The sequence below is a fragment of the Pseudomonas sp. Irchel 3F6 genome (assembly GCF_900187595.1).
Classification (GTDB): Bacteria; Pseudomonadota; Gammaproteobacteria; order Pseudomonadales; family Pseudomonadaceae; genus Aquipseudomonas; species Aquipseudomonas siliginis.
The window spans coordinates 416,123-473,793 of record NZ_FYDP01000001.1; the positions used below are offsets into that span (position 1 = coordinate 416,123).

Genomic DNA, 57,671 nt, shown 5'->3' on the forward strand with positions numbered 1-57,671 from the left:
GGTCGCGTACACCGTGGCGCCTGTGGCGTAGGCCAGTTGCACGGCAGCGGAACCGACGCCACCGGCGGCGGCATGGATCAGCACTGAGTCGCCTGACTTGAGTCGGGCCAGGTGCAGCATCGCTTCGTGGGCGGTGACAAACACTTCGGGAATCGCCGCGGCGTGCACATAGTCGAGCTGCGCCGGAATCGGCATGGCCATGCGGTAGTCGATGCGCGCCAGTTCGGCGTAGGCGCCGCCACCGACCACGCCCATTACCCGGTCGCCGACGGCGAATCCGCTGACCTCGCTGCCGGTCTCGAGCACTTCCCCGGCAATCTCCAGACCGATGATCAACGAGTCGCCGAAGTTCGCATGGCCGTAGCCGCCGGTTCGGTGAGTCAGGTCGGCACGGTTCACGCCGGCCGCATAGACACGCACCAGCAGGTCGGTCGCGCGCACTTCAGGGTTGGGCGCTTCACCGAGTTGCAGCACTTCTGCCGAACCGAATGCTTTCAGGTTGATGGCTTTCATCTCAGCGTTGCTCCGTGTCGGCAAGCGTGGCATTGGCGATGGCCGAGGCGGTGATGGCGCCCGGAAAACCGACGTAAAACGCCAGGTGCGTGATCGCCGCCGCCAACTCTTCATGGCTCACGCCATTGCCGACGGCACGGCGCAGATGCGCGGGTAATTCTTCGCAGTGGCCGCCGGCAATCAGCGCAGCGACAGTGATCAGGCTGCGCTCGCGGGGTGCCAATGCGGGGTCACTCCAGATTTGCGGGTACAGCGTTGAGTCCACGAATTGCGCCAGTTTCGGGGTGAAGGCGCGGGCGGCTTCGCGTGGGCTGCTGAAATCGATAGTCGACATGGAAATCCCCTTAAACCTGGCTGATGAATTTGTTAGTGAGGTAGTGCTCGATGCCTTCGATGCCGCCTTCGGAACCGTGGCCGCTTTCCTTCATGCCGCCGAAGGGCAGTTCGGTGGCGACGATGCGGTACTGGTTGATGCCGATCATTCCGGCTTCCAGGCCATCGGCGACGTCGATCGCGGTGCGCGCATTGGAAGTGAACGCGTAGGCCGAGAGGCCGTAGGGCAGGCGGTTGGCTTCTTGCAGGCCATCGCTCAACTCATCGAAAGGCATCAGTATCGCGATGGGGCCAAAGGGTTCTTCGTGCATGATTCGCGCACTCATCGGCACATCGGCCAATACGGTGGGCTGAAAGAAGAAGCCTGCGCCCGGCAACGCTTCACCGCCGGCCAGCACCCGTGCACCTTTCTCCACGGCGTCGGCGATCAGGTGCTCCATCTTCGCCAGTTGCCGTGGGTTGGCCAGAGGGCCGACCTGGGTTTGCGGATCCATGCCATCGCCGATTTTCAACGCCTGGGTGGCCGCGACGAAGTGCTCGACAAACTCGGCGTAGGCCTCACGCTGGATGAGAAAACGAGTCGAGGAAATGCACACTTGGCCGGTGCCGCGAAAGCGATTGGCGACGCCTTCCACAGCTGCCTTTTCGATGTCGGCGTCGGCAAACACCAGCACCGGGCCGTGGCCGCCCAGTTCCAGAGTGATCGGCTTCACTCCTTCGGCAGCGCGGGCCGACAACAGCCGACCGATTGGCACCGAACCGGTGAACGTCACTTTGCGAATGACCGGTGAGGCAATCAGATGGCTGGATACTTGATCCGGCACACCGAACACCACTTGCAGCACGCCTTTGGGCAAACCGGCATCGTCCAGCGCCCGGGCCAGGGCCAGCGCGGTGGAAGGGCTTTCCTCGCCGGGCTTGAGCACCACACTGCAACCGGCAGCCAGCGCTGCCGAGAGCTTGCGCGCCGGGGTGATGGCCGGGAAATTCCACGGTGTGAACGCTGCGACGGGGCCGATGGCTTGGCGTTTGACCAGTTGCAGTACACCCGGACGATTGGCCGGGACGACACGGCCGTCGATGCGTCGTGCGCTTTCGGCGAACCACTCGAAATATTCCGCCGCACGGGTCACTTCATCGAGGCTTTCGCGCAGTGGCTTGCCTTCTTCCAGTGTCATCTGCGCAGCGATGTGCGGGGCGCGTTCGAGGATCAGGTCGGCGGCGCGCTTGAGGATTTTTGCGCGCTGGTCCGGCACGGTCTGGCGCCATTGGTCGAAGCTCAGTCGAGCGACTTCGAGGGCGTGATCCAGATCGTCTGCGGTGGCGAGTGGCACCTGACCGATTTCTTCGCCGGTTGCCGGGTTGACCACGGCAGCGGTAGCGCGGTCTTGGGCGGTGAGCCATTGACCACCGATGAAGAGATAGAGCGGATCGTAAAGAGTGTTCATGGATGTCGCCTTCATGGTTAAGGATTCATTCGGCGCCTTGTACGCAGTGGTTCAGGCGTCCCGTGGAATCCAGTCTATGGAAGGCGTGCCGTTTGATTTAGCCGGCCACGAGGGAATCATTGTTGTCCCAGAAGGTAATATCGAGCGCAGGGGCGAGCGTGTAGCATCCGTCCTTATCCGCAGTGAGTGGCAGTTCTACAGGACGATCAGGATGGACAAACTTTCAAACATGTCGGTGTACATCAAGGTAGTCGAGATGGGCAGTTTCACTGCCGTGGCCAACCATCTCGACTCCACCGTCGGTAACGTATCGCGTGCGGTCTCGGCGTTGGAAAACGTGCTCGACACCCGCCTGTTGCAACGCTCGACCCGGCGTCTCTCGGTGACCGACGCGGGCCGGCGGTTTTATGAACGCTGCGTGAAGATTCTCGCTGACCTGGAAAGCGCCGAAGCCGAGGCGAGCAATGCCGCCTTGCAACCACGAGGGACGTTACGCGTGCACTGCGTGCCCGGACTGGCGCGGCAACTGGTGACCGGCGCGGTGCTGGAATATCGCCAGGCGTTTCCCGAAGTGACCGTCGATTTGATGCTCTCCCAACGCATGCCCAATCTGCTTGAGGATCAGTTGGACGTGTCCATTCTGATCGCGCGAACGCTGCCGGATTCGGCGTGTGTCAGCCAGAAGATCGGCGTCAGTCACTGTGTACTGGTGGCCTCCCCGGAATACCTGGCGCGGCATGGCGCACCCGAAACGCCGGAGCAGCTTTGCGATCATCAATGCCTGCTGCTCGGTACCGTGGATTACGTGCGCGATGAATGGCAGCTCAAAAGCAAGGCGGGCGATGCGACGTTCATTCCGAGCGGGCCGAGTTTCAGCGTGAACGATATGGACGCAATGGCCGTTGCCATTCGCGAAGGGGCGGGAATTGGTCTGTTGGCAGGCTTCACGGCGATCGACGATTTGCGTGCCGGCAGGCTGGTGCGGGTGCTGCCCGATTACCACACCTACGAGCGCAATGTTTACGCGGTCTACACGTCTCGCCAGTTTGTCGATGCGAAGATCACGCGATTCATCGATACCTTGAAAACCCGGGTCGGCGCGCAGTTGGCGAGCACTGCTCAGGCGCTTATCGATTGAAGCGGTGAAGCATTTGCGTCTCAGCGAGCCAACTCTGAGACGCAATGGGTGTGCGAGGTATTGGCCCGATCAACCGTTGCTGCAGCCGCTGCCCATGACCTCGTATTGCAGGATGTGCTGTTTGCCTTGGGAATCCTGATAAGTCATGTGCACCGGCACTACAGCGCAGACATCCGGCACGGGATCTTCCGAGATGATTTTGGCGACGTCGAGGTGACTGGCGTAGGTGTATTGCTCGACGGGTGGCGTGGTAGTCGAGTCCTGAGCCATGACCACCGAGCTGAAGCCGAAGAGTGCGAGGACGAGCATTGAGACTTTCATGGAAGATGTTCCTTTGCTGAAGTTGAGTGTGCTGCTGGAACAAACTCTATGCGGCGGCTGGCGGGGGAAACAGGCGCGGATCGGGTAAAGACTGTTTACGGTTTGAGCCACAATCGGCATGTGGTGAACGGGCGCGCGGGGTTCAGCGCAAACAAAAAAGGCGCCGGTGAGGGCGCCTTTTTGCTTATCTCGGTTTTTTACGGCTCGCCATGCAATCGGCAGCTACGAAAGCGCGGGGCCGATTTCAGCGGATTTCGCTGAGTGGCTCGTCACTCGTGCCGAAATCCACTTCCGGCTGTAAGCCAGCACATGGTCAGCAGTGGCCGTGGGGAAGTGGATGAAGCCATGCGGACATTCCGGCAGCACGTACATCTCCACCGGCGCCGCGTGTTGCCAGCGTTCAGCGATCAGCCGCGTGTCATCCAGCAGCGGATCGAGGTCGCCGGCAAACAGCAGCGCTGGTGGCAGTCCGCTGAAATTGCCGTACAGCGGCGACAGCGGTGGCTGGCGTCGTTGTTCGTCGCTGATGTCCGGCGTGAGCAGGCGCAACGCGTCGACCATGCCGGGGCCATCGAGCACCAGAGTATCGGCGGGTGCGGTGCGCACGCTGGGTGTGCCGGTCAGGTCGTAGACGCCGTAATACAGCAGCGCGCCGCAGATCCGTTGCAGCAGTTGCGGCGAAGGTTTGAGCGCGAGCAGGGTGGCCGCCGCCAGATGCCCACCGGCCGATTCACCGACGACGACTACGGGCAATCCGGCAAATTCAGCATCGTTCAAGATGCCGCGAGTGGCCCGTAGACAGTCGTCCAGCAAGCCCTCGATTGGCGTCGACACGGCCAGCCGATAATCAACCGACACTACCGCCACGTCGCAGGTGTTGACGATGGCGATGTTGAAGTTGTCGTTCATCTGCGCATTGCCGATCACCCAGCCGCCACCATGGAAATCCAGCACCACGCCTTTGGCTTTGCTCTTGGGGCGAATGATGCGTACGGGCGCCGTGTCGATGATCTTGCATTCGGCGGTCAGCCCATGCTGGCGTAGCTTGCCGCCGCCGCCGAGCTGACCCGCCCGCAGCAACGCCTGAATCAGCCGTGGGGTGAGGCGATTGCGAATCTTGAAACGCGGCAGCCAGGCGAGCTTTTTGTTGAACGCGCGAACCTGCGCCAGCTCGCGCTCGCCGTGCGGCCATGGGAAGTCGCTCAAAGGCGATTCTTCATCAGGATCGAGCAGTTCAGCGCCGCCGCAACGCACAGCCACGCCAGGTACGGGAACAGAATCAGCCCGGTGACCACGTCCAGTTGCAGTGCGAGTACCACCATCACGGCGACCACCACCCACAGGACTGCCAGAATCACCATCGCCGCGAGCACCTGATGCGCGCCGAAGAACACCGGCGTCCACAGCGTGTTCAGGGCGATTTGCGCAGCCCACAAGGCCAGCACCGTTTGGCTGCCGGGGATCAAGCTCAAGCGATAACCGGCCCAGGCCAGCAGCAGGTAGATGATCGTCCACGCTACGGGAAAGGCCCAGTTCGGCGGGGTGAAAGAGGGTTTGGTCAGCGATTCGTACCACGGACCAGGTTTGAACATCACGCCAGTGGTTGCCGCCGCTGCGCAGGCCAAAAGGAAGATGAAAAAGGTCATTGCCAGTCCTTAGCTGTGATCAGCTGTTATGGAGAGTTAAGAAGAGGACGCTTCGCTGCGCAAAAAGTTTGTTTGCAAACGCAAAATGGCAGTCAGGTTGAACTAAAAGCTGACCTTCGCGTCAGGATAAACAGTGCCTTTTCCCACCGACGCGGACGACATCATGTACACCTATCACATCGAATACCGATTCAACGGCGAACCTCGTACTTATCTGCTCGAACTCAAGGAAGCGCAACTGGCCGAGCACGACGCGGCGATGCATCTGCTGGAACTGCATCTGGGCGACGCCGAAAACAGCCTGGTCATGCCCACGGCGGATTCGACGCCAGAGCAGATTCTCGAGCAGGCCGAGCGGGTAGGGATTACGCATATCCGGGTGGTCAGCCGGACCAATTGACCTTCGGATGCGGCGCAGGCGTTAGCAGAATGTGCTCTGGATTCAGGCCATGCGCCGCAATACCAGCACCATCCCCGCGCCCACGAGGCCCATGCAGGCGATCAGCACGGGAAAGGACATCCACCACGGAACGCCGGAAGTCATCATGCTGAACTCCGACATGCCACCGATGCTGGCGATCAGGTTCAAGGGAAGGAATACGACGTTGATCAGCGTCAGCTTGCGCAGGGCCCGGTTCATGCTGTTGTTGGCAAGATTGCCGTGGGATTCGATGAGGTTGGCGAACACCTTGGCGTGAATTCTGGCCTGCTGGAAGCTTTGTTCGTTTTCCACGATCAGATCGTTCAGCGCAGCCAGCTGACCGTCGCTGAAGCCCTGACGCTGACCGTGGTTGCGCAGCAGCGTCAGCACCGCTCCGTTACTTTGAATCGCGTTGACGTAGTACACGAGGCTTTCGCTCAGGTTGTACATCTGCGCCAATTGCTGATTGTCCATCGCCCGGGTGAACTGCTGCTGAATCTCCCGAGCGATCTGTTTGACCACGCGCAAATGCCCGAGATAGTGATGAACGCTTTCAGCGAGTAACGCCATCAGCACGTCCAGCGGCCCGGTCATTTGCGCATCGTGCTCAAGGCCGGAGAGCAATGAGTTGCTCGCGCAAATGACCACCAAGCGTTTTTCGCTCAGCACCACTCCGAAGGACGAAACGTTGAATGCGCGCCCGTCGAAGCTTTCCGGGCGCTTCCAGATCATAAACAGGTGATCAGGCTTGACCTCGATGCGGGCCACTTCATCAGGGTCCAGGGACGACTCTATCGCTTGTGCGCCGATGCCCAGGCGTCTGTGCAAATCCAGTTGCTCGGCTGCGTCCGGGGCGACACACAGCCAGACAGTCGCCTGTTCTCCAGATGTCCTGTGCAGGGCGCCGCAATCAATGCAATAGCCTTCAATCATTGCTCACCACGCTTGGCCACGGTGTTTGAGCTCGAGCCTTTGGGTAAAAGCCTGCAATACGCGCCGGTACAATTCGTCGCCCAGCACCGCGTCTTCGATGCCGGCATCGAGGTTGGGGTTGTCGTTGACTTCGATCACCAGCACCCGATCGCCCGCCTGCTTGAGGTCGACGCCGTAGAGGCCGTCGCCAATCAGCCGGGCAGTCTGTACGGCGAGCTGCACGACTGCGGGCGGCGCTTGCTCGACGGGCACCGCCTCGCACATTCCGTTGATCTCGCCGGGCAGCGCCTTGTGGTTGTAAATCTGCCAATGCCCCTTGGACATGAAGTATCGGCAGGCATACAGCGCTTCGCCATTGAGCACGCCGACGCGCCAATCGTACTCGGTGTAGCAATACTCCTGCGCCAGCAACAGCACCGAGTGTTCGAATAACTCCTGCGCGGCAGTGGCCAGCGCTTGTGCATCGGCGACCTTGATCACACCCCGTGAAAAACAGCCATCGGGGATTTTCAATACCAAGGGAAAACCGAGGCGACGCCCTGCGTTTTCGAGCTCCTGCGGTCGGTCTTTGTAAAGTATTTCCGTTGCCGGCATGCCCAGCCCGCGACGCTTCAGCAAATCGGCCAGATAAACCTTGTTGGTGCAGCGCAGGATCGACGACGGATCGTCAATCACCACAAGGCCTTCGCTTTCGGCCTTCTTGGCGAACCGATAGGTGTGATCATCCACTCGCGTTGTTTCGCGGATGAACAGCGCATCGAATTCGGCGAGACGTGCGTAGTCCTTTTTCTCGATCAGCTCGACATCGATACCCAGCTGTTCGCCCGCAGCGATGAAACGCTGCAATGCCTCGGGATTAGAAGGCGGCAGGGCTTCGTCAGGATCATGGAGGATGGCCAGGTCGTAGCGGGCCACACGTTTGGAGGCCGGCTGACGCCACGTTCTGCGATTGAAGGCATCCAGTGCGTCAGCGAAGACATGCTGCTGTTCGTCGCGAAGTTTGTGCAGTGCACCGGCTTTGATGCCTGCGATCTGCCAGGTCTCACCACGGCGGAATTCCACCAGCAGGATAGGGCAGGGGAACGCCTCGAACAGCTGACGGCCGATCTCTTGCAGCGGCTCGATCGAGGCCTTGCCGAAGTACAACGACAGCGTGAAAGCCTCGGTTTCGCCGTACGGGTGGTTGGCCAGCGCCCGCTCCAGGGTGCGTTGCAGATCATTCAGCCCGACCCCGTAAAGCGCTTTGCGCGCCAGCTCGCTGACGGTGCGCACCGAGGGAAAAACCTTATGTCCGCGCGCCTCGGCCAGCAATGAGCAGTAATAGCCCTGACCGAGGTATTTGTAATTGCGGCAGAGGTTGATGACTTGGGTGCGATGAGGAAAATCGTCGCTGTGTTCAAGGTAATCCTGAGCGAGCATCAGGCTCTCGCTGGGCAGGTAATCGGCCCAGTCATCCTTGCGTTCGACCAGTATGAGCAATCGACTTCCCGAGGGCTTGATACTGGGAGGTTCCTCGCTGAGGGAGATTGTCGAATGCTCGGTTTTGTCTAATACTTCGTTCACGTTGGCTTGCACCGCTGACATGAGTAATGAATCCCTGTTGAAGAAGACGCCGCTTCAATAAATCACGGGCCTTTCGGTCTGTCCCGGTTCGTTACTCAAACTTTACGGTGCGGTCATGTCTTTTGATTTTCGCTTTGCATCCATGGACGATATCGACGATCTGGTCGAATTGGAGCGGATGTGTTTTACCCTCGACCGGTTGAATCAGCGCAACTTCAGCTGGATGCTCAGTCGAGCGAATGCCGCGCTGATTGTCGTCACCTCGGGCGCAACACTTTGCGGTTACGCGCTGGTGCTTTTTCACCGTGGCACCTCACTTGGACGCCTGTATTCGATTGCGGTCAGCCCCGCCTGGCGCGGGCATGAGCTTGGCCAGCGTCTGCTGGAAAAGGCCCAGGCCTGCGCATTGGCGCGCAACTGCGCATGGCTGCGTCTGGAGGTGCGCGCTGACAACAGCGCTGCCATCCGCCTCTACGAAGCCAACGGCTATCAACGCTTTGCCAGTGTCGAGGACTACTACGAGGACCACTGCGAGGCGTTGCGCTACGAGAAACGCATCCTGCGCGAAACACCTGCCCCCGCCCGGCAAGTGCCGTATTACCAGCAGACCACCGAGTTCACCTGCGGCGCCGCGTGCCTGCTGATGGCGATGTCTGCCATCGATCCGACCCGTGCCATGACCCGAGCGGAGGAAATCCAGCTATGGCGCGAGGCGACCACCATTTTCATGACGGCGGGGCACGGTGGCTGCAGTCCTCAGGGCCTCGCACTGGCGGCCTGGCGGCGCGGCTTCGATGTGCGCCTTGAGGTCAGTCACCCGGGCTCGCTTTTTCTTCACGGCGTACGCAGCACGGAGAAGAAGTCGATCATGAAACTGGTCGAGGACGGGTTTGCCCAGGAACTGGCTGCCACGCAAGTCGAGCAGGTTCTGGGTGATTATCTGCAGATCGGCGCTGCGTTGGCGGCCGGATACAAACCGCTGGTGCTGATCAGCAGCTACCGATTCACCCGCTTGAAAGCGCCGCATTGGGTCATCATCACCGGGTGTGACGAGGACTTCGTCTACTTGCATGATCCTGATGTCGACCACAGCAAACTCAAGCGCGGCCTGGACTGCCAGCACTTGCCGGTCAGTCACCAGGAATTTCTGCGCATGACGGTGTTTGGTGTACAGCGGGTTCGCGCAGCCGTGATGCTGCGCTCCCGTTGAAGAGGGGTGGCTAGGCGCCGAGCACTTCCTCGCCGATACAGTAGCGATCCCTGCCTTTCTGCTTCGCGGCATAAAGCATTTTGTCAGCCGACTCGATAAGAGTGGCGGGGGTCACTTCATGTTCGGCCGGTTTGCCAACCGCAATACCTGCACTGGCGGTGACGTGACCCAGCGGATGGGCTCTGTGCTCCATCCGCAAGGATCGAATGGCCTCAAGAATTTCCTCAGCCACAAGCGCCGCCCCGCGAATATCGGTGTTGGGCAGCAACACGGAAAACTCCTCGCCGCCATAGCGCACAGCCAGATCACCCGGTCGCTTTACCGCCTGCGCAATCGCCTGCCCGACTGCGCTCAGGCAATCATCACCTGCCGCGTGCCCGTAGCTGTCGTTGTAGAGCTTGAAGTGATCGACATCGATCATGATCAGTGAGATCGACGAACCCTGGCGTCTGGCCAGACGAATTTCGTCAATCAAGGCAGTGTCCAGTCGCCGACGGTTGGCCAGCCCGGTCAGGCTGTCGGTCAAGGCCATGTCCTTCATGGCCTGGTGTGCCTTGCGCAAATCCTTTTCCATCACCATCCGTTGGCGCAGTTGCCTCAAGACGATCAGTCCGAAGACCGTGAACGCGGTGATCACCGACATCAACACAAAGCCGGTTTTGATCAGGTCCCAGCGCCACGGCGCAATGATCGATTCGCGGGACAGTCCGGTTTCGACTACCAACGGATAGGTGCTCAAAGCTCTGTAACCGTACAGACGCTGGGTGCCGTCGACGACGGCTCGGACCTCGGCGATCCCTTGATTGGAAAACGGCAGGTAGTTCTTGAACACCTCGCTGTCGGCGAGGCTCTGACCGATTACCGAAGCGATGAAAGGACGACGCACGAGAATGGTTCCATTGCGCAACGCCAGCACCAGTGCACCCTTGTCGTCGATCTTGAAATCGCCGTAATAGTCGACGAAATAACTGACCTTGATCGTCCCCAGCAGCACGCCGGCGAAGGAGCCGTCCGGGTTATTCAAGCGGCGGGAAATCGGAATGATCAGGTCGTCCGTGGATTTGCTTTTGACGACATCACCGATACGCACGTTTCGATCGGTGTTGGCGCGGTGATACTGGAAGTAGTCGCGATCGGCATTGTTCGCCGGGTCCGGGATCATTTCCTTGTCGGTGACGATCCATTTGCCGTCCGGGCCGTAGATAAACAGTCCATGCAACTGCGGCATCAATTTGGCCTGCTGCACCAGCAAGTTGTGGATGCGCGGTACGTCGATGTTCTGCAGACCGTCGCCTTCGACGCGCTCGCCCAGGGCGGCGGTCAACACATCGACCTGGCGGATGGCGTCTTCGGCGTGTTGCGCGGTTGCCCGCGCGAGGTTGGTGACCGAATCACGCGCCGACGAGAAGGCTGCATGATAGTCACGCCAGGTTCGCCATCCCTCCACGCCGAGAAACGCCAGAATGACCGTCAGCATGAAGATGACTGTCAGGCGGAAAGCGGCTATCTCGCTGGCAGCTTTGATGGGAGCGGTTTCTGCGGCGTCATGCCCCTTGGTTTTGGGCATCTTACGACCGAGCATTTGAGGGTCCTTATGCTTGTCATCTCTCATCTCTTGAAAGATGACCATCCTTTTCCATCTGGAATTCAATTTACTGCCTTGGCCAGGCGGTCGCGATTGGATCGTTCAAAGCCGTGCCGGGTCAACATCTGTAATTGAAACGCGCCTTGAGGTGAGACTTGTGAGCGAAATCATCACGGCCGGTGAATTGAACATCGACCTGCGCAATGCCAACGAAACCGGCCTGTTCAAATGGCTGCTGGCGAGTTTTCTGATGGGCAAAAGGATTCAGGGCGCCATTGCCGCCAAGGCGTATCAAGTCATAGTAGAGCAGCATCACCAAGACACCCCGCAAAAGCTCGCGCAGTGTACGCACCGTCAACTGGTGTCGATGCTGGGGCAGGCGCGTTACGTGCGCTACGACGAAAGCACGGCGTCGCGACTACTCGCGCTGGCCTACAAGCTCAACAGCGAGTACGCCGGTAAGGTCAGTAACATCGTGGCCGCGAGCGCGGACCGTAAGGCGCTGGAGAAGCGCCTGTCCGAGTTCGAGGGGATAGGGCCGAAGACCGTCGAGATCTTCATGAGGGAAGCTGCGTCGGTACTTTTCTGAACGCCCGGTTCTGCATTGAAGACGGTGGCAACACTCGGCTCACAGAGCAGCAAGTCTTCCCGCCAGTTCGCGGTCAATGGATGGCTGCCACCTCCGATTGCTGGACTGTGGCTTGATCGGCAAAATTATTCGGGAGAAGGGTGCCCAAGCCGAATACATTCACCGCCATGCTGACTTTCAATCCTCGACAGGCCTGTTTGCAGTCCAGCTCAAAACCGGCGTATGCGTGCTCCATCAAACGTTGAAAATGTTCAGAGGTCAGTGCCAGGACTTTGCTGCTTTTCATGTGGTTTTCCTTGAGCAAGTGGCGACCCCGGTCCGGGGCCGCCGGACGGGTTTAGACATCTTTGCCTTGTACATAACCGGAGCCCAGATCAGCACCGGTCACCGGCTCGCTGAGTGGGTCAGAGGCTGTACGAGTCTTCATCGCTTCCAGCACCTGTTCGTCTTCAGCCGGAAGGGTGACGGTCGCCAGACCATCGCCGCCGTCGACTGCCGGCTCTGGGTTTTCCACGTACTCCCACGCGCCGCCCTCGTTCCACGGACCGCGCACGTTGGGCTCGCCAGACATATTGAAGTACTTGTTGGTGAACTCCGGCATCCCCGGCAGCTTGCCCTGCGGAAAGTTCGGCTGGATCGAATGCAGGGCTTTTTCGAAGGACTGTTGATGGGCGATTTCCCGCGTCATCAAGAAGCCAAGCGCCTCTTTGACGCCCGGATCATCGGTGATGTTGATCAATCGTTCGTAGAGGATTTTCGCCCGCGCTTCGGCTGCGATGTTCGAACGAAAGTCGGCAGTAGGCTCGGTGATCGAATCCACATACGCCGCTGTCCACGGTACGCCAGCGGAATTGACCAGAGGCGCGCCTGCGCCGTAAAGCAGGCTGGTGATGTGCGAGTCATTACCGGCGCCATTCAGCGCGCGGTACAGCTCGCCTTCCTCTTGAACGCCCTCGGCGAGTTGACCCTTGGCACCTCTGTTGAGCATGACGATGATCGAGCCGACCACCTCCAGATGGCTCAATTCTTCGGTGGCAATGTCCAGCAGAAGGTCTTTGCGCCCCGGATCTTCCTCGGCCAAGGCTTGGGTGAAATAGCGCGCTGCTGCGGCCAGTTCGCCATTGGCGCCCCCGAATTGTTCCAACAACAGATTGGCCAGACCAGGGTTGGGCTCGGCCACGCGAACGGTGTACTGAAGTCGCTTGTTATGTATGAACATTCAAATTTTCCTCAGACCAGGCTATCGCGCTTTTGCCCTGATGGGCGTTAGCGCATGCATAGTTGTGAGGAGTGGGTGGAGCGGAAATTTCGTTTATTGCAGGCCGGCTGGACGGACGGCAGAGGGCGGAAAGTTCCGGAAACAGGACGGTTGGCTTGACCCTGTTCCACGACCAATGTGGGAGCGAGCCTGCTCGCGAATGCGGTACGTCAGTCACCGATTTGGCGGCTGATCCAGCGCTTTCGCGAGCAGGCTCGCTCCCACAATGGTTCGTTGGCAATCAAGCGATCTTCAACGCCCTCAGCACCACCAGCGTCTGCTCGGCGAATACCTGCGCCTGTGCGGTCAGGGCCGCAATGTTGGCTTCGGCAGTGAGCAGCGGCTGGCCGTTCTCTACCAGCACTTCACCTTGTTCGCTGATCACACTCCACGCCAGTTGCGCCCACTCGGCTGGCTGCTGTTTGCCTTGCTTGATCGAAATCAGGAACAACTGCTGGAAGCGGCTGACCGTCACGCCACCGCCAGTGACCGGGCTGGCCAGGGTCTGGATGTTGGCGCCGTACAGCGAGCGTTTGCACAGTTGCAGATTGAGCGCGGCGCAGCGACCGCTGACCTGCGACTCGGCGGCCTCGCTCTGGCACGGAGCGACAGCGCCCATACCGATCAGCACGGCCAGGGCTTGTTCGAGGTCGTCGTAAGCCAGCGCAGCCTCGGACAGCAATTGGCGCATCGATTTGGCCGCATAGTTCTGTGCCGCCAGTGCATCGAGCACCGGGCCGTAAATCTCCGGTTGCAGCGTCGCTTCGCCGGCGGGACCACTGACCGAGCCCGCCACGGTTTCCCAGGGTTGCAGCAGCACGAAACGGCTGTGCAGCATCCTCGCGCGGCGTTCGGCAGCGGACAGGCGCGTCGCGCCACGCACGTACAGGTCGCGGCGGAAGTGCTGGTTGACGAAGTAGTCCCGCGCTTGCTCGCGCATGATCGGATGTTCGATGGTTTCCAGAAAGTCCATGCCTTCAGCGCTCAGGTTGAGCGGGGCGACCGAATCCAGCGGCACTGCCGTGGTGGCGTAGTCGAGCTTGGCCGGGGCCAGCGCGTCGACCATGTCGGCGAAGTACATGCAATTCCAGTCACGGTTGAAATACTCGTGGGCGACGTAGTGACGATCCTGACCCTTGATGCTCTGCAGCCGCGCGCCGAGACTCGGCGCCGCCGCGGCGTATTTCGGGTTGGCCGCGAGCAGTGCTTCGGAAAATTGCAGTGCGGCGTCGATGCGCTGATCGGAGCGCGACGAGGCATTGGCGAAACGATCGTGCAGGCTGAACAGATTGCGCAGCGGCGCTGACGGCGACCAGCCGGGGAAGCAGTTGTAGCTGACGTAGAGCATGCCGCCCGGTTTCAGGTGACGGCGGGCGAATTCGACGATCAATTTCTGATTGTCGCGACTGACCCAGGTCCAGATGCCATGCAGGCTGATGCTGTCGAACTGCGGCAGATCATTGCGCGCCAGCAACTGCTCGAAGCTGTCGTCATACAGGCGGGCGCCATTGTTGGCGGCAGTCGCGAGTTCGATGGCATGGGCCGCCATACCCGGGTGAAAGTCCGTGCCGACAAACGAACCCGGGTTGGCGGTGGCGTGGATGTTGATCGACACGCCCTGACCGAAGCCCAGTTCGCAGTGCACGCCTTCGTTGCTTTCCAGCGTGGCGAACCCGCGCAACAACAGGCAGTAACGCAGGAACACCGGATTGATCTCCCGGCTATAGCTGTAGGTGTAGCCTTCGTCGGTGAAATAACCTTCGTTCCAGGCGTTGCTCATGGGTACAGCCTCTTGTTCTTGAAAGTGATGGCAGTCTTATAAGGGGTTGTCGCTGCGCGCGACAAATTGAAAAAACGGATACTTCCCCAAACCCTGTGGGAGCGAGCCTGCTCGCGAAAGCTTTTTTTCAGTTTGAATATAATCGGCTGACACGCCGCTTTCATGAGCAGGCTCGCTGCCACAGGGATCTTCAACACATCCAAGCAGGATTGATACCGATCACGCACTCCACGGCCCATTCGCGCAGGCATTTTGTAGCCAGCCGAAACTGTCATATTCCCTCCCACTCGTCTGCCCATAGTGACCAGCCCAACGCTGATTTCATGAGGCTGCACTGTGTTCCAACGTCTTCTGTGTTCGCTGTCCGTTCTGAGCCTGTCCATCGCCGCTGCCCACGCGGCCGAGCCTGTCAGCCTCGACACGCCGCGCTTGAGCGGTATCGACAACTTTCGCGACATCGCCGGCATCACCACCGCGTACTCCACCGCCCACGACGGCGTTATGCGCAGCGGCGTGTTCTACCGTTCCAACGCACTGACGCCGTCGACGGCGGATCTGGCGACACTCAATGGGCTTGGCATCAAAGCCATTTACGACTTGCGCACGCCGAGCGAAATTGCCGCCACGCCCGACACGATGATCACGGGCGCGGCCTACCGCAATATCGACATCATTGGCAGCACCACCTCGGGTGCGGACATCACCAATATCTCGTTCCACAGCGCCGCCGAGGCCGTGGCGATGATGGAGGAAACCAACCGCGCCTTCGTCAGCGATGCCGGCATGCGCGGGCAGTTCGGCCAGTTGTTCAATGAGCTGGCCAGTGTCGACGCCGCGCAGTTGTTTCACTGCACCGCCGGCAAGGACCGCACCGGCTGGACCGCCGCCGTGTTGCAGAGCATCGCTGGCGTTGATGAGGCGACGATCATGGCCAACTACCTGGCGACTAACGACTACACCGCCGCCCGAGTTGCCGCGACCTTGAAAGCCTTGCCGCCGAGCATGGCCGCTGTCTACGAGCCGCTGCTCGGCGTGCAGGCCAGTTATTTGCAGGCCGGTCTCGACCAGGTCGCCGCCGAGTACGGCAGCATGGACAACTACCTCAAGCAGGGCCTCGGTCTGTCCCAGGAAACCATTTACGTACTGCGCGGCAAACTGGTCGAGTACAACAGCTTGCCGGGTCAGGCCGGGCTGATCGGCAATGCCGCCGCTGGTGCCGAGTTGCTGCGCCAGCTGCAGAACTCCGAGCTGTCCGGCACCTACAGCGCCTACAACTACTACCTGCAATCGGCGATCGACGCCGGCAGTCTGGGCGGTGTCGAATCGCAAGTCGGCGGTCAGGTCCACGCTGATGCGGCCAGCTACCTGCTGCGGCAGAACGCGATGATCGAACAAGCCGCCGCACCGTTCGCCAGCGGCAGCGATCTGAAGATCGGCCAATACCGCCTCTGGACCACCGCGCTTGCCGGCTACCTCGGCACGGACGGCTCGGCCCACGCCGACAGCAGCAACGAACACAGCCAGGGCCTGATGCTCGGCATCACCCAGCGCTTCAGCGAACAACTCAGCGCACGCGGCGGCTTTGGCTACAGCAAGGGCAGCGTGGGCGGCGCGGGTGGCGAGGCCGATACGGACTTCACCTTCCTCAACCTCGGTGCGCGTTACGGCCTCACCAGCCTTGAGCGCGGCATGTTTGTCGATGCCAATGCCAGCGCCGGTTACGTCGACTACGACAGCAAACGCGAGCTCGGCGGTGGTCTCGGCACTGCCAAGGGCGACACTCACGGCAATCTCACTGGCGCGACCGTGGCGTTGGGTTATCGCCTGCCGCTGAGCAGCGTGATTGTCGAACCGAACCTGGGCTTTCGCGTCAGTCATCTCGACTTGCAAGGTTTCAAAGAGAAGGGCAGTGAACTGGCGCTCGACGTCGACGGCATCAAGCAAACCCGCCGCAGCGCGGTGGCTAATCTCGACGTGTCATTCGCGCCGGTGGCAATGGGTGCGTGGCAGTTGGTCCCGGGCGTTCGCGTGGGCTATGAACGTGCGCTCGGCGATCAGCAAGTCGACAGCGAAGGCCACCTGCTGGGGCTGGATATCGAGCAGCGCGCGGCGTTCGACAATCGCGACCAGTTCAGCGGCGGCGTTAATCTGATGGCCAACCTCGGCGCCCTGAGTGTAGGCGCTGAGGTCGGCGCCAACGGTGGCGGTGACAGCCATGGTTTCAATGGCGGTCTAAAGGCCAGTTACGCCTTTTGAACACAGCGAGCCCGGCAAATTGCCGGGCTCTTGCGCTCAAGCATGCTGCGCACGCGAAGGTTGCTGTGTGCGTGCCGGTGGCGCGGTGGGTTCGGGCAGGGAGGCGACATGCACGGTGCGCGCCGGGAAGGCGAACGTCGCGTCCAGCTCGGCCACCGCTTCCATGATTGCCAGATTGATGCGCTGCTGCACGTCCATGTAGACGTTGTAGCTGGCGTCCAGAACGATATACACCGTCTCGAATTCCAGCGCGCTTTCACCAAAACTGCGGAAATGGCAGCGGTCGAAGCGCGCCTGTTTTTCGTTCTTGATGATGCTTTCAACGCGTTGAGTGATCTGGCGGATCTGTTCGCTGGTGCACTCGTAAGTCAGACGAAACTCGAACACCACTCGACGTTCCTGCAAGCGCTTGTAGTTCTGAATGGTGCTGCCGATCATGTCGGCGTTGGCCATGACAATCTGCTCACCGCCAAGACTGCGGATGCGCGTGGTCTTCAGGCCGACGTGCTCGACCGTACCGGCCAGCGTGCCGACAACGATGAAATCACCCACCTCAAACGGCTTGTCGACGGCAATCGACAGCGAGGCGAACACGTCGCCGAGAATGTTCTGCACCGCCAGCGCCACCGCGATACCGCCGACACCCAGGCTGGCGACGAACGCAGTGATGTTCACGCCCAGATTCGACAGCATCGCCAGCAGAATCACCGCCCACAGCAACACCTTGACGCCCCACAGGCTCAGGGTCGCCAGGGCGCTCGCCTGAAAAGAGCCGGTCGCGTTATGCCGCGAAAAATAGCGATGCAGCCCCAGCGCCAGCGCGCGGTTGGTCCACAGGCCGACCTGCAACGCCGCCACCACGAACCATAAACTGCTGACCCGCCCGAGCCAGCGCTCCGGCAAGTCCAGCAAACCGATACCGACCAGAATCGATGCCAACAGCAGCAACGTGGTGCTGGTCGCCGCCAGCACTTCGCTGGCCATGTACGTCAGATGCCCATTGCCGGCAGTGGCCCGCGCCTGCACCTTGCGGAAAACGAAGCGGATCGCCGTGGTGGTCAGCAGATAACTGAGCGTTGCGGCGAGCAACGCCAAGACCCAGTTCGCCAGTGAAATTCCCAGAAGTGTGTGCGTCGTAAAAAAGCCGATGAAATCCTCAGTCATTGAAACCCCCTTGCGAAGCCTGCACCGACGCGCGCAGAAACGCACCGTCGGTCGCAGCCAGGTAAACGCCGCTTGAATCGGCGGTGCCGTCAAACGACCTGTCTGGGTTAGTCGCCCTGAGATTCCTGCTGTTCAATCAAATGCAGGTTTCGCCGGACCGAATGGTCAACGCCTGGCCTTCAGCTCCGCTGGGCTTACGCCGTAAGCGCTTTGAAAATACTGACAAAAGCGCCCGACATTACTGAAGCCAAAGCTCAACGCCACCTCCGTCACAGAGCCTGCATGCCCGCGCACCAACGCCTCATAGGCGCGCTGCAAACGCACCTGCCGCTGATACGCGACGATCGACATCCCGACAAAACGCCGAAAACCTTCCTGCAAGGCGCGCTGGCTGACATGGCTCAACCGCGCCAGATCCACGCCACTGACCAACTGCTGCGGATGCGCCTGAATAAACTCCATCGCCACCTTCACATGTCGCGGCGCCACACACGGCGCCGGCCGCCGTAATGCCTCGGTGAAATTGTGCGGCCACGCCTCCAGCACCGCATCGATCAACATCTCGCGCAACCGTGACGGCATCAGCGTGCCGCTGTTGATCAAGGCATCGAACTCAGTGCCCGTGGCCAGATCGATCAACGCCTTGAGGCCCTGAAATGCCGGGGCATTCAGATCCACGCTTGGCTCAAACACGATCTTCTGCACGACCGGTTTCTCCAGCAGCGCCGACAACCGCTCGGTGAGCTGCAGACGATTGATCGAAATGCCGTGATGCGCGTGATCGTCAACAAAACGCATCGAACGGATATCCGCCTTGTCGATCGCCAGACCGACATGCGCCATGCCGATGGACTCGGTGGCGTGGTTGAAGACGATCTTGCCGGCGGTGGGGATGACGAAAGTGATTTCGTTCTGCGGATCGGGGAGGGTGACGCTGAAATCGCCGTGGTAATGCATACGCCGAAAACTTACCCCGTCGTGCCGCCCGTAGACACCGCCGATGATGATGCTGGAAGGTGGCGGCGGAGTATCGGCGTAGCGGTTGCCGAAGAGCCTGGAGAACGGGGCGCCGAAGTCGGAAGAGGTGAGGTTGTCGGAGCGCAGGATAATTTTTTGCCGGGTTGAGGATGCAGTTGCGATGGGCGGCATTTTGGAATGCGGGCTCTTGGGGCGACGGGAGGGATGGGAAGATTAGTGAATTGGCGTGACTGTCTGGTGACAAGGCTTTGGAGCATCGTTTGCTTTCGACTTCAGCGGTCACTTCTGATGAATCGCCAATTCGGCGCCAGCACTACATGGTTAAGTTGAATGGTGTGAGTTCGCAAATTGAATGGCGGCGACGCTACCGAACTAAATCGAATTGTGTACGATTGCTTTACAGTTTGGGGATGGATAGGTGGGAGTGCTATTGGCTTTATAGTAATCGAATATATTGTCGATCCGTTCCGTGTCTAATATAAGTCCGGTACTTCTATAGCGCTTCAATAAGCGAAAAGGTGATAGTTATGAAAAAGCTCCTTTTTTGTGCGATTGCCATGCTATTTATGATTGGCTGCGCTTCGTCCGGTAATCAAGCTGCGCTCGACGCCCATGCGGACGCGCCGGCGACCGCAAAGCAGCTAACGGGCAGCGAAATAAAAACTACGGTCATAGGCCGAAAATATTCCAGCGTAACGTCCACTGGTTATCCTTTCTCGCAAGTATTAAGCGCTGACGGAACTGCACAAATTCAAATCTCCAGCGAGTCCATGCAGTCAGGAAGTTGGGTGATTACGGGGGATGTGATCTGCGTTGCCTATCAAAAATACGGTAAGGAATGCAGCAAAGTGTTAACAGATGGGGGCTCGATTTGGTTCGTTGACAGTACGACGAATAAAACCAACAACAAGTTTATCGCCAACTAGAGCGGACATCATTTTGAGAGCGGGTAGCGGCTGCTTCACGCCTGGTTCATATCAGGTATTGAAAGAACGACGCCACTGACTGGGCGTAACCTTTTCCACCTGCCGAAAGGCCCGATAGTAAGAGTTGACGTCGTCATAACCCAGAAGATACGCCACCTCTTTGAGCTCCAGGCTCGTATCAGCCAGCAGCTGCAACCCAACTTGACGCCTCGCCTCGTTGAGCAGTGCGTTGAAGGTCGTGCCCTCGGACGCCAAACGGCGCTGCAAGGTTCGCTCGCTCTGCAACAGTTCTCTGGCGAGGTGTTGCAAACTTGGCCGTCCGTTCGCCAGCGTGCGCTTCAATATTTCAATGACCTGTTCACAGAAGCCAATCGGCGCCTCGATTGCGCGTAATGCGGCATCGAGGCCGGGGCTCATCATGTGCAGCACCTGCGCATTGTGTTGCAGAAACGGCCGGTCAAGATCAGAGGCGCTCACGATCATCTCGTCATGGCTGGCGCCGCAGTTGATGGGACAGGCGAAATAATCCGAATGAGTTTCCAGCGGTGACTTTGGCCGCCGCAAGCTCAATGACATAGGCGTGATGTGTTTTCCGGTGCCTCGTCGACCGAGCTCCAGTACCAAGGCAAAACACGCCTCCACTGAAAGATAGGGCGCAGGCCCCGTGCCGGATGGCCACTGAATCTTGAATGACACCGTGTTCTGGCGCTCGACCATGGATAATTTGTCGGGACTGCACAGGCGCTGCAAGCGCGCCAACCGCGCAAGTCCGTCGCGATAATCAGCAGCATATAACGCCGTGATGAACGCCATTTTGTGCTTCGCACTGGGCGTGTCGCGAACCATTTTTATCGCAAAAGCCGGATCCGCCGAAAGCGCCTCAATGGCGTTCCAGACAGCGAACAACTGCTGTGTGCTGACAAAGGTCGATTCGTTCAAATGAAGGTCAGGGGGCAGTTGAGCATGTTGCTCAATCAACGAGGGATCCAGTCCCAGCTGCGCTATTGATTCCCAGAACACCCTGGGCAATTTACACCGCTCGGTGCTGGTGTGAAGGTGCGGCATTTCCAGACTCCGAACTGCAGGATAGCGGTGATGCGTGATGCAATGCGCCGCAAATGGCGCGTTCTGCAAGTATTCTGGCGGAAGGCGCCCACAGGCTCATACCGCTTCGCTTTTACCATTGTCGTCAACACACCGAGCCAAAGGGAGCTCACGATGACAATGACTTTCTATACCAACCCCAATTCTCGCGGGCGCATGGTGCGCTGGATGCTCGAAGAAATCGGCTGCGCGTATGAGACGGTGATCATGGATTACCAGTCGAGCAGTCAGGCTGACCGTTGGGGCGGTGCTGCGCTGGCAGTGCCAACGATGGCCGATGCTGATGATCGGCGTGTCGGCTTTTTTCGCGACGTGAACCCGATGGGAAAGATCCCGGCCCTGGTGCATAACGGGCAAACCATAACAGAAACTGCCGCCATCTGTGCGTACCTGGCGGAGGCATTTCCCGAAGCCGGGCTGGTCCCGATGGCAGCGGAGCGCGCCGCTTATTACCGGTGGATGTTTTTCGCTGCGGGGCCGCTGGAGCAGGCGGTCACCAACTACCGCGCCAGTTTCAACCCGACGCCGGATCAGGAGTTTTTCTTTGGCTACGGAAGCTATGAGCGCACGGTCGATCAGCTTGAGCGCGCGGTATTGGCGCATCCGTTTATCGCCGGGGAACGCTTCACCGCTGCAGACGTTTATGTTGGCTCCCACATTGGCTGGGGGTTAGGCTTGCAAACCTTGCCGCCCAGGCCTGCGTTTCTCGCCTATGCCCAGAAGTTGACTAGCCGCGAGGCCTACAAACGTGCGGTGGCGAAGGATGAAGCGCTGTTGGGGGCCAGATGACTGATGTGCCTGCCATGATTTTTCGCAAAACTCAGGGAATTTGATAATGCCGCTCAACCGACTCGACTTCACCACACGCTTGCTGATCGATGCGGGCATTGGTGAAGGGATGCGAATCCTGGACGTAGGTTGCGGTTCGGGTGATGTTTCGTTTTTGCTGTGTGATCTCGTGGGAAGAGGCGGGGAGATCATCGGCGTTGATCACGATGCCGCTGCCATTGCCATTGCCATTGCCGTTGCACGCCAGCGCACCGCAGGACATGCGCCGACCTTTCTTGAGGGAGACCTCTTGGAATTGCCAGACTCTATCGGCAGTTTTGACGCCATCGTCGGCAGGCGCGTTCTGATGTATCAACCGGATGCGGTGGCGACGATCCGAGCGCTGTCGAGATGTCTGCGTCCCGGCGGGATCATGATCTTCCAGGAACACGATACGACGATGGCGCCCGCCAGCGTCGAGCCTTTCCCTTTGCATGAAAAAGCGCAACGTTGGTTACAGCAAATGCTTGCTCGCGAAGGAGCGGATTTGCACATCGGGTTCAACCTGCACGGCATTTTCACTCAGGCAGGCTTGACCGTTGAAAGCGTGCGCGCTGAGTGCCTGATGCAAACGCCTGATGCGCCGTACAGCCTTGGCGCCATCGTTCGAGCGTGCTTCCCGCGAATCATTGCGTTAGGGGTGGCGAGTGCAGAAGAGGTAGAAATTGAAACGTTGCAGGCACGTCTGGATCAAGAGCGTTCAGCCTCTTCGGGCATCTACGTCGGCGATGTGATGTTTGGGAGTTGGGCTCGGAAAAGTTGACGTTTTGAGAGACGGATACAAAGGGGAAGCATCATTTATGGACAATAAACTGATATCTAAAGTCGCGGTCATTACGGGCGCGGCTCAAGGGATCGGCGCCGCGATTGCACGCCTAAGTTCACTCAGCGATCAGCAGCATGAGCCCGATCTTGATTTCTAGTTGACAAGAACCTTGCGGGTTGAGAACTTGAGACCACTCACCAATCGAAATGGATTTCTGTGTCGAAAAATAACCTCAAGTCAAGAGGCAGCTAGATCACATTTCGCTTAGGGCATCCGCAGTGACGTATAACCCAGCACAGCATAAAATTTAAAGCATAAAAATTTTCTTGGAGCATTCAATGACATTCAAAGTTATCGGAAAAACGATCGATCTGAAAAGTGGCTCTCACGTAATATACTGCCAGGCATCACCAGAGCGCTATTTAGACATTGTCGGAGAGCGATTTGGAGAGTTCTCTATACAGCGCAAAAGAGAAACTCACAAAGCTTATAAACGACTGAAGAACGATATAATTGAAGGTTCTTTGCTCCCATCGATAACACTGTCCGTTAAGCATCATCTCGTGGATGAAATCACCAAAAGTTTCGATGATGATGCTGTGCTGGAAAGACTGCTATCTGGGCATGACGTGGTAGACATTCTCGATGGACTTCAAAGAACATTTATTCTTTCCGACATTAAATCAGAGGGAATACAATTCAAAGAAAATCAAGAGCTTCTTTTGGAGTTTTGGCTTGAGCCTGAAATCAGTAAGTTAATCTATCGAATGATAGTGCTTAATTCCGGACAAAAGGCAATGTCCATGAGGCACCAAGTTGAGCTACTGTTTCTTTCGCTCCGAGAAACTATTGTCAACAAAGTTGAAGGGATCGAAATTATCAGAGAGAAAGACGCAAAAAGGAGAACTCAACCAAACAAGTATTCTCTAAACAATATCGCCTCGTCGTATCACGCTTTCATTACAGCGCAACACGAGACCGACAAGGAAAACCTCGTAGCACAGCGTTTAATTGATGAAGATGCTTTCGATTCCACCGAGCAGGAACTTACAGAGCAATTCGAAGACTATATAAAATATCTACGGATATTTTATGAACTGGATCAACTTTGCTGGCAGCACTATACTAATCTAGATTTCGATGGGCTTTTTGCAGAAAGAGACGATGACAATCTCCAGCTTCAACGAGATGCTCTGGAAGATGCCGCCCCGTGGCTGGGCACAGAAAACGTAATGCTAGCTTTTTTCGGGGCCATATCTCAATACATTAACCTTGGCAAAAAGAACAGGGTTGACAATGCGCTCGCTTCATTAATTGAAGACGCTAAGAATGCGGACGTGACCGACCCGCTGGGCATCGTAAGCTTTAATACAGTGAAGTCAGGTTTGAATGCAAGGAAAACTAACGTTGGTTTTGCCACAAGGAAACTCATAGCAACGGGATTTAAAGAGTTTTTTCGCGAAGACGGCGAAGTAAAGCTGCATAGATGCTGGCCATCTGCGGCGGAGTGATCAATGAACATCATGGCAGTTTCGAAACATATTCAGTCGATTATTCGGCTGTTTGAAGATGCTGGAAGTGACTTTCGTCCTGAATAGAATGCTGAAGAACATTTTATTATTAACGATTTTATTGCCTTGCCAGTATTTGAGCTAGAATGCTCAATTAACTCGGAGGAGGACATTGATATAAATGATGAGCACGGAAACCTGTTGGGAGTTCTTTGCCCAATGGGAGCTCCAGGCGATATTTATTCAGTAAACGAGTTGAGCACTCATAAGCTCAATGCATTTATTCACGATATCGACGATGACCAATTTGGGCTAAGTCCGTCACATACATTTAAAAGTCATTACCTACTTGTTCATAAAGACTTCATTGCCCAATACACTACAGATTTCTTAGAGTCCGCTCCAATCTGGGGTGGGTTCACTCACAAAAAACGATCCCCCAAATACAAAAAAACCATTACAGAAATAATAATCTCAAGAAAGATGTTCACACCTACAATACGTCACAATGCCGACCTTGAAAGAGCGATTTCAGCGGCGAATGGCTTTGATCGATTCCTGAAGTACTATCATCAGCTTGAGCTTTTATTTGATGTTATTTTTGTGTCAAAAATCAGAAGCTTACCGAAACACTCCATTGAAGGATTTAGTTCTGTTGTAAAGGATTATCAAAGAAAAGAACTTGAGTCGCTAAAAGGAATTTTTAAAGATTATGTTACCGATTCACAAGCACTACTATCTATCATGGCAACCTGTACGCCATATATCCAAATCATGGAATCTGTATTCCAAGATTACTCAAAAGACGGAAACCCTGTAACTTCTGACCAGGCCAAATGGGCTAGCCTCCTCACTTTCCTTCAAGGCAATGACCATACTTTCGCCAGAGCAAAGCAGCTAACGTTGATCTCGCAGAGCACAAGCAGTTCACTCGACCATTTTATATTGAATTTAACAGCGTACTGGGTTTACCGTATACGCTGCTCGATTGCTCATAACAAAATTGGAGAGTTTATCTTTAGCGACTCACATGAAGAATTTATCGTTGAGTTTGGCGAAAGGCTAATAAAGGAGGTCATTATGCAAATCTTTTCGAACACCGACCTTGAAGGAATTTTAGCTAGTTAGGATGAAACTCTTTCAAGTCCGAAACCTTCATAAAAAGGGATGTATGAGGGCGCCCCTTCAGGGTTAAGCTCTACGGCCCTGCAAATAAGAGCCACCCTAATAGGCTTGTCGCGCTACGGGCCTATCAGGCCTATATAAAACTTTGAAGCAGTAACTTACATTACCGCAGTACATCTGAAATCAATTTATTCTAGAAAAAACTATACTATGCTTTTCTCTTTTTTGAATTAAACAAACCAAATATGGTCTTGTTGGTGTCGACAAATCTTGCTTTCCATTGCTGAATGCTGTCATCGTTTGATTAGTGAGCGTAAAGGTTTTTAGATGATTATGAGGGTAATGGAGATGCGTTAAGTATTCGTTTATTGAGTCCATCAGTCTTACGTGCTCAGCGCCTGAGTCTCGGGTCAATAAAGCCCCCAAAAGCCAAGCTCGCTATTAACGCAAGCAAGAGATTGAACATAGAGTTTCAGTTTGCTGTTCTTATGAGCTGCTTTTTCTAGATTAAACTTTTCTTACAAGTCACTAGGCGCCAACATACCCGGGCAAGATTGAAATGTAGATTTGCTATTTGAATCGTTGTTGATTGTATCTATACGAGCGTTGCAATATATAATTTCTTTGTGGGGTATGCGTCCTTTCTAAACTTTTGCTTGTGCCACCCTATGTATGTACGACAGTAAGAATTGGAGCTACTAACGTAGCGATTCCAGAAAGGGCCTCAGCCCAGCCTGAAGGATTTAACAAACCCTTTGTTATTAGTCCGACAATTAATTCGGTCGCGAACGTGCGTTATCAGGATAGGTAGGATAAAACGGGGATTCGAGATGGCGGCCATGCTTCAGTTCTAAGAGTCAGATCCATTCTGGATCAGTGAGTGATAGTTTGGAAGGCCCTATAGTTTTTTTTCAGGGCAGATGCGAGCCGTCCCCTAATTTTCTAGACGCCTTCGACTGGCTACATTTGGCCGAAAGCAGCCATCGGTGAAGGGCAGGTTTCGGCCGAGAGCGCCTTATCTACTTGCCAAGCACTGGCTGTTGCAGGCGGATTGTTGCGTGTGGCGCTTAAACAGACGCTGCCGAGCGATATTGCAGACCCCATGCGCGAGCAGCTTGAGAAAGAAGAGAAAACACTTTCGCCGCAGCAACTGGCTGAGATATCGGCTCTGGAGAACCTCTATTCAAGCCCGCCGGGTCTCATGGGACTCAAAGGTGATCTGACAAGCGAACAGTAAGCTGCAGGGGTGGGCCTAGTATCGCGTTTTTCATTTATCATGCACGCCGCCCGGTCCGGCGGTTTCAGCCAGACGGCTGCATTGCGAATTTCAAATGGAAGGATTCCCGCGTCATGTCCAATACGTTGTTCCGCACACTGGCTTTGTCCAGCCTGTTCGTGCTCGCCAGCTGCACCACCGCAACGCCAACCGCACCGACACCTGTCACCTCCAAAGCCATTGAAGCTTTTATCGACATTTGTCTGAAAACCGCCCCGTCGTTCGCCGGCTCGGCTGAAGCGGCCAAGAGGAACGGCATTACCGAGCTTGTGGGCATGGGCTTCACGCGCATCGGCTTCACCGCAGACAAAAATCTTTCCGTGCAACTCTCCGAAAAGGAATGCGTCGTCGCTACTGCCAGTCAGTCGGATGACAGCCTGACCCGACAATTGCTGAGTGCCGCGCAGATTTACTCGCAAACGCCGGTCGCTGATCGTGTGCCGTCGAAGGTGCGTATTCAGGACAACAACTTCATTCTTCAGCATGACCGCAAGGGCGGTGAGACTTATGTGTTGTTGAGGAACAAGTAAGCGGCATGCTTGGTCGATGCCTGAAGAAGCCCGCTTTGCGGGCTTTTCGTATGGGAGATTTGCTGAGTTGGACAGCCCCGCGCGACGGCGATTCAATTCCTGAGTACACATTTCGTTTTAATCGTAAGCAAACTGATTAATCAACCCCAAGCGAGGAACACGCGTATCGGGCCGCAACAAAGCGCCAGGAGCAATCACGGCGTTTGCGCCAATCTTGCAGCCGTCACCCACCAGAGCTCCGAATTTGCTGACGCCTGTTTCGATCACCTGATCTTCGTGGCGGATCTTGATATCGGCTCCGTCCAGTTCGTTACGGTAGTTGGCGATGATCGCGCCGGCTTCAATATTTACCGCTTCGCCAATCAATGAATCGCCGACGAAGTTGAAGTGGGCAAGCTTGCTGCCATCGAGCATGAAGGTACTTTTCAGCTCACAGCTGGGGCCAACGATGCAGTTTTTGCCGAGGAATACACCTCCCCGTAGATAAGCGCCCGCTGCTACGAAACAGCCCGCGCCGATGATGATTGCGCCTTTGAGAACGGCGCCTCGCTCAACGATGGCGGTTTCATGGATCGCACAATAGTCGTGGCGCCGGTATCCCGGGCCGAGCGTTTCAAGCAATTCCAGAATCCGGCTCTCGCAATCCTGAACCACCGCCCAAGGGGCAGCGGAGTCCACGCCCAGTAATGGCCATTGAGCGATGTAATCTTCGATTTTTGGCGATTTCATAAGAATTTTCCGAACAAGTGAGAGTGGGGCGTGGGTGGACTGTCGACAACTTGAACGACTCGCTATGCCTGCCAGTCGTACCTGTACAAGCATTTTCAAGGTACGGCGCAATGGATAAGACAATCACCGTGGATCAACTGACAACCACTGATCTTGGATCAATCAACGAGATATGGCTCGGCGGGACCCATACCCAGTTATGCCTATGGCGTGCTGAACAAGTCTTCACCCACGAAATGCTCAGCGAGGGAACCCATGATCAGAATGTCCGACGCCTGTGCTTGCAGTTGGTTGACCCTGACGATCGAGATGCAGTGGCCCGTGTTGAGGCGGTAGCGCGCGAACGACTGGAAGAAATGGGCAAGCAGGGCGAGTTTTACCCGGCCGAGGAGGCGGACACTCGTCAATAGCCGCTCCGCAGCTGATGAAAAGCGCTGCTGCTAAAGCAGCGCCTCAAGCGTGCTCTTCAACCCTGCGCACATCCCCCAAGGAATCACGCTGCATCGACTGCAAGTTCTTTTCAATGGTTTCGCACAGCGCTTCCATCTGAATCTGGTGTTCGCTGTGGCGAAACGGGCTTTGCAGATCGGTGCCGATGCGCTCGATGGCCAGCAGCATGAACCCGACCACAGTCGACGCCAGCGGCGTGAACCAGCCGAGGGATTCCACCAGACCTATCGGGACGATCAGGCAGAACAGCGAAATGAACAGCCGTGGGAAATACACATAAGGGTAGGGCAGCGGGGTGTTGGCGATCCGCTCCATGCCGCCTTGGCTGTTGGACAGATCCACCAGCGTCGACTCAAGCCGCGCCAGGCGAATACTGTCCAGATGCCCGGCCTTGTATTCGCGAGCGAGCAGAGTCGCCGAGCCGGTGAGGATATCGTTGGCAAAGTTATTGGTTGTGCCACTGCGGGCGAATTCTTCGGCGGGAATAAATGCCCGCACCTCGTCGGGACATGGCTGGCCTTGCAGGTGCGCGGCGAGGCAATTTACGTAAGCGACGTGGCGGCGCAACAGCGTGGATTTGACCGGATTCACCTCGCCACCAGCGTCGTCCAGCAGCGTCAGCACCTGCCTGGCAAAGCTGCGGGAATTGTTGATCATCGACCCCCACAGCGTCCGCGCCTCCCACCAGCGGTTGTAAGCGCTGCTGTTGCGAAAACTGATCAACACGATCAACGCCGAACCGAGCAAGGTCAGCGGCATCAACGGCAGGTTCAGCTTGGCGTTGAGAAATAGCATGAAGTCGACGGTGACGGCGATGTCCCAGAGCAGCAACCAGAACAAAGACCAGCCCACGTAACCCAGGGTCTTGATGATCAGACGGTATTTTTTGACGATGGCAGCTTTCAAACGGAAACCTCGTGGCGAGCAGTTTGCTTAAACGCTTAAGCTCGGACGATGCCAGGCACCCGCAGTTCCCTGGTGGGGCGGTCAGCCGTCAGTCAGTCTGCAAAGTCTGGCCCTGTGCAGGGCGAATGCTTTCGAGAAAAATCCTCGTCTCTCGATTCGACCGCGCTACGCTGGGTTTTGCCGCGCTCCCGCCACACTGGCTCGGCGGTCCGCCCGCTCGCCGAGCCGCCACCCCAGCAGCCCCCACAGCAGTGCACACAACGCGCCGACCAGCGCCGCCACGCCTGCACCTTGGCTGAGGGCGTCCAGCGCGCTTTTCGCCCAGGCACTGATGGCATCGCCGGCGCGGTAGACCACGGTGTCGATGAAGTTCTTCGCCTTGTACTTGCTTTCGGCATCGAGCGGGGCAAACAGCATCTCTCGGCCTGGGCGCACGAAGGCGTATTCACCGATGCGACGCACGATCATCAGCGCGGCGATCAGGCCAAAGCTGGGCGCGAAGATCAGCCCGATAAACCCCGCGCACATGACCAGCGGCACCATGGCCAACAGCACGCCGACACCTAGTTTTTGCGCGAGGCGCCCTGTGATGAACAGCTGACAGAGCAGGGCGCCCGCCTGCACGACAAAGTCGATGATGCCGAACACGCGCACCTGCGCCTCGCGGTCCGGGAAGTGTTCGGCGACGACGCGTGCCTGCTCGAAGTAAAGGAAGGTGGAGACTGTCGCCAGCAGCACCACAAAACCGCAGATGCCGAGCAGATAGGGTGATTTCAGAACGGCCGTCATACCGCTGAACGGATTGCCGGGCAACGGCCTGCGAGGGCTTTCGCTCGGCGCGGCATCGGGGCGTCCTGCGCCACCCCGTTCACGCCAGCGCATCAGCTGGCGCTTGAACCACATCGCAGCGGCCAGCAGAACAGCGGCCAGCAGCATCAGGCCGGACTCACCCAGTGGACCGATCAGCAGGGCGCTCAGCGCAGGGCCACTCAGGCCGCCGACGCTGGCGCCCGCCGCGATGAACGCGAACAGACGTTTGGCCTGGGCACTGTCGAATACATCGGCCATCAGGCTCCAGGCGACCGATACGACAAACAGGTTGTAGACCGATATCCACACGTAAAACACGCGCGCCAGCCAAGGGCTTTCCTCGCCCAGGAACAAGACGGCGAACAACAGCAGGTTGGCGCAGAAAAATCCGTACACCCAGTCCACGAAATGCAGGCGCGGCACGCCTGCGCTGAGCCAGGCGAACAGCGGAACGGCCGCCAGCATGACCAGGAAGGTCGCGGTGAACAGCCACTGCAAGTTCTCGACGCCGGCAGTGATGCCCATCGATTCGCGGATCGGACGGAGCATGAAATAGCCGGCGAACAGGCAAACGAACAGCAGAAAACCGTTGAGCGCAGGGCGCAGCTCGTGAGCCTCGGCATTGATGATGGCGCCGGCGCGGTGGGCGAGAAGAGACATATCCATGTTGCGCTCCTGTGGGAGTGGCGGGGCAATGGCACGGGTCCTGCCCGTGCCGGGCGGTCAGCGGTAGGTGACGCCGGTCAGTCGCTCGGAGAGTTGCCACAGTGTGGCCGAATTCGAGCGATCGGCAGCGGCCGGCGGGGAGGAGGGCTGTTGCAGGATCGTCCTGATTTCTTGCTTGATCATCCGATACCAGATGCCCAACCGCCGAATCCCCACGTTATGGAGTTGTGTTTGAATTCCCTTTCCAAGCTTATCGATATCGTTGGTCGTCACGCCCGGAATGACGGCATCCACAGCACCGCGATTCCGGGTGTCAGCCTGATTCGTTCGGCTACGCCCACGATGCCTATGCCGGTGGTGTACGAGCCGACACTCTGCCTTGTCGCCCAGGGACGTAAACAAGCGATGCTGGGTACTACCGTCTATGTTTACGATCCGGCCAAGTACCTGATTGCATCGGTAGACCTTCCGGTGATGGGCTCGGTCATCGAGGCGAGTGAGGCTGTTCCCTATCTGTGCCTGGCGCTGGATCTCGATACCGCTGTGTTGAGTGAACTTGCGCTGCGCCATCCGCTTAGAGAAGAGAGCGTCAGTGCACCGCCGGCAGGCATTACGCTCAACGATACGACTCCAGAACTGCTGGATGCAGCGGTTCGGTTAGCCGGGCTGCTCGACAGGCCACGGGATATCGAAGCGCTCGCTCCGCTGGTGATTCGCGAAATGCTTTATCGCCTTCTCACCGAAAACGGCAACAGCATCATCAGGCAGATGGCACAAGCAGACAGCCGCTTGAACCAGATCGCCAAGGCTATTGCCTGGCTGCGCAGCCACTACAACGAAGCGTGTCGGATAGATGAACTCGTCGAAGTCGCCGGCATGAGCCGTTCTTCGTTTCATGCGCATTTCAAGGCGATCACCTCGATGAGCCCGCTGGAGTTTCGTAACCAGTTGCGGCTACAGGAAGCACGCCGGCTGATGGTCACCGAAGCGGTCGATGCCGCAGAGGCGGGATATACGGTCGGTTATGAAAGCCCCTCGCAGTTCAGTCGGGACTACGCCCGTCTGTTCGGCATGCCACCAGCGAAAGACGCCTGGCGGTTGCGCACGGACATTTGCGGGATTTGAATCCAGCATTTTTCTTCGCGCAGAAAAAAACGAGGCCGCATTTGCGGCCTCGTTTTCCATGTGTTCCGGACTACTGTTTGACGCTCAGGTAATCGCCGGTCGTGGCTGGATGACGACTCTTCGCCGTGAGAATGGTGGACGTCCTGAGCGATCTCCCAGGCTGGCTGCCCCGAGGTGACTGGCAACGAATAGGTATGCCCGGCCCAGGCCATGAACATGGCGAGAGCAAGCGCGATTACTGCCGTCGTTGTCAGTGCTTTGCTGTACATGGTGTTAAAGGTTTCAACTCGTCGACAGGGCGCTCAAGCGATTTGCCTAATCCCCCCTGGGGGGATACGATGCCAGCGTAATTCATCGAGCCCTGAGACTCAACTCATGAGTGAACACGAACACGACCACAGCCATCCCCACACCCACCAAAGTCATGAGGCGATCATCAAACGCCTCAAACGGGCGGACGGGCATTTGCGCGGCATCATCACCATGATCGAAGAAGGGCGTCAGTGCGTGGATATCGCCCAGCAGCTTCATGCGGTCGAGAAAGCGATCTGCCAGGCTAAACGCACGCTCATCCAGGATCACATCGACCACTGCCTCGAAGATACCGTTTCGGCGCTAGGCAATGGCGAGCGCGCACCGCTGGAAGCCTTCAAACAAATCACCAAGTACCTTTAGGTCTGACATGCCCGATTTCGCTGAACTGTTGCAGCAAGGCGGGGCTCACGCCTGGCTGTATTTCCCGAGCGCGATTCTGCTCGGCGCCTTGCATGGCCTGGAGCCAGGCCATTCGAAAACCATTATGGCGGCCTTCATCGTGGCCATCCGTGGCTCGGTCAAACAGGCTGTTTTGTTGGGGTTGGCCGCAACGCTTTCGCACACCGCCGTGGTGTGGCTGGTCGCCATCGGCGGCATGTACCTGGGCAAAGGCCTGGATGCTCAAACCACTGAGCCGTATTTCCAGCTTGCTTCCTCTGCACTGATCATCGCGATTGCCCTGTGGATGCTGTGGCGTACCTGGCGCGGTGAGCAGATGTTCAAGTTCGAGCAAAGCGATGATCACCATCACGGCGAACACGACCATGGTCATCATGATGAAACGCACCGAATAGATACCGGCCATGGCCGTGTTGAACTGTCGATCTTCGAGGAAGGCATGCCACCGCACTGGCGCCTGAAGACCTTGAGCGGACACGCCTGGGCAGCCTCGGATGTTCGCCTGACCACGACGCGTCCGGACGGCAGCAGCCAATCGTTCGCGTTCGTCGAGCGCGAAGGCTTTCTGCAGTCGACGGTGGATATTCCGGAACCGCACGAGTTCAGCGCTCGCTTGAGCCTTGGACATGCCGGGCATTCGCATGATTACGACCTGACGTTCCAGGAGCATGATCACGGGCATGCGCATTCCGAACTCGAAGGCCTGGAGCTGTCGATTGATGGCTATCAGGATGCGCACGAACGTGCTCATGCCAACGACATCCGTAAGCGCTTCACCAACCGCGAAGTGACCACGGGTCAGATCGTCATGTTCGGGCTGACTGGCGGCCTGATTCCTTGTCCGGCTGCCATCACTGTCCTGTTACTGTGCCTGCAAGTCAAAGAGGTCGCGCTCGGCGGCATGCTCGTCCTGTGTTTCAGTATCGGCCTGGCGCTGACTTTGGTCACTGTCGGTGCCGCTGCGGCCATTGGTGCCAGACAGGCTTCCAATCGCTGGCCGTGGCTGGGAACCGTAGCGCGCCGCGCTCCTTACCTGTCCAGCGTGCTGATCATTGGCGTTGGCCTGTATGTCGGCTTTCATGGCTGGATTGGCCTGAGCGCATAAGGCCGTTTGCGCACAGCGGTGGCACTGATGCAAAGGGTTGCCATCGCAACCATAAAACCAACGACAACGACTACCACTGCCACTGACGAGCAAAAAGCCCAGCGCAAGGCTTGGCTATCGAGGAGCCCGCGATGGGGGCGAGGCATTAGCGAACGCCTGCATCCGCAGAATTACTCGACCGGCACGACGTTATCCAACGCCTGATTAACCGCGAGCTCGCCGAGCATCACTACCTGCGCGATACCTTGCAGTGTCTTGCGAGCAGATCCTTCAACCATCCCGATCACATCACTCAACATCACCGAAGCCGAGCCCAGCGATTCGCTGGCGTTGACCAGCAGTTCTTCAGTGGCGGTTTTCGGGTTGGCGAGGAACATGCTGCTGGTCTGGTAGGGCGTGGTTTTGATGGTGTCGCTGGGTTTGAGGTAGTGGTCGAGGGCGCGGTCGGCAGCTTCGTGGAGTTTTTTTGAGTCGAGGGATTCGTAGGGTGATGTTGCGTCCGACTGTGGCGGGTTTGGCGTGACTTTGAACATAGTGAAGCTCCATATGTGACCAAGGGAGCCATCACTCTCGCTACCAAACGAAGGGTGGTGGCCATACGAAGGTTGGTAGACCGGCCCACATGGAAAAACCGGCGCGCTCGAAAACGCCCTGCGCATGGCCACCATAAAACCGATGCGAAAGCATCTGCATACGATGACGTTATGCGCCATGTGGAAAGCGGGCTACCAAACCCGATCACTGTTTTTCAGTGACCGGCCAACGATAGAGCCCCCGGCCCGAGGCGCACAAGCCGGCGGATTCTGGCGTAGTCGTAGGCAATGGCGCAAGGCGTTGTAGCTTGCTGGAACAGTCTGGATGTCGGTTTTAAACGGGGTGTTTAGGGAATTGGTTTTGGCTGAGGTTTCGTGTTGATCGGGCTGGGGTCTTCGCGAGCAGGCTCGCTCCCACAGGTGTCGAGTTGGCAACGTTTACAGCGTCGTGCCAGTCGGGCGGTCACACATTTTGAACTTTGCTTTCGGCGCCATTTCCATTGTTTGAGGTGACAACCCTCCAGCTCCTACCCACCTGAATCAAGGAATGACCGTGACGGCTCCCACTGATAAAACTTCTCTGCGCCGGGCTATCACTTTCCCGATGCTGTTTCTGTTTATTCTCGGCGATGTTCTGGGGGCGGGCGTTTACGCACTCGCCGGAACGATCGCGGGGGAGGTGGGCGGCGCGATTTGGGTGCCGCTGCTGATCGCATTGTTCTTCGCCATGTTGACGGCGGGTTCCTACGCGGAGCTGGTGACCAAATATCCCCACGCCGGCGCGGCTTCGGTGTTCGCGGAAAAGGCCTTCAAGTCACCGCTCATTTCCTTCCTGGTCGGTTTTTGCATGCTGGCGGCTGCGGTCACCAGTGCAGCGGGTTTGTCGCTGGCGTTTGCCGGTGATTACTTGAACGCCTTCGTCGACGTATCGCCGCAGATTGCAGCGCTGGTGTTTCTTCTGGCTATCGGCCTGCTCAATGCGCGGGGGATCAAGGAGTCGCTTGGGGCAAACCTGGTGATGACCGTGATTGAACTGTCCGGGTTGATTCTGGTGATCGTGGCTGCGGTCTGGTATTTCCGTACAGGCGATGCGGATCTGGGGCGGACGCTCACGTTCAAACCGGGCGTCAGTCCCGTGCTGGCGGTGCTGGGGGCGGCATTGTTGGCGTTCTATTCCTTCGTCGGGTTCGAAACTTCGGCCAATCTGGCCGAGGAAATCAAGGACGTGCGCAAGGTCTACCCGCGCGCCTTGTTCGCGGCTTTGCTCACCGCTGGCGTGGTTTACATGGCGGTGGGTGTGGCGGCTTCTTCGGTGTTGCCTACCGAGAAGTTGGTGGCCACGTCGGCGCCTTTGCTCGAAGTTGTCCGCGCATCGACCCTCGCAATCCCGCCGGCGCTTTTCTCTTTCATTGCGCTGATCGCTGTGGCCAACGGTGCGTTGTTAACCATGATCATGGCCAGCCGATTGACCTATGGCATGGCGAATCTGGGGCTGTTGCCGGGTGTTTTGGGTGCGGTGCTGCCTCAGCGAAAAACTCCGTGGGCTGCCATTGTCGCAACGACCTTGGTCGCCATTGCCCTGACACTTACAGGGACGCTGGCAACGCTGGCAGAGACGGTGGTCTTGCTGTTGCTGTTCGTTTTTCTGAGTACCAATGTGGCGGTGCTGGTTCTTCGTCGTGACAGGGTGGAGGAGGACCACTTTCGCGTGCCGACCTTCGTTCCGGTGCTTGCGATCGTTTCGTGTCTGGTGCTGCTCAGTCAGCAGGGTTGGGAAACGTGGTTGCGGGCGGGGGCGTTGATCATTGTCGGGATGTTGCTGCATGGCTGTTCTCGCATCAGATTTTCCGCGATCAGTAAGGCTGGTTAGGTTGTCAGGCTCGATCGGTGTGGTGCCGACGCTGCTGATCCATCACAACGAGCAGGAAGGGCTGGTGCCATTCCATGCCGTGGTCGAGTCGACAGTGCAACGGGCGCGGCCAGTGTTATTGACCGCGCTCGCAGCGATTCTGACGTTCATTGCGCTGACCCACCCGATGTTCTGGGCACGCTGACCTACACGCTGATAGATGCTCTGAGATAATGAGAGTGATAGCATAGTGGTATCACTTTTCGCCGGAGACGGCCGCTGTTGACGAAGCGGCCGTAGGTATCTCAACAAGGAAGAACAATGCGTTCGTCGTTTTTCAATTCACAACTCAAGCTATCCGCTGTTCTGCTGGCAGCCATTTTCACCACCGCCTGCTCCAACTATCACTACAAGGATTACCAGGGCGAATGGGCGCCGGAATCGATGACGCCTTATGATCTTTCCAATAACGCTCCCGACGCTGCGCTTGTGTACTTCGCGACCACTCAATTTCGCGCTATCGGTGTGCCTTTTCACCGACTGCTGCTGGCCACGCAAGTGGATGGCCAACCGTTGCCGGGCGCCGGTCGTGCGTCAATTCTCGATGTTTCCGGTAAGCAGGCGCTACGCCTTACGCCCGGGAAGCACTCATTGGGTTGGTGCTGGGTTTCGATGAACGGGCTGGGTACGGGCGGTGCCAAATGCGGCTTCGGTGCGCGCGATGTCGAGTTCCGCGCCGGTCAGCGTTACGTAGTGGATTTCTCAACCAGCAACTCCATCAGCGGACCTCCAGGACGTGAGATATCAACCATCACCATCGAATCCGAGATTCGCAATCTGGATTCCCGGCAAGTTATCTATCCGATGCCACAGGCGCAACAGGTGAAGGAATGACTGAAAACCCCGCGAGCAGGGTCTGTCGCGGCGTCAAACTCAGCAGTCCTGAGTCTGCGCAGCAAGCCATTCGCTGCGCGTGATCTCCCACACCTCCACCGGCATCGGCCCCGACACAAACTGGCCGTCCCGTGTTTCAGCCATCCGCATGCCTTCATCTTCGGAAATCTTGCGCGAAGCGCGGTTGGCGGCGGCCTTGGGCACCTGCATCAATGGGCGCATCAACGTATCGAACCAGTAGGCACTGATCACCTTGCAGGCCTCGCGCATGTAGCCGTTGCCCTGAAACTGTGGGGCGAGCCAGAAGCCTCGATGGTTACCCGGTTGATCAAACAGGCTGATACTGCCGATGCAGCTCTCGGGCTGAACGCGGGTGCGGATCATCCAGTGCCATTCCTTTGCGGCAGCCATCGCGGGCAGCGCGACATCGCGGACGTAAACAAGCGCGCCGTCGTCCGGATACGGCCACGGAACGCGGCTGTCGAGATAGCGCACGACCTCCCATTGCGGAAACAATTGTTGCACCGCCGCTGCATCACTCAGTTGCAGCGGCGTGAGGATCAAGCGGCGGGTGTAAAGCGTGGGGATGCAATCCATGGCAATCAATCCTTGCGAGCAGTGGCGGGCAGCACCGGTACTCTCTCAAACGAGCAGTTCAAGTGTCGAGTGACCTGTGCGCCGTCTCACTCAAGTAGTTCGATCAACTCCCCACCGTCCTCTCTCAACCGCTGCAAAAACACCTGTGCCTCCAGCAACTGATAGGGAAAATACAGCCCCGGCCTTACCTGCGCTTGCCCATCCAGCCCAACCAGTCGCTCCAGCAGCATGGCCACGCTGAGCCCGGTCAACGCCGCTGCACCTGCGCGGTGAACTACGGCGTGGCGGGTGCGCAATGGCTGGCCATCGAGATCCGTGCCTTCGAGTTCAATGAGTATTTCCGTCGACATCGGCTGACCCTGACGCCGGGTCGAGCTGACGCCGCTGGCGAGGTTGAATTCGACGTTAGGGGCGTCGGTGGCGGCGGCCAGGCCTGTCACGTCGATGGAGGAAAAGCCGGCGCCCTGTAGGGTCGTGCCGTCGACGGCGCGGAAGCTGACCTTGGCGTCGTCGCCTTCACGCCAGATGAATTCGCCGTCACGGCGGGTCAGCGCGGCGGGCAGCATTTTGTTCAGGTGTTCGAAATCGACGGCCACGGTCGGGCCGCCGCCGTCCTGTTCGTCGACCAGTGCATGAATGCGGATGTCGTGCACGCGGGCGAATGCCTGGGCGATGTGCAGCGTCGCTACCGTGGTGGCGCCGACCATCCATTCATAGCCGAGGACAATGGGCGCCGCGTCGGGCGAGTGAATGAAACTGGCGATTTGCGGGGCGATTTCGAACACGCCGGAAGAGATGCTCAGGTGCGGCACCTTGCGCTTTTGCGCAAAGCGCAGCCCGGCGAGGGCATGATCCATGTAGAACAGGGCGATGGCGCTGACCGGGCGATCACCCAGCCCCAGATCATCTGCGCGAGCATCGATGACCACACCCTGGGCATTGCCGATTTGCTCGGCGGTTTGCTCAGCCTTGGCGAGGTCGCGTCCGCCGATCAGCAAGGGGACGTCGGGATGCGCCACGCGCAATGCGCGGGCCGTCTGGTGGCCGATGGCGCCGGAGCCGCCCATGAACAGAATGGGATGAAGTGGCATGAATCCTCCTCATTTTTCCTGGATTGAAACGTGCTTGGGCTAGACACCCTAGCACGCACTTTCCAGTTCGCCGGTGCGCTTGGTCTGCGCACCGACGAACGACCACTTGAGGAATCAGCCCAGATGATGGCGCTCTGCAAGGCGATAAACATCGGTGTCGAGGCCTTCGAAACGGGCTTTCAACTGCAACGCCAGATACAGCGAATAGTGCCGTGACTGATGCAGGTTGCCGCCGTGGAACCAGAGATTTTGCTGCTGGGTCGGCTTCCACATGTTGCGCAGTTCACCTTCATACGGGCCGGGGTCGTTGGTGGTGCCGGAACCCAGGCCCCAGCAGCGCCCCACCTTGTCGGCGACTTGCTGGGAAATCAGCTTCGCGGCCCAGCCGTTCATCGAGCCATAACCTGTCGCATAAACGATGAGATCGGCCGGCAAGCGGCTGCCATCGGTGAGCACCACCGCATCCGCTTCGATGCGTTCGACACCGAGGCCCGGCGCGCTCTTGAGCTTGATCGTGCCGTTGGCGATCAGTTCCGAGGCGCCGACGTCGATGTAGTAACCCGAGCCACGGCGTACGTATTTCATGAACAAACCCGATTCGTCATCGCCGAAATCGAGCATGAAACCCGCCCGGCTCAGGCGTTCATAGAAGTCCTTGTCGCGCTCCTTGATCGCGTCGAAGATCGGCCGATGAAACTGTGGCATGACCTTGTACGGAATCGAGGCGAACAGCAGGTCGGCCTTGTCCGTGGTCAGCCCCGACTCGAGCGCCTCTTCGGAATAAAGCCCGCCGAAAACCAGTTCCATCAGGCTGTCCGAACGCACGATGTGCGTGCTCGAACGTTGCACCATGGTCACCTCGGTGCCGTTTTCCACCAGATCGGCGCAGATGTCGTGGGCTGAATTGTTCGCGCCGATGACCACTGCGCGCTTGCCTTTCCACGCATCGCCGCCGGGGTGACGGCTGGAGTGATGTTGCTGGCCCTGGAAGTTTTCGGCGCCTGGATACACCGGCACATTCGGTACGCCAGACATGCCGGTGGCGAGGATCAGTTGCGTCGGTTGCAGGGTGACGGGCTCGCCGTTGCGCAGGACCTCCACGGTCCAGCAGCCAGTCTCTTCGTCAAACGTAGCCCCGAGGCACTCAGTGCGGGGCCAGTAGTTGAGTTCCATGACCTTGGTGTACATCTCCAGCCAGTCGCCGATCTGGTCTTTCGGGGTGAACACCGGCCAGTGGTCGGGGAAGGGCAGGTAGGGCATGTGGTCGTACCAGACCGGGTCGTGCAGGCACAGCGACTTGTAGCGGCCGCGCCATTGATCGCCGGGGCGTTCGGCTTTGTCGATGATCAGCGTCGGTACGCCCATGCGTTTGAGCCTTGCGCCGAGGCCGAGCCCGCCCTGACCGCCGCCGACGATCAGGCAGTACGGTTGCGTGGTGATGCCCAGCGCCGCTTCTTCATCGCGGCGGCGCTCCAGCCAGTTGCGCTTGTCAGCGTGGGCATGGCCGTGGCTCGCGCCCATCGGCCGGCGGCGGCCGCTGGGTTCTTCGAAGCCTTTGAGTTCGCGCATGGTGGTCAGCAGCGTCCAGCACAAACCGTCTTTCAGGCGCACATAGCCTTTGCCGCGCGCCGAGTCGGTTTCCAGGCTCATCCAGCCTTCAAGCACGCCATCGGTGAGCGTGGCTTCACCTTCGAGTTGCCAGCGTTCGGGCTGGGTCTGCTCAAGGCGTGTTTCGAGCATGTCGCGAATCGCCGGTTTGCCTTCCAGGGTGACGAGGTTCCAGCTGAACAGCAGCAAGTCACGCCAGTGGCATTCTTCGGCAAACAGCTCCAGCGTGCCGTCCACATCTCGTTGCGCCAGACGTCCGCCGAGGCGTTCGACCCAAGCGGCGAGTTGCGCTGTTGGCGATTGCAAAGGGGTTTCAATAGCGATGTTCATGGGGCCACTTCCGATCTTGTTGTTTTGGTAAGCCATGGCATCAGAGCAAGGCTTGGGCCATCTCCTTGAAAGACGCGGGCCAGAGCGTTTGATGCAAAGGCCGACAAGGCTTTGGCACAGGCGACATGTCACAAATTCGAGATTCGTGGATGACACTGTGTCACTCGGCGCGAAATTCCCCCGCAACGAGCTTTTCATCTAAGCTGCGGACACACCCGTGTCTTCACCGAAGCGGAGAACAACAACAATGAAACCGGCCTCGATCAACGCCCACGCGCGCCAGGTACTGCAAGCCGTGCAGGGCTCTGTTGCCAGCCACAGCGCGGCGGCAGACCTGGCGATCACCCGTTCGTGGCGGCGTTGCCTGGATCAATACCAGCTCGATCCGGCCAGCCGCCGCGCGCCGGATGTGCTCGAACAGGCGCGTTTGCGCGAACACCGTGCGCCGCTGGAACACATCATTTCCGTTGCGCACTGGCAGATGAACAGCCTGCACCAGCAACTGGGACGTGACGGCCATGTCGTGCTGCTCACCGATGCGCGCGGCGTGGCGATCGACAGCGTGTTCAACGAAGCCGAACGCGGCGAGTTCCAGCGCTCCGGGCTGTGGCTCGGCTCGGTCTGGAGCGAGGAGCACGAGGGCACCAACGGCGTCGGCACCTGCCTGGTCGAGCGCCAGCACGTGACCATTCGCCGCGACGAGCATTTCCGTGGCCAGCACGTCGGCCTGACCTGTTCGGCCAGCCCGATATTCGACGCCAGCGGTGAGTTGCTCGCGGTGCTCAACCTGTCCTCCGTGCGCGAGGAAAGCAGCCTTGAGCAACGCTTCAAGGCCATGGCCCTGACCAATCTGTCGGCCAGGTTGATCGAGAGCTGTTTTTTCCTTGGCCACGATCCGCAGCGCTATTTGCTGCGGTTTCATCCCGACGCCGGGTTTGTCGGGCTGCTGGGTGAAGGCCTGCTCAGCTTCGACGAGAGTGCGCGGATCTGTTCGGTGAATGCGGCGGCGCTGGATCTGTTGGGCCTGAGCCGCGAGCAGATGGTCGGGCAGTCGTTGACGATGCTGCTGGAAACGCCGATGGAGCAGTTGCTCGATCAGGCCAGTGCTCAGGCGCACGTCTGCTGGCCTATGCGCCTGGCCGACGGGCGCTTGTTCTACGGCCAGTTGCGCGAACCGATCCGCTCCGCGCCGTTGACCCTTGCGCCTGTCCCGCCAATCAAGGATGAGCGCGTGTGCCTGGAAGACCCGCGCCTGCAACGCGGATTCGCTCGCGCGTTGCGTGTACTGGAGCGTGACGTGCCGGTGTTTCTGCAGGGTGAAACCGGCACCGGCAAGGAGGCCTTTGCGGCAGCGCTGCATCGCGCCAGCTCGCGCGCCGGCCAGCCGTTTGTCGCGATCAACTGCGCGGCGATCCCCGAGACGCTGATTGAAAGCGAGCTGTTCGGCTATCGCGGCGGCAGCTTCACCGGCGCGCGCAAGGACGGCATGGTCGGCAAGCTTGAGCAGGCCCATGGCGGCATTCTGTTTCTCGACGAAATCGGCGACATGCCCCTCGCGCTACAGACCCGTCTGCTGCGCGTGCTCGAAGAGCGCCAGGTTGTGCCGCTGGGCAGCGCAACGCCGCGACCGCTTGATGTACGCCTGATCAGCGCCAGTCACCAGAATCTGCCAGCCTGCGTGGCCGACGGACGCCTGCGCGAGGACCTGTTCTATCGCATTGGCGGTTTCGCCGTGGAACTGCCGCCGCTGCGCGAGCGTTCCGACAAGGGCCGTCTGCTCGACCTCCTGCTGCGCGAAGAAGCGGCGGGCGCCACTGTGCGGCTGCAAGCGGGAGTTCGAGAGCGCTTGCTGGCGCAGCCTTGGCCGGGCAACGTCCGGCAACTGCGCACCTGTTTGCGTACGTTGGTGGCGTTGGCAGTGGAAGGCCGGGTCACGCTGGAGGACGTGCACGAGTTACTGCCCGCAAGTGACGACCAACCTGTTGACGATCCACTGGGTGTATCCGAACGGCAAACTCTGCTCAGCATGATCGAAGCTGAACACTGGCATGTCGCGCGAGTTGCCCGTCGTCTGGGGATCAGCCGCAATACGCTGTACCGCAAGCTTCGTCAGCATGGGATCACCCGACCTGGTTGAAGACAATCGCGATCATTTGCGTTCATTCGCTGTTGATTGCGCGTATTGCCGGGAAATTGCTTGGATCCAATCATTGACTCACTATATCGCTCGCCGACAAGCGGTAGGCTAAGGCTATTGCTATAAGTGATGGCGCAATGACATATTGCAGCACCTTTCCTCACCTCAAGATGTACCGAAAATGCGCCCCCTCAAGTCACTTGTTGCAGCGTCGTTGCTGCTCAGCGGGTGCAATGGAATGCCAGTCGCTTTTGTTCAGGATCCTGTTTTAGACCAAGCCTTTGTCGTTCACTCCGGCGCGCCTTTGCCTTACGTGCTGATGGGTTCGGCTGTGCAATGGAATGAAGACTTCGCCGTGACGGTGAAGCACATTCCTTACTTGTCGGGCACGGTTTTCCAAGGGCAGGCAGACGTGCAGTTCTTCCGCCACAAGGCCAATAGCGTGCCGGCGTGGCGCGGCTACAAGCCGGGCGAGGAGCTGACTTCGGTGGGCTTCAATTCGCTGTACATGTCGGTCAAGGGCACCGGCCAGGCGCTGCCGGCCATGGTTCGCCTCGACGTCAAAGAGGGCAACGTGCTCTACGGCACCCATAATGGCGCGCTGGCCAAAGGCATGTCCGGAGGGCCGGTGTTTTCCGCCGATGGCAAAGTGGTTGGCATCAACGTGGCGTTTCTCACCCGTGACGACGTCAGCCGCCTCAAGCGCAAGGACCTGCTCGATCAACCGCGCGTGAGCATTTTCCTGCCGTACGCGGAGATCAATCGCGAGTGGTCGCGCTATCAGGCCAGCATCACTCCAACGACGCCACCAGCGACCAAACTGGCCAGCCGCTGATCAGCGTTCGCGCAACGCTTCGCGGGCGCGGTTGAGTGGTTTGATCAGATAGTCCAGCACGGTTTTCTCGCCGGTACGAATGTCCACCGTGGCGATCATCCCGGGGACGATGGCGAAGCGTTTGCCGGCCTTGTTGCGCAGTTCATCCGAAGCGGTACGGATGAACACGCGATAGTAGAAGATTTCCGGCTTGGCTTCGTCCTGGATGGTGTCCGGCGAGATCGTCACCACCTCGCCGTCGAGGCTGCCGTAGATCGAATAGTCATAGGCGGTGATTTTCACTTTCGCCGCCTGGCCTGGGTGAATGAAGGCGATGTCGCGCGGCGAGATGCGCGTCTCGATCAGCAGTTGTTCATCGAGCGGTACGATCTGCATGACCTGGCCGTTGGGCGCAATGACGCCGCCAATCGTGCTGACCTCGATGTCCTTGACGATGCCGCGCACCGGCGAGCGCAGGGTCAGGCGCGACAGTGAGTCGGTGCGCCCACGGATCACCGCTTCGAGCATCTGCGCCTCGGCGTTGGCTTTGGCCAGGTCTTCGCGGGCGCGGACCATGTAATCGGAGCGGGCTTCGGTGGCTTTCAATTCCAGCTCCGAACGCTGACGGGTCAGGCGCAGCACTTCGACCCGGCTCGAGGCACCGATCTTCGCCAGATTCTCGGTGATCGCCAGTTCGCTACGTACCAGTTTCAGCGAGCTCTGAATGCCGTCGAGGGTTTCCGCCAGACCTTTGCGCCGGGTCTGGTAGAGCTCGGTTTCGGCGCGGATCAGATCAGGAAACTCTTGCAGCGATGCGTCGAAGGTCAGGGGCTTTTCGCTGACTTCGGCCTGCAAGCGGTTGACGCTGGCCAGCGCCGCGCGGTACTTGGCCGCGCTTTCGCCGACGTTGGACTGGTTCTTCACCGGGTCCAGTTGCGCGAGGATCTGCCCGCGCTCGACCAAAGCACCTTCGCTGACATTGAGCTGCTCGAGAATGCCGCCCTCCATCGACTGAATCACCTGCTCGCGCGAGCTCGGCACGACTTTGCCGGTACCGGTCGAAACCTCGACGATCTCGAACCACGCCGCCCAGGCAATGAAGCAGGCGAGCATCAGCGCGCAACCCCAGATCACCTTTGCGCCACCGGCAAGAGCGCGCTCATCGCGGCCGTCGAGGTAGGACATCGGGTCCGGCACGTCGGTCATCATCGGCTTCATACCGCCACTCCTTTACCCGGTGCGCGCAGCCGCGCCAATGCCGCGTCGCGGTGGTCGTCGATGACGATACGTCCGTTGTCGAGCACGATGATCCGCTCGACCAGTTGCAACACACTGACCCGGTGCGTGGCGACCACCAGCGTTCGGCCCTGGGTCCAGGTCGCGAGTTTTTCCAGCAGCAAACGCTCGGTGACGTCATCGAGCGCGGCTGTCGGTTCATCGAGCAACAGCACTTGTGGCTGGCGGATCAACAAACGCGACAGCAACAGGCTTTGACGCTGACCTCCGGACAAACCCAGGCCGCCCTCAAGCACCAGGTGATCCATGCCTTTGGGCAGCTGCCGAACAAAGTCCAGGGCACCGGTGACGGTCAGCGCAGCGATGATTTCCTGATCGCTGGCCTGACCGGCGCCGAGGGTGATGTTGTCGCGCAAGGTGCCATGAAACAGTCGCGCCTGTTGCGACAGCAGGCCGACGTCGCGGCGCAGATCGGCCGGATCCAGATGTGCCAGGGCGATGCCGTCCAGAGTGGTTTCACCGCTGCTCAGATCCATCGCGCCGCCCAGTGCTTGCAGCAGCGTCGACTTGCCAGCACCGTTGCGGCCGAGCAGGGCGATGCGCTCGCCGGGCCGAATGCTCAGGTCGATGTTGTTGAGCGCCGGGGTCGATTCCTCACTGTAGCGAAAACTGGCCTGACGCATGCGGTAGTCGCCGCGAATCGCTGGCAGGTGCACGCGCTGGCTGCCCTCGGGATGATCCACCGGCATCTGCATGATCCGGTTCAAGCCTTCGAGCGCGACCTTGGCCTGCTGCCATCGGGTGAGCACGTGGGTCAGTTGCGCCATCGGCCCCATCATCCGCGACGACAGAATCGACGCGGCGACCAGACTGCCGGTGGTCAGGTCGCCGGCAATCACCATTGGCGCGCCGAACACGATCACCACCGCGAACACTCCGCCTTGTACGTTCTGCGTCCACGCCACAAGGCTGTTGGTCAAGGTGCGCAGGCGCAGGCTGCTGTCCGCTGAGGCGGCGTTGTACTGATTCCACTGTTGCTGGAAACGCTGCTCGGCCTGCAGCGCCTTGATGTCGTCGAGGCCCTGAATGCTTTCCACCAGCATGGCGTTGCGCAGCGCCGCTTCACGCATCGACGCATTGGCCAATCGCGCCAAACGCGGTTGCGCGATGATCCCGGGCAGCAACATGAACACCAACGCCACCAGTGGAATCAAAACCAGTGGCCCGCCGATCAAATAGAACACCAGCAGGAACAGCAGAAAAAACGGCATGTCCGCCAGTGCCGTGGCGGTGCTGGAGGTAATCAGGTCGCGGATCTGCTCCAGCTCGCGCAACTGCGAAATGAACGAGCCGGTGGATTTCGGCCGCGCCGAATTACGCAGACGCAAAGCGTGGCCAAAGACCAGATCGGAGACGCGCAAGTCGGCGCGTTTGCCCAGCACATCGGTGATGCGCAGACGCAGAATGCGCATGACGAAATCGAACAGCAGCGCCAGCATCACCCCGCCGAACAACACGTACAGGGTCGGCAGCGACTCGGCCGGAATCACCCGGTCGTACACCTGCATGGAAAACAGCACCCCGGCCATGCCCAGCAGGTTGGCCACCAGTGAGGCGATCATCACTTGGCTGTAGGGCCGCAGATCGGTGAGGACGATGCGCCGGAACCAGTGCTCGTCGTAGGGCTTGATGTAATCGTTGGTGCGCACGTCGGCCACCGGTTGCGTCGGGCGCAGAATCACCGTGCGCAGCGCCTGCTCGGCGAGCGCGGTGGCGTCCATGCGACTCTGCAAACCCTGGTCGCCACTGAAGCAGATGCCCAGCTCGCCGGTCTCGCCGATGCTTTCGAGCACGCCGACCTGACCGTCACGCAGTTGCACCACCAGCGGCGTGCGCCAGCGACTCAGGCTCTTGTTGTCGAAAACCGCGAATTTCACGCTTAAACCGGCCTGCCGCGCCATGTGCCGAACCACTTCTTCGACGCGGCCTTCGCTGTGCACCGAGGCCAGACGCACGCTTTCCGGCGAGACGTCGAGGCGATAGTGGCGGGCGACCTTGAGCACCGCTTCCAGCCACGGCGAATAATCTTCGCGAGCTTCGGCAGCGGCGGGTTCGGGAACAGTGATGCTGACATCGGTCATGGCAGGATCTCGACATTCTGGATGGCGCTGTGGTCGATGCCGAAGACCCGGCGAATCGCACCGCTGTTGTAGAAGCAGTCGATCTGCAGGTGTTGCAGATCAGCCTGGGTGTTGACCAGATCGAAGCGCGACTGGTGGATTTCCTGCTCGGCGTTGAGCAGGTCGAGCAGCGGCCGCGTGCCCAGTTCCAGGTACTGGCGGCCATACAACATGCGCGCCTCGGTGATGCTGGTCTGGCGAAATTCCAGCGAGCGCAGCCGCCGGTTCAGGCCCGAGGTTTGCGCCTGGGCTTCGGCCAGACCCTGGCGCGCTTGCAGACGGGCGAAGTCTTCGGCCGAGTCCGCTGCGGTCAGCGCATGCCCGGCGGCGCGGCTGCGCGCACTGATCGCACCGCCCTGATAGATCGGCACTTCGAGATTGAGAAAGATCCCGACCTGAGTGCGATCGGCGCGCGAGTTCTGATCGTCGTAATGGTCGTCCAGATATTGGTTGACCGACGGTTGCAGCGACAGGGTCGGGTAGGCCTCGGCTTTGGCCTGGGCTAGCTCGGCCTGGGCCTGGGTGCGTTGCGCAGCCGCCTGGAGAACGGCGGGCAGGGTGTCGGAAATCTGCGAGGCGTCACAGGCCTGAGTCAATGTAGGCGCGGCGGCGTCGCTGACTGCTGGCGGCGTGCGTCGTCCGAGCAGACTGGTCAGGGTCGCTTGCCAGCGTGCGTATTGCGCCTTGAATTCCTGCAACGTCGCTGTCGCGCCTTCTGCGCGGGAGTGCGCCTGGACCATATCGGAGCGGGTGCTGGCGCCCATGTCGCTGCGTTGCTTGGCCAGGTCGACGATGCCGCCGATGCCCTGAATCTGCTCGCGGGCAACCTCGAGCAGACGCTGATAACGCTGCACTTCGATGTAGGCCCTGGCGGTGTCGCGGGCGATGTCGTCGATCGCCAGCAGGATCCCGGCCTGACTGCGCGCCACCCGGGCGCGGGCAGCGTCGACCGAACTGGAAACCTCGCCGAAGTCATACAGCATCTGTTTGAGGGAAATGTTCACCGACTGGCTGCCGGCATCGCTGCCGTAACCGCTGGTGTAGCCACCCTTGATGCCGCCGGTGACCTGCGGGTAATAACCGGACTCGGCGACGTTGACCCCTTCGCCTTGCTGGAACAGGGTGCCGATGGCCTCGCCGATGCGTGGGTGCCAGTCCACGGCGAGCCTGACCGCTTGTTCCAGCCCCAACGTATCTGCGTTGGCGGCCGTTTTTGAAGCAGGGGCAGGGCGCTGACGATTGTCATTGCCTGCAGGTTGTTGCAGTTGCGACGGGCTGATGCTGCGCAAGCTGCTGTCGAGGTTGTCGTCGGCGCGAACGCCGACGGTGAAGGCGGGGTAGAGGCCGATGGTCAACAGGACCACCGGCCATTTCTGGCGAAAAACTGACTCCACAGACTTCCCTTACTGTTGAGAGACCGACGTTTGATGTCTTGTTTCAAACCACTTGAATGCCGTTCTGCACCCACAAGTGGTGGCTCGGATCCTCCTGTGCCGTGTATTGAACATAGTCGATGCCGTCGGCCTGTTGCGTGCCATCGGCGACCCAGCCATCGGTCATGTGCACGCTGTCCCTGTCGTCACCCTTGATCAGCAGGGTGTTGTTGTCCGAAGAGGTAATCGCCAGCAGATCGCCGAGATTCAATGTCAGCGCAACCGCACTGGAATGGTTGAGGTCGAGGATTTCGACGTTGTGGATCTTGCTCTGCAGATCGCCGAGGTTGATCGACACATCGCCACCGGCCCAGAGCAGGGTGTCGGTGCCGCTGCCGCCGTCCACCGAGGTGAACTGCTGATCGGCGATGATCAGCGTGTCGTCGCCACCGCCACCTTGCAGCGTGACGGCGCCACCGTGCGAGCCGTCGAGGGTGTCGTTGCCTTCGGTGCCCTGGATCAGTTCGCTGCCAGCGACATGGGCCAGACCGAGGTCATCGCTGGCCAGTGCCGAGAACGCGGTGCTGGCGAATGCGCCGGCATTGTTCAGGTCGATGGTCAGCGTCGCGGTATCCACGGTGCCGTTGGGGTGGGTGAGTTGGTAGGTGAAGGTGTCTTCCTGGCCGATCACCGCATCGGTCAGGCCGGCCTTGAGCGTGTAGGTGTAGTTGCCGTTGGCCTGGACCACCAGGGTGCCGTAGTTGCCGACCAGCGAGACGCCGTTGTACCCCGGCGCGACGTAACTGCCAGCGACCAGCACGCTGAGCAAGGTATAGACCGAGCCCAGTACATCGGCGCCGCCGCCAGCGGTGTCGGTGAGCAGATTGCCCGATACCGGCGTGTAGCTGCCGACCACGAACTGATTGTTGTAGGTCGCGACGTTGATCAGGCTGGTGTTGACGCTGGTCAGCAGGCCGAGGCCGCCCACTGCCACCCGCACCTGATAACTGCCGGCGGTCTGGTCGTCGAACTTGATACCGTAGCTGCCGCCGCCGAGATTGACCAGCGCGTTGCCGCCGTAGCTCTTGACCAGCACGTACTGATTGGTGGCGGTGTTGAGCTTGTACAGGCCCACCGTCATCGAACCGAGCAGCGCCAGCAGGTTGCTCGAGTTGACCACCACGGTCAGGTCGCTGACGGTATCGGCCGCGACCACGGTGTTGTAGTTACCGCTGCCGCCGCCCAGCAGCACATTGAACGTGCCGAGGGCAGAGTTGGTGGTGACTTCGCGGTTGATCAGGGTGACGTCAGTCGAGGCCACGTCTGGCGTGGCATCCACCACCAGCGCCGGGCTGCCAAGGTTCGCGTCGTTCCACACTTCGCTGGCTTGCGGGCTGTCGATGCGCACGTACAGATTGGCGGTGTCGCTCAAGCCGTTCGGGTGCACTAGTTGGTAGTTGAACACGTCGACTTTGCCGACGCTGCCAACACTGCCGTTCGGTTTGTAGCTGTAGTTGCCGTTAGCGTCGATGGTCAGCGTGCCGTACAACCCTTGCACCGTGGTGCCGGCCCCAGCGCTGACCCAGGCGCCGTTCTTGAAGATCTGCAATTGCGCGCCGTTGTCCGGGCCGGTCTGATCGGCCGTGCCATCGACGCCGACGTTGGTGATGACGTTGCCGGTCACCGCTGGCCCGGCAATGCCGTTGAACTGGGTCAGGCTGCTGACATCCAGTTGCAGCTGGGTATTGACCGTGGTCAGCACGCCGATACCGGTGCTCGAAACCGTCAGTCGATAATCGCCTGACAGCAAATTACCGATGTCGACCCGTACGCCCTGGCCGGCGAGCGCGATCAGGTCAAGCAGGCCGCCGCTGCCGTTGACATCCAGAGTGACCCAGTTGCCGCTGGCATCTTTCACTTGCAGGGTGTAGACCACGCCATCGATCAGCGAAATCAGACTGCTGGTGGTCAGCGTCAGGGTCGGATCAAGACGCGTGCCGCCGGCCACGGTGAAGGTGAAGGTTTTCGAGAACCCGGCCAGCAGTGTGGTGAACGAGTCGTTAAAGGTCTGCGACGCGGTGACCGGAGCCAGGGTGACGGTGCCAACGGCGAGGTTATCGCTGGCGATCACTGGCGCGTTGACGTCGACGTCCGGCGCAATGACGTTGGCGGCCACCGAAACGTTGCCGCGAGCGTCGCTGAGATTGACGGTGAGGTTTTCGCCGTTGATCTGCGCACTGCTCAGGGTGACGTTAAACACGCCGAGGTTGTCGACCGTGCCAGTGCCCAGAACGCTGCCGCTGGCCGACTTGATGGTCACGGTTGCACCGGCTTCACCGGTACCGGTGACGGTCAGGCCATCGGCACCGACCAGCAGCGCCGTTGCCGCAGCGGGCGGTGTCAGGTCTGGCGCCGTCGCGGTCGCCGCTGCCGATACGTTGCCACTCGGATCGGCCTGGGTAACGCTGAGCACTTGGCTGTTGATCTGCGCCGAGGCCAGTGTCACCGAGAAACTGCCGTTAGCGGCAACGGTCGCGGTGCCGAGCACCACACCGCCGACGCCGCGTACGCTGATGGTCGAACCGGGCACACCGACGCCAGTGAGCACGGTGCCGCTGCCATTGACGCTGACGCCGGTCGGCGCGCCGGGCGCGGTAATGTCCGGCGCTGTCAGGCTGGCGTTGGGCGACAGATTGCCGGCCGGGTCGACCAGACGCACGGTCAACAGCTGCCCGTCGAGTTGCGCGGTGTTCAGGTTGAAGCTGAACGTGCCGCCACTGCCCACGGTGGTAGTGCCAATCAGCGCGCCGCCCAGGCCGTAGACGTTGACCGTCGCACCGGCTTCGCCCGTACCGCTCAAAGTCAGACCGTTGGCAGCGAGCGTCAGACCGCTGGCTGCAATCGGCGCCTGCACGTCAGGGGCCGTCAGATTGAAGACCTGCGACAGATTGCCCGTCGGGTCGGCCTGTTGGACGTTGAGCTGTTGGCCGTTCAGTTGCGCGCTGGACAGTTGCACGGTGAAGGTGCCCCCAGCATTGACCACGGCGGTGCCGAGGACGGTACCGGCTGCGTTGGTCACGCTGACGGTCGCGCCGGCTTCACCCGTGCCGCTGACCGCCAGCCCGGTGCCGTTCAGGCTGACATTGCTCAGCGGCGCCGGCGCGGTGGTATCGGCGACGCTGAGATTGGTAACCGGCGAAACGTTGCCCGCCGCATCGCTCTGCGTGACGCTCAGTTGCTGGCCGTTGAGTTGCGCCGATGACAAGGTCACCGAGAACGAGCCATTGCCCGCCACCGTCGCCGTGCCCAGCACCGTGCCACCCGCACCGCGAACAGTGACGGTGGCGCCGGCTTCACCGAGCCCGCCGAGCACCAGTCCGGCACCGCTAAGGACCAGCGCCGTCGGAGCGGCCGGGGGAGTGATATCGGGCGCCGTTACGTTAAGCCCGGATGAGGTGTTATTGGACGCATCGGTCTGAGTCGCATTGAGCACCTGACCGTTGACCTGCGGCGCATTGAGCTGCGCGCTGAAGGTTCCGTTCGCGCCCACCGTCGCATTGCCCAGCACCACGCCGCCAGCGCCGGTGATGGTCACAGTTGCGCCGACTTCGCCGCGACCGGTGACCAGTGTGCCGCTGGCGTTGACCGCCAGATCGCTGAGTGGCGCCGGCGCCGAGGTGTCCCCCGCGGTGATTTCAGTCGGCAGCGACGCGCCGCCCAGTGCGGTGTTGGCGGTGACTTCCAGGCTCTGGCCGTTGGTTTGCGCAGGCGTCAGCACCACGCTGAACGTGCCATCCGGGCCAGTGACGCCGGTGCCGATCAGGCTGTTGTCCGGCGCGTAGACATTGATGGTGGTGCCGATCGCCGCCGTGCCGGTCAGCGTCACGCCGTCGGCTGTCAGCACAAGATTGTCCGGCGCAGCCGGGGCTGGCACTGCCGGAACAGTCAGGTCGGCGTCTGCGGACACGTTAGTCGCGACGTCTGTTTGATTCACTGTCAGCACTTGCCCGGCGGTGATGCCGGGGTCCAGATCGATCAGGAATGTGCCGTTGGCCGCGACCGTGCCGGTGCCGACTATATTGCCCAGCGCATCGGTCACTTCGACACTCGCGCCGGCTTCGCCACGACCGGCGAGCTGGCTCAGATCGCCGCTGATGGTCAGACCGGTGACGGCATCCGGAGCCGTGGTATCTGCCGCCGGGTAGAGCAGCTCTGGCGATGCGTTTTGCGCTTCGTCCGTCGCGATCACCGACAACAACTGACCGTTGGCCTGGGCCGGATTCAGCGTGACGGTGTAGGTGCCGTCGCCCAATGCCACCGCTGTGCCGAGCACGGTGCCGGTGGCGGACAGCACAGTCACGGTGCTGCCGGCTTCGGCGGTCCCGGCGAGCAAGGTGCCGGCGCCGGTCAGCGATGTCACCGTTGGTGCGATCGGTGCAGTGCTGTCCGGCGCGTCGACCAGAACGGGCTGGGACTCGTTGTTTTGTGCGTCGGCCTGTATGACCGAAAGCGCGCGACCATCGAGTTGCGCAGCCGACAACGTGACGCTGAAACTGCCGTCTGTGGCCACCGTCGCCGTGCCGAGCACCACCGCGCCGTCAAGCACCGTGACGGTTGCGCCGGGCTCGCCAGTACCGGTGACGGTCAAGCCGTCCTGGCTGACGTTGAGATCGGCCACTTCCAGTGGATCAGTACTGTCGCCCGCTTGCAGAGGTGCTGTGGGTGAAATGTTTGAAGCCGGATCAGTCTGATTGACGCTCAACAGCTCGCCGTTCACTTGCGGCGGGTTGAGGGTCACGCTGAACGAGCCATTGCCGGCCACGGTTGCCGAGCCCAACACAGTGCCAGTCGCGCTGAGTACACGCACCGTGGCGCCGGCTTCACCGGTACCGGTCAGTGTCAGGCCATCAGGCGTGAGAACGAGGTCGGTGGGCGCAGCGGGCAGGGTGATGTCCGGCGCAGTGACGGGCACGATCGGCGAAGGGTTGCCCGCCGCATCGCGCTGGATCACCGATAAGGCTTCACCATTGAGCAGCGGCTGGTCGAGCGTCACGCTGAAACTGCCGTCGGCCTGCACCGTGCCAGTGCCGACGATGGTGCCCAGCGCATTGGTGACGACCACCTGCGAGCCAGCCGCACCGGAGCCGGTGATGAGGCTGCCGCTGGCGTCGATCTCGACATCCGTCAGTGCGGCAGGAGGCGTGCTGTCAGGCGCCGTCAGGGTGCCGGCGGGCGAGGCATTGCCGGCTGCATCCGCCAACACCACGAACAGCGCTTGGCCATTGGTCTGTGTTGGGGTCACCGTGACCTCGAAACGGCCATCGCTGCCCACGGTGCCGGTGCCCAGTTCGGTGCCATCGGCCGACGTCACGCGGACAATGGCGCCGACTTCGCCGGTACCGGTGAGCAGACCGCCATCGGCATTCAGTTGCAGATCGGCCGGCGTCGCTGGCGGGGTCAGATCCGGTGCGGTGACCGTCACCGGGGCGCTGACGTTGCCGGGTGGATCAGCCTGTTGCACGCTGAGGATCTGTTCATTGATCTGCGGCGGATTGAGGGTGACGCTGAAGGTGCCGTCGCCGAGTACCACACTTGTGCCGAGCAAAGTGCCGTTGGCATCGCGCACGGTCACGGTCGCGCCGGGTTCGCCAGTACCGATGACCAGCGCGCCGGACGAGTTGATATCGACGTTGTCCAGTGGATCAGGCGGGGTGAAGTCCGGCGTGGTCAGGTTCACTGCCGGCGAGTCGTTGCCCGCCGCGTCGGCCTGAACCACGGTGATCACTTCGGCATTGGTCAACGCCGGGTTCAGTGGCAGGGTGAAGGTACCGGTCGCGCTGACCACGGCGGTGCCAAGCACGTTGCCGTCGCTGTCGATGACCCGGACCTGCGCGCCCGGTTCGCCCCGCCCGGTCAGGCTTGCGCCGTCGCCGCCGATGCTCAGTTGCGAAACGGCCGCTGGCGGTGTGCTGTCGACCGAAGTGAACGGCGTGGCTGCCGAGGTGTTGCCCGCCGCATCCGTCAGCGACACGGTCAGCGCCTGACCGTTGGCTTGCGGCGTGGTCAGGGTGATCGCAAACGTGCCGTCGATGCTCACGGTGCCGGTCCCGACCAGCGCTCCGGCGGCGTTGTACACGTTGACCGTGGTGCCGGCCTCACCGGTACCCGACAGCAAGGTGCCGTCAGCGCTCGCCACCAGCGCCGCCGGCGCATTGGGCGCGAGCAGGTCCGGGGCGATCAGGTTGACGCTGTTGGATTCGTTGCCGGCGGTGTCGGCCTGGCTCAGGCTCAAAGTCTGACCAGAGGTCTGTGCCGGGCTGAGGGTGACACTGAACGTGCCGTTGGCCGCCACCACGGCGCTGCCGAGAACCGCTCCGCCGGTGCCGAGCACGATCACCGTGGCGCCGGCTTCACCGCGCCCGGTCAGGGCCGTGCCGTTCGGTGCCAGGCTCAGTTCGCTGAGCGGCGTTGGCGCGGCGATATCGGCAGCGGTGTAGTCGGTCGGGGATGAATTGATACCGGTGCTCGACGTCGCCACGGCAGACAGCTGTTCGCCGTTGAGTTGCGCGGCGTTGAGGGTGACGCTGAAAGTGCCATTGGCCGCCACCAGCGCGCTGCCGAGCAACACGCCCGAGGCATTGCGAATGCTCACGGTGCTGCCGGCGGTGGCCGAGCCGGTGAGGGTCAGGCCGTCAGCGCTGAGGGCCAAATTGGTCGGTGCACTTTCCGCCAGATTGCCCGGTGTAGTCACCGGCGCCGCCGGTCCGGTGTTGCCGGCAGCATCGATCTGCACCACGGAAAGATTCGATCCAGCCACCGCTGCCGGGGACAACGTGACGCTGAAATTGCCATTGCTGGCAACGGTCGCAGTACCCAGCAAAACACCACCAGCATCGCGAACTTCCACGCTGGCGCCGACCTCACCAATGCCGGTCAGGGTGGCACCATTGGCGCTCACCGCCAGATCGCTCGCTACCAACGGCGCCGTGCTATCGACCGCATTGACGATTGCCGGGGCTGACGGATTGCCCGCCGCGTCGGTGGCTGTCACGTTCAGCGACTGGCCATTGGTTTGCGGGCTGTTGAGGGTAATCTGGAAAGTGCCGTTTGCGGCCGCCGTGGTGGTGCCGAGAAGATTGCCCTGACTGTCGCGCACGGTCACCGTGCTGCCGGCCTCGGCGTTGCCCGACAGTTGCACGCCGGCAGCATTGAGCGTCAATGCGCTCGGAATCGCCGGCGCGGTCAAATCCGCGGCGATGACTTCAACCGCCGTCGAAACGTGCCCGGCGGATCTTCCTGAGTGACGGTCAGCACTTCGGCATTCAGTTGTGCTGCGTTGAGGGTGACAGTGAACGCGCCGCCACTGCCGACCTGCGCGGTGCCGAGCAAGGTGCCGTCGGCGCTGCGCACAGACACCGTGGCGCCCGGTTCGCCATGACCAGTGACGGTGACGCCGTCAGCATTCACCGCGACTTGGGTCAGTGCAGCTGGTGGGCTGATGTCGGGTGCGTTGACGCTGGTCGACGGCGAGACATTGCCGGCAGGGTCGGTCTGGCTGATCGCCAACGCCTCGCCGTTGGTCGGCGCTGGCGCCAGGGTCACGCTGAACGCGCCGTCCGCGCCAACCACGGCACTGCCGAGCAAGGTGCCGTTGGCGGTGGTGACATTGACCGTCGCGCCAGCTTCACCCGTGCCGCTGAGGGTGCTGCCATCGGCGCTGATCAGTGGATTCTGCACGGCGGCCGGCGGGGTGCCGTCGACGGTGATCACGCCAGTGGAAGTCGAGGCGTTGCCATTGGCGTCGGTCAGAGTGACCTGCAGGGTTTCGCCGGTGTTCTGCGCATTGGGCAAGGTGACCTGGAAATTGCCGCTCTGATCGACCACGCCGGTGGCCAGAACATTGCCGGCGGCATCGCGCACGGTCACGGTGCTGCCGGCTTCGCCCTGGCCTTTGACCACGGTGCCGACGTCATTGATCGTAACGCCAGTCGCTGCGGCGGGCGGTTGCAGATCGGTAGCGATGATGCCAGCGGGTTGCGACAGGTTGCCGGCGGCATCGCTCTGGATCGCGGTAAGCGCCTGGCCATTAAGTTGTGCCGGCGTCAGCGTCAGGCTGAACGTGCCATTGCTGGCGACCAGTGCAGTACCGAGCACGGTACCTGTGGCGTCGGTGACAGTGACCGTCGCTCCGGCCTCTCCGCGCCCAGTGAGTGTCGTGCCGTTGGTATTCAGCGCCAGATTGGTCACCGCGTCCGGCGCCGTGCCATCGACCGCCGTCACCGTGCCCGGAATCGACACGTCACCGTCGGGACTGGTGGCCGTCACCTGGAGGACTTGCGCATTGATTTGTTTGCTACTGAGCAACAGGGTGAAGCGGCCGAAGCTGTTGATCAGACCTGAGCCGAGCACCGTGCCGCTGCTGCTGGTCACCGTCACGGTGCAACCGGGCGTTCCGGCGCCGGTCAGGGTGAAACCATCGGCACTCAAGGCCAGATCGGTCGGGGTCGCGACCTGGCTACCGTCCAGTCCTGCCAGCGGCACGACGGGCGAATCATTACCGCCGCCATCCGTGCTGATGACTTCCAGATTGCCGCCAGGCTCGGCCGGTGGACTGAGGGTCACGACGAAGCGGCCGTCCTCACCCGCCGTTGCGGTACCCAGCACGAGACCGCCGCCAGCGATGCTGACGGTGACCGTCGTGCCCGGTTCGGCAAGTCCCGACACTTGCGTGCCGGCGGGGTTGAGCGCGAGATCGCTGACCGGCGCCGGCGGCGTGCTGTCCGGCGCGGCAACGGTGCCTGGCAGCGAACTGTTGGCGCCGTCCGACACCACGACTTGCAAGGCTTCGCCATTGGTCTGCGCCGTATCGAGGTCGACCGTGAAGGCGCCCGTGCCGTCAGCGGTTGCGGTGCCGATGACGTTGCCGCCGGCATCCAGCACCTGCACCGTGTTATTGGGCTGCGTGGTGCCGGTGACCGTGGCCCCTGCAGGATCGACGACCAGCCCGGTCGGTGCAGGCGGGGCGGTGATGTCCGGTGCGGTGACCGGCGTGGCTGGCGAGGGCAGGGCGCTCGCATCGGTCTGGATCACATTCAGCACCTGACCGTCGAGCTGAGCCGGACTCAGGTTGACGCTGAAATTGCCGTCGCTGGCGACCACCGTAGTGCCGAGCACCGTGCCGTCGGGCGCGCTGACGGTTACGGTGCTGCCCGCTTGCCCGGTGCCGGTCAAGGTCACGCCGTTACTGGCGAGCACGACATTGTCCGGCGCCAGCGGCGCGGTGGTGTCCGCTGCGGTCAGCGGCGTGTTGGGGGAAACGTTC

Annotated in this window: 47 protein-coding genes and 1 pseudogene (2 of these 48 running past the window's edge); 21 read left to right on the top strand and 27 right to left on the bottom strand. The window is 59.9% G+C overall.

Annotated features, from left to right (window positions below; genetic code table 11):
- The 3 genes in view from CKW30_RS01875 to CKW30_RS01885 are tightly spaced (at most 10 nt apart) and all read right to left on the bottom strand, a layout consistent with a single transcriptional unit that may run on beyond the window.
- Positions 1-513 carry the 5' portion of an NAD(P)H-quinone oxidoreductase gene (locus CKW30_RS01875; RefSeq protein ID WP_095179657.1) on the bottom strand. The gene continues 489 nt to the left of window position 1, outside the view, so 513 of the gene's 1,002 nt are visible here — the first part of the coding sequence; it begins with the start codon at positions 511-513; its stop codon lies beyond the left edge, outside the window.
- A gap of 1 nt (position 514) precedes the next feature.
- Positions 515-847 carry a carboxymuconolactone decarboxylase family protein gene (locus tag CKW30_RS01880; RefSeq protein ID WP_095179658.1) on the bottom strand — a complete coding sequence of 111 codons (333 nt, stop codon included), beginning with the start codon at positions 845-847 and terminating at the stop codon, positions 515-517.
- 10 nt (positions 848-857) lie between these two features.
- On the bottom strand, positions 858-2,294 hold the full coding sequence (locus CKW30_RS01885) for an NAD-dependent succinate-semialdehyde dehydrogenase (protein ID WP_095179659.1): 1,437 nt from the start codon (positions 2,292-2,294) through the stop codon (positions 858-860).
- Between the two features lie 211 nt (positions 2,295-2,505).
- Between CKW30_RS01885 and CKW30_RS01890 the strand changes: the two genes are divergently transcribed.
- Positions 2,506-3,432, top strand: a complete 927-nt coding sequence (locus tag CKW30_RS01890; RefSeq protein WP_095179660.1) for a LysR family transcriptional regulator — start codon at positions 2,506-2,508, stop codon at positions 3,430-3,432.
- 69 nt (positions 3,433-3,501) lie between these two features.
- Here CKW30_RS01890 and CKW30_RS01895 read toward each other — a convergent pair whose 3' ends face one another.
- From CKW30_RS01895 to CKW30_RS01905, 3 genes are all read right to left on the bottom strand, one after another.
- Positions 3,502-3,753 (bottom strand): DUF2790 domain-containing protein, encoded by a 252-nt coding sequence (locus tag CKW30_RS01895; protein WP_039758903.1) that lies wholly within the window; start codon positions 3,751-3,753, stop codon positions 3,502-3,504.
- A gap of 222 nt (positions 3,754-3,975) precedes the next feature.
- Positions 3,976-4,959 carry an alpha/beta hydrolase fold domain-containing protein gene (locus CKW30_RS01900; protein ID WP_095179661.1) on the bottom strand — a complete coding sequence of 328 codons (984 nt, stop codon included), beginning with the start codon at positions 4,957-4,959 and terminating at the stop codon, positions 3,976-3,978.
- Positions 4,956-5,399 (bottom strand): TspO/MBR family protein, encoded by a 444-nt coding sequence (locus CKW30_RS01905; RefSeq protein ID WP_095179662.1) that lies wholly within the window; start codon positions 5,397-5,399, stop codon positions 4,956-4,958. Before CKW30_RS01905 ends, CKW30_RS01900 begins: the two co-directional genes overlap by 4 nt.
- A gap of 133 nt (positions 5,400-5,532) precedes the next feature.
- On the opposite strand from CKW30_RS01905, the gene CKW30_RS01910 reads away from it, so the two are divergent.
- Complete coding sequence (locus tag CKW30_RS01910) at positions 5,533-5,799, top strand: hypothetical protein (protein ID WP_038861562.1); 267 nt, start codon at positions 5,533-5,535, stop codon at positions 5,797-5,799.
- Positions 5,800-5,841: 42 nt separating this feature from the next.
- Here the strand turns inward: CKW30_RS01910 and CKW30_RS01915 are convergent, their stop codons facing one another.
- Together CKW30_RS01915 and CKW30_RS01920 are read right to left on the bottom strand one after the other, a co-directional pair.
- The gene (locus tag CKW30_RS01915) at positions 5,842-6,753 is read right to left on the bottom strand and encodes a magnesium transporter CorA family protein (RefSeq protein ID WP_095179663.1); all 912 of its coding nucleotides are present in this window, start codon (positions 6,751-6,753) and stop codon (positions 5,842-5,844) included.
- A gap of 3 nt (positions 6,754-6,756) precedes the next feature.
- A complete protein-coding gene (locus CKW30_RS01920; protein WP_095179664.1) occupies positions 6,757-8,337 on the bottom strand; it encodes a RimK family protein in 1,581 nt (526 codons plus the stop codon).
- Between the two features lie 94 nt (positions 8,338-8,431).
- On the opposite strand from CKW30_RS01920, the gene CKW30_RS01925 reads away from it, so the two are divergent.
- Positions 8,432-9,526 (top strand): GNAT family N-acetyltransferase/peptidase C39 family protein, encoded by a 1,095-nt coding sequence (locus CKW30_RS01925; RefSeq protein WP_095179665.1) that lies wholly within the window; start codon positions 8,432-8,434, stop codon positions 9,524-9,526.
- Positions 9,527-9,536: 10 nt separating this feature from the next.
- Here the strand turns inward: CKW30_RS01925 and CKW30_RS01930 are convergent, their stop codons facing one another.
- Complete coding sequence (locus CKW30_RS01930) at positions 9,537-11,108, bottom strand: sensor domain-containing diguanylate cyclase (RefSeq protein WP_095179666.1); 1,572 nt, start codon at positions 11,106-11,108, stop codon at positions 9,537-9,539.
- 160 nt (positions 11,109-11,268) lie between these two features.
- Here CKW30_RS01930 and CKW30_RS01935 point away from each other — a divergent pair, with 160 nt between their 5' ends.
- Complete coding sequence (locus CKW30_RS01935; RefSeq protein ID WP_095179667.1) at positions 11,269-11,700, top strand: DNA methylase; 432 nt, start codon at positions 11,269-11,271, stop codon at positions 11,698-11,700.
- A 73-nt stretch (positions 11,701-11,773) separates the two neighbouring features.
- On the opposite strand, the gene CKW30_RS01940 is transcribed toward CKW30_RS01935, so the two are convergent.
- The 3 genes from CKW30_RS01940 to CKW30_RS01950 all read right to left on the bottom strand — a co-directional run bounded on the left by CKW30_RS01940 (position 11,774) and on the right by CKW30_RS01950 (position 14,738).
- Positions 11,774-11,986, bottom strand: a complete 213-nt coding sequence (locus tag CKW30_RS01940; protein WP_095179668.1) for a hypothetical protein — start codon at positions 11,984-11,986, stop codon at positions 11,774-11,776.
- A 51-nt stretch (positions 11,987-12,037) separates the two neighbouring features.
- Complete coding sequence (locus CKW30_RS01945; protein WP_071171961.1) at positions 12,038-12,919, bottom strand: manganese catalase family protein; 882 nt, start codon at positions 12,917-12,919, stop codon at positions 12,038-12,040.
- Between the two features lie 280 nt (positions 12,920-13,199).
- On the bottom strand, positions 13,200-14,738 hold the full coding sequence (locus tag CKW30_RS01950; protein ID WP_095179669.1) for a class I SAM-dependent methyltransferase: 1,539 nt from the start codon (positions 14,736-14,738) through the stop codon (positions 13,200-13,202).
- Between the two features lie 336 nt (positions 14,739-15,074).
- Here CKW30_RS01950 and CKW30_RS01960 point away from each other — a divergent pair, with 336 nt between their 5' ends.
- Positions 15,075-16,994 carry a tyrosine-protein phosphatase gene (locus CKW30_RS01960; protein WP_095179671.1) on the top strand — a complete coding sequence of 640 codons (1,920 nt, stop codon included), beginning with the start codon at positions 15,075-15,077 and terminating at the stop codon, positions 16,992-16,994.
- 36 nt (positions 16,995-17,030) lie between these two features.
- On the opposite strand, the gene CKW30_RS01965 is transcribed toward CKW30_RS01960, so the two are convergent.
- Entirely contained in the window at positions 17,031-18,158 is a 1,128-nt protein-coding gene (locus tag CKW30_RS01965) for a mechanosensitive ion channel family protein (protein WP_041480489.1), read from the bottom strand.
- 165 nt (positions 18,159-18,323) lie between these two features.
- Complete coding sequence (locus CKW30_RS01970) at positions 18,324-19,307, bottom strand: AraC family transcriptional regulator (protein WP_095179672.1); 984 nt, start codon at positions 19,305-19,307, stop codon at positions 18,324-18,326.
- Positions 19,308-19,663: 356 nt separating this feature from the next.
- Here CKW30_RS01970 and CKW30_RS01975 point away from each other — a divergent pair, with 356 nt between their 5' ends.
- Positions 19,664-20,062 (top strand): hypothetical protein, encoded by a 399-nt coding sequence (locus CKW30_RS01975; protein ID WP_095179673.1) that lies wholly within the window; start codon positions 19,664-19,666, stop codon positions 20,060-20,062.
- A gap of 51 nt (positions 20,063-20,113) precedes the next feature.
- On the opposite strand, the gene CKW30_RS01980 is transcribed toward CKW30_RS01975, so the two are convergent.
- Positions 20,114-21,127 carry an AraC family transcriptional regulator gene (locus tag CKW30_RS01980; protein ID WP_095179674.1) on the bottom strand — a complete coding sequence of 338 codons (1,014 nt, stop codon included), beginning with the start codon at positions 21,125-21,127 and terminating at the stop codon, positions 20,114-20,116.
- Positions 21,128-21,157: 30 nt separating this feature from the next.
- Here CKW30_RS01980 and CKW30_RS01985 point away from each other — a divergent pair, with 30 nt between their 5' ends.
- From CKW30_RS01985 to CKW30_RS02010, 6 genes are all read left to right on the top strand, one after another.
- On the top strand, positions 21,158-21,955 hold the full coding sequence (locus CKW30_RS01985; RefSeq protein ID WP_218192293.1) for a glutathione S-transferase family protein: 798 nt from the start codon (positions 21,158-21,160) through the stop codon (positions 21,953-21,955).
- Positions 21,956-22,001: 46 nt separating this feature from the next.
- Positions 22,002-22,757, top strand: coding sequence for a bifunctional 2-polyprenyl-6-hydroxyphenol methylase/3-demethylubiquinol 3-O-methyltransferase UbiG (locus CKW30_RS01990; RefSeq protein ID WP_056784976.1), 756 nt, complete (start codon positions 22,002-22,004; stop codon positions 22,755-22,757).
- 341 nt (positions 22,758-23,098) lie between these two features.
- On the top strand, positions 23,099-24,271 hold the full coding sequence (locus tag CKW30_RS01995; protein ID WP_056784979.1) for a hypothetical protein: 1,173 nt from the start codon (positions 23,099-23,101) through the stop codon (positions 24,269-24,271).
- Positions 24,272-24,397: 126 nt separating this feature from the next.
- Positions 24,398-25,399, top strand: a complete 1,002-nt coding sequence (locus CKW30_RS02000) for a hypothetical protein (RefSeq protein WP_143497842.1) — start codon at positions 24,398-24,400, stop codon at positions 25,397-25,399.
- Between the two features lie 1,057 nt (positions 25,400-26,456).
- A complete protein-coding gene (locus tag CKW30_RS02005) occupies positions 26,457-26,633 on the top strand; it encodes a hypothetical protein (RefSeq protein WP_177434184.1) in 177 nt (58 codons plus the stop codon).
- 113 nt (positions 26,634-26,746) lie between these two features.
- On the top strand, positions 26,747-27,202 hold the full coding sequence (locus tag CKW30_RS02010) for a hypothetical protein (RefSeq protein ID WP_056784984.1): 456 nt from the start codon (positions 26,747-26,749) through the stop codon (positions 27,200-27,202).
- Positions 27,203-27,319: 117 nt separating this feature from the next.
- Here the strand turns inward: CKW30_RS02010 and CKW30_RS02015 are convergent, their stop codons facing one another.
- Positions 27,320-27,931 carry a transferase gene (locus CKW30_RS02015; RefSeq protein ID WP_056784986.1) on the bottom strand — a complete coding sequence of 204 codons (612 nt, stop codon included), beginning with the start codon at positions 27,929-27,931 and terminating at the stop codon, positions 27,320-27,322.
- Between the two features lie 110 nt (positions 27,932-28,041).
- Here CKW30_RS02015 and CKW30_RS02020 point away from each other — a divergent pair, with 110 nt between their 5' ends.
- A complete protein-coding gene (locus tag CKW30_RS02020) occupies positions 28,042-28,341 on the top strand; it encodes a hypothetical protein (RefSeq protein WP_056784988.1) in 300 nt (99 codons plus the stop codon).
- 43 nt (positions 28,342-28,384) lie between these two features.
- On the opposite strand, the gene CKW30_RS02025 is transcribed toward CKW30_RS02020, so the two are convergent.
- Together CKW30_RS02025 and CKW30_RS02030 are read right to left on the bottom strand one after the other, a co-directional pair.
- A complete protein-coding gene (locus CKW30_RS02025; protein WP_056784990.1) occupies positions 28,385-29,287 on the bottom strand; it encodes a bestrophin family protein in 903 nt (300 codons plus the stop codon).
- A gap of 165 nt (positions 29,288-29,452) precedes the next feature.
- Entirely contained in the window at positions 29,453-30,763 is a 1,311-nt protein-coding gene (locus CKW30_RS02030; protein ID WP_095179676.1) for an NTP/NDP exchange transporter, read from the bottom strand.
- A 150-nt stretch (positions 30,764-30,913) separates the two neighbouring features.
- Here CKW30_RS02030 and CKW30_RS02035 point away from each other — a divergent pair, with 150 nt between their 5' ends.
- The 3 genes from CKW30_RS02035 to CKW30_RS02045 all read left to right on the top strand — a co-directional run bounded on the left by CKW30_RS02035 (position 30,914) and on the right by CKW30_RS02045 (position 33,707).
- Complete coding sequence (locus tag CKW30_RS02035) at positions 30,914-31,888, top strand: AraC family transcriptional regulator (RefSeq protein ID WP_256584127.1); 975 nt, start codon at positions 30,914-30,916, stop codon at positions 31,886-31,888.
- A gap of 375 nt (positions 31,889-32,263) precedes the next feature.
- Positions 32,264-32,563 carry a metal-sensing transcriptional repressor gene (locus CKW30_RS02040; protein ID WP_016774379.1) on the top strand — a complete coding sequence of 100 codons (300 nt, stop codon included), beginning with the start codon at positions 32,264-32,266 and terminating at the stop codon, positions 32,561-32,563.
- A gap of 7 nt (positions 32,564-32,570) precedes the next feature.
- Positions 32,571-33,707 (top strand): nickel/cobalt efflux protein RcnA, encoded by a 1,137-nt coding sequence (locus tag CKW30_RS02045; RefSeq protein WP_095179678.1) that lies wholly within the window; start codon positions 32,571-32,573, stop codon positions 33,705-33,707.
- Between the two features lie 170 nt (positions 33,708-33,877).
- Here CKW30_RS02045 and CKW30_RS02050 read toward each other — a convergent pair whose 3' ends face one another.
- Positions 33,878-34,240: a DUF6124 family protein gene (locus CKW30_RS02050; protein ID WP_095179679.1), complete on the bottom strand. Its 363-nt coding sequence runs from the start codon at positions 34,238-34,240 to the stop codon at positions 33,878-33,880.
- A gap of 547 nt (positions 34,241-34,787) precedes the next feature.
- Here CKW30_RS02050 and CKW30_RS02055 point away from each other — a divergent pair.
- From CKW30_RS02055 to CKW30_RS02065, 3 genes and pseudogenes are all read left to right on the top strand, one after another.
- Positions 34,788-36,110 (top strand): APC family permease, encoded by a 1,323-nt coding sequence (locus CKW30_RS02055; RefSeq protein ID WP_095179680.1) that lies wholly within the window; start codon positions 34,788-34,790, stop codon positions 36,108-36,110.
- Positions 36,097-36,308, top strand: a pseudogene (locus CKW30_RS02060) (hypothetical protein); the annotation flags it as partial. The gene CKW30_RS02055 and the pseudogene CKW30_RS02060, both read left to right, overlap by 14 nt.
- Before the next feature lie 102 nt (positions 36,309-36,410).
- Positions 36,411-36,983 carry a hypothetical protein gene (locus tag CKW30_RS02065; RefSeq protein WP_095179681.1) on the top strand — a complete coding sequence of 191 codons (573 nt, stop codon included), beginning with the start codon at positions 36,411-36,413 and terminating at the stop codon, positions 36,981-36,983.
- A gap of 39 nt (positions 36,984-37,022) precedes the next feature.
- On the opposite strand, the gene CKW30_RS02070 is transcribed toward CKW30_RS02065, so the two are convergent.
- From CKW30_RS02070 to CKW30_RS02080, 3 genes are all read right to left on the bottom strand, one after another.
- Positions 37,023-37,580: a GNAT family N-acetyltransferase gene (locus tag CKW30_RS02070; protein ID WP_095179682.1), complete on the bottom strand. Its 558-nt coding sequence runs from the start codon at positions 37,578-37,580 to the stop codon at positions 37,023-37,025.
- A gap of 86 nt (positions 37,581-37,666) precedes the next feature.
- The gene (locus CKW30_RS02075) at positions 37,667-38,671 is read right to left on the bottom strand and encodes a saccharopine dehydrogenase (protein ID WP_095179683.1); all 1,005 of its coding nucleotides are present in this window, start codon (positions 38,669-38,671) and stop codon (positions 37,667-37,669) included.
- 114 nt (positions 38,672-38,785) lie between these two features.
- Positions 38,786-40,609, bottom strand: coding sequence for an NAD(P)/FAD-dependent oxidoreductase (locus tag CKW30_RS02080; protein ID WP_095180285.1), 1,824 nt, complete (start codon positions 40,607-40,609; stop codon positions 38,786-38,788).
- A 247-nt stretch (positions 40,610-40,856) separates the two neighbouring features.
- Here CKW30_RS02080 and CKW30_RS02085 point away from each other — a divergent pair, with 247 nt between their 5' ends.
- Together CKW30_RS02085 and CKW30_RS02090 are read left to right on the top strand one after the other, a co-directional pair.
- Positions 40,857-42,746: a sigma-54-dependent Fis family transcriptional regulator gene (locus tag CKW30_RS02085; protein ID WP_073474928.1), complete on the top strand. Its 1,890-nt coding sequence runs from the start codon at positions 40,857-40,859 to the stop codon at positions 42,744-42,746.
- Between the two features lie 238 nt (positions 42,747-42,984).
- Positions 42,985-43,581 carry a trypsin-like peptidase domain-containing protein gene (locus CKW30_RS02090; protein ID WP_024012659.1) on the top strand — a complete coding sequence of 199 codons (597 nt, stop codon included), beginning with the start codon at positions 42,985-42,987 and terminating at the stop codon, positions 43,579-43,581.
- Here CKW30_RS02090 and CKW30_RS02095 read toward each other — a convergent pair whose 3' ends face one another.
- The 5 genes in view from CKW30_RS02095 to CKW30_RS27410 are tightly spaced (at most 43 nt apart) and all read right to left on the bottom strand, a layout consistent with a single transcriptional unit that may run on beyond the window.
- Complete coding sequence (locus CKW30_RS02095; RefSeq protein WP_370593533.1) at positions 43,582-44,769, bottom strand: HlyD family type I secretion periplasmic adaptor subunit; 1,188 nt, start codon at positions 44,767-44,769, stop codon at positions 43,582-43,584. It abuts the gene before it with no gap.
- A 5-nt stretch (positions 44,770-44,774) separates the two neighbouring features.
- A complete protein-coding gene (locus CKW30_RS02100) occupies positions 44,775-46,937 on the bottom strand; it encodes a type I secretion system permease/ATPase (protein ID WP_095179685.1) in 2,163 nt (720 codons plus the stop codon).
- Complete coding sequence (locus CKW30_RS02105; protein WP_095179686.1) at positions 46,934-48,370, bottom strand: TolC family outer membrane protein; 1,437 nt, start codon at positions 48,368-48,370, stop codon at positions 46,934-46,936. The genes CKW30_RS02100 and CKW30_RS02105 overlap by 4 nt, the downstream gene beginning before the upstream one ends.
- A gap of 43 nt (positions 48,371-48,413) precedes the next feature.
- A complete protein-coding gene (locus tag CKW30_RS27405) occupies positions 48,414-55,595 on the bottom strand; it encodes a BapA/Bap/LapF family large adhesin (RefSeq protein WP_256584128.1) in 7,182 nt (2,393 codons plus the stop codon).
- Positions 55,592-57,671: the 3' portion of an Ig-like domain-containing protein gene (locus CKW30_RS27410; RefSeq protein ID WP_256584129.1), read on the bottom strand. 2,462 nt of this gene lie beyond the right edge of the window; only the last 2,080 of its 4,542 coding nucleotides appear in the window; its start codon lies off the right edge, out of view; it ends in the stop codon at positions 55,592-55,594. Before CKW30_RS27410 ends, CKW30_RS27405 begins: the two co-directional genes overlap by 4 nt.

What these genes read in the sequence shown, in the direction of transcription:
- CKW30_RS01880 (WP_095179658.1), bottom strand. Translation starts at nt 847, where the DNA reads ATGTCGACTATCGATTTCAGCAGCCCACGCGAAGCCGCCCGCGCCTTC.
- CKW30_RS01885 (WP_095179659.1), bottom strand. Translation starts at nt 2,294, where the DNA reads ATGAACACTCTTTACGATCCGCTCTATCTCTTCATCGGTGGTCAATGG.
- CKW30_RS01890 (WP_095179660.1), top strand. Translation starts at nt 2,506, where the DNA reads ATGGACAAACTTTCAAACATGTCGGTGTACATCAAGGTAGTCGAGATG.
- CKW30_RS01895 (WP_039758903.1), bottom strand. Translation starts at nt 3,753, where the DNA reads ATGAAAGTCTCAATGCTCGTCCTCGCACTCTTCGGCTTCAGCTCGGTG.
- CKW30_RS01905 (WP_095179662.1), bottom strand. Translation starts at nt 5,399, where the DNA reads ATGACCTTTTTCATCTTCCTTTTGGCCTGCGCAGCGGCGGCAACCACT.
- CKW30_RS01915 (WP_095179663.1), bottom strand. Translation starts at nt 6,753, where the DNA reads ATGATTGAAGGCTATTGCATTGATTGCGGCGCCCTGCACAGGACATCT.
- CKW30_RS01920 (WP_095179664.1), bottom strand. Translation starts at nt 8,337, where the DNA reads ATGTCAGCGGTGCAAGCCAACGTGAACGAAGTATTAGACAAAACCGAG.
- CKW30_RS01925 (WP_095179665.1), top strand. Translation starts at nt 8,432, where the DNA reads ATGTCTTTTGATTTTCGCTTTGCATCCATGGACGATATCGACGATCTG.
- CKW30_RS01930 (WP_095179666.1), bottom strand. Translation starts at nt 11,108, where the DNA reads ATGCTCGGTCGTAAGATGCCCAAAACCAAGGGGCATGACGCCGCAGAA.
- CKW30_RS01940 (WP_095179668.1), bottom strand. Translation starts at nt 11,986, where the DNA reads ATGAAAAGCAGCAAAGTCCTGGCACTGACCTCTGAACATTTTCAACGT.
- CKW30_RS01945 (WP_071171961.1), bottom strand. Translation starts at nt 12,919, where the DNA reads ATGTTCATACATAACAAGCGACTTCAGTACACCGTTCGCGTGGCCGAG.
- CKW30_RS01950 (WP_095179669.1), bottom strand. Translation starts at nt 14,738, where the DNA reads ATGAGCAACGCCTGGAACGAAGGTTATTTCACCGACGAAGGCTACACC.
- CKW30_RS01965 (WP_041480489.1), bottom strand. Translation starts at nt 18,158, where the DNA reads ATGACTGAGGATTTCATCGGCTTTTTTACGACGCACACACTTCTGGGA.
- CKW30_RS01970 (WP_095179672.1), bottom strand. Translation starts at nt 19,307, where the DNA reads ATGCCGCCCATCGCAACTGCATCCTCAACCCGGCAAAAAATTATCCTG.
- CKW30_RS01975 (WP_095179673.1), top strand. Translation starts at nt 19,664, where the DNA reads ATGAAAAAGCTCCTTTTTTGTGCGATTGCCATGCTATTTATGATTGGC.
- CKW30_RS01980 (WP_095179674.1), bottom strand. Translation starts at nt 21,127, where the DNA reads ATGCCGCACCTTCACACCAGCACCGAGCGGTGTAAATTGCCCAGGGTG.
- CKW30_RS01985 (WP_218192293.1), top strand. Translation starts at nt 21,158, where the DNA reads ATGCGTGATGCAATGCGCCGCAAATGGCGCGTTCTGCAAGTATTCTGG.
- CKW30_RS01990 (WP_056784976.1), top strand. Translation starts at nt 22,002, where the DNA reads ATGCCGCTCAACCGACTCGACTTCACCACACGCTTGCTGATCGATGCG.
- CKW30_RS01995 (WP_056784979.1), top strand. Translation starts at nt 23,099, where the DNA reads ATGACATTCAAAGTTATCGGAAAAACGATCGATCTGAAAAGTGGCTCT.
- CKW30_RS02010 (WP_056784984.1), top strand. Translation starts at nt 26,747, where the DNA reads ATGTCCAATACGTTGTTCCGCACACTGGCTTTGTCCAGCCTGTTCGTG.
- CKW30_RS02015 (WP_056784986.1), bottom strand. Translation starts at nt 27,931, where the DNA reads ATGAAATCGCCAAAAATCGAAGATTACATCGCTCAATGGCCATTACTG.
- CKW30_RS02020 (WP_056784988.1), top strand. Translation starts at nt 28,042, where the DNA reads ATGGATAAGACAATCACCGTGGATCAACTGACAACCACTGATCTTGGA.
- CKW30_RS02030 (WP_095179676.1), bottom strand. Translation starts at nt 30,763, where the DNA reads ATGGATATGTCTCTTCTCGCCCACCGCGCCGGCGCCATCATCAATGCC.
- CKW30_RS02040 (WP_016774379.1), top strand. Translation starts at nt 32,264, where the DNA reads ATGAGTGAACACGAACACGACCACAGCCATCCCCACACCCACCAAAGT.
- CKW30_RS02045 (WP_095179678.1), top strand. Translation starts at nt 32,571, where the DNA reads ATGCCCGATTTCGCTGAACTGTTGCAGCAAGGCGGGGCTCACGCCTGG.
- CKW30_RS02050 (WP_095179679.1), bottom strand. Translation starts at nt 34,240, where the DNA reads ATGTTCAAAGTCACGCCAAACCCGCCACAGTCGGACGCAACATCACCC.
- CKW30_RS02055 (WP_095179680.1), top strand. Translation starts at nt 34,788, where the DNA reads ATGACCGTGACGGCTCCCACTGATAAAACTTCTCTGCGCCGGGCTATC.
- CKW30_RS02065 (WP_095179681.1), top strand. Translation starts at nt 36,411, where the DNA reads ATGCGTTCGTCGTTTTTCAATTCACAACTCAAGCTATCCGCTGTTCTG.
- CKW30_RS02070 (WP_095179682.1), bottom strand. Translation starts at nt 37,580, where the DNA reads ATGGATTGCATCCCCACGCTTTACACCCGCCGCTTGATCCTCACGCCG.
- CKW30_RS02075 (WP_095179683.1), bottom strand. Translation starts at nt 38,671, where the DNA reads ATGCCACTTCATCCCATTCTGTTCATGGGCGGCTCCGGCGCCATCGGC.
- CKW30_RS02080 (WP_095180285.1), bottom strand. Translation starts at nt 40,609, where the DNA reads ATGAACATCGCTATTGAAACCCCTTTGCAATCGCCAACAGCGCAACTC.
- CKW30_RS02085 (WP_073474928.1), top strand. Translation starts at nt 40,857, where the DNA reads ATGAAACCGGCCTCGATCAACGCCCACGCGCGCCAGGTACTGCAAGCC.
- CKW30_RS02090 (WP_024012659.1), top strand. Translation starts at nt 42,985, where the DNA reads ATGCCAGTCGCTTTTGTTCAGGATCCTGTTTTAGACCAAGCCTTTGTC.
- CKW30_RS02095 (WP_370593533.1), bottom strand. Translation starts at nt 44,769, where the DNA reads ATGATGACCGACGTGCCGGACCCGATGTCCTACCTCGACGGCCGCGAT.
- CKW30_RS02100 (WP_095179685.1), bottom strand. Translation starts at nt 46,937, where the DNA reads ATGACCGATGTCAGCATCACTGTTCCCGAACCCGCCGCTGCCGAAGCT.